General features: G+C 55.8%; 53 protein-coding genes (2 of these 53 running past the window's edge). 30 read left to right on the forward strand and 23 right to left on the reverse strand.

The annotated features are described in order from the left end of the window. The 3 genes from MJ923_RS17275 to MJ923_RS17285 all read left to right on the forward strand — a co-directional run. On the forward strand, positions 1-224 hold the 3' portion of the coding sequence (locus MJ923_RS17275; RefSeq protein ID WP_240592155.1) for a glycosyltransferase family 2 protein. The gene continues 532 nt to the left of window position 1, outside the view; 224 of the gene's 756 nt are visible here — the last part of the coding sequence; the start codon falls outside the window, past its left edge; its stop codon occupies positions 222-224. 10 nt (positions 225-234) lie between these two features. Continuing rightward, on the forward strand, positions 235-1,260 hold the full coding sequence (locus tag MJ923_RS17280; protein WP_240592156.1) for a glycosyltransferase: 1,026 nt from the start codon (positions 235-237) through the stop codon (positions 1,258-1,260). Positions 1,261-1,429: 169 nt separating this feature from the next. Next, entirely contained in the window at positions 1,430-2,218 is a 789-nt protein-coding gene (locus MJ923_RS17285; protein ID WP_240592157.1) for a glycosyltransferase family 2 protein, read from the forward strand. Between the two features lie 3 nt (positions 2,219-2,221). On the opposite strand, the gene MJ923_RS17290 is transcribed toward MJ923_RS17285, so the two are convergent. The 4 genes from MJ923_RS17290 to MJ923_RS17305 all read right to left on the reverse strand — a co-directional run bounded on the left by MJ923_RS17290 (position 2,222) and on the right by MJ923_RS17305 (position 6,260). Beyond that, the gene (locus tag MJ923_RS17290) at positions 2,222-2,977 is read right to left on the reverse strand and encodes a glycosyltransferase family 2 protein (RefSeq protein ID WP_240592158.1); all 756 of its coding nucleotides are present in this window, start codon (positions 2,975-2,977) and stop codon (positions 2,222-2,224) included. Between the two features lie 43 nt (positions 2,978-3,020). Then, positions 3,021-4,118 (reverse strand): glycosyltransferase, encoded by a 1,098-nt coding sequence (locus MJ923_RS17295; RefSeq protein ID WP_240592159.1) that lies wholly within the window; start codon positions 4,116-4,118, stop codon positions 3,021-3,023. Then, on the reverse strand, positions 4,115-5,107 hold the full coding sequence (locus tag MJ923_RS17300) for a hypothetical protein (protein WP_240592160.1): 993 nt from the start codon (positions 5,105-5,107) through the stop codon (positions 4,115-4,117). Before MJ923_RS17300 ends, MJ923_RS17295 begins: the two co-directional genes overlap by 4 nt. A 115-nt stretch (positions 5,108-5,222) precedes the next feature. After that, the gene (locus MJ923_RS17305) at positions 5,223-6,260 is read right to left on the reverse strand and encodes a glycosyltransferase family 9 protein (protein ID WP_240592161.1); all 1,038 of its coding nucleotides are present in this window, start codon (positions 6,258-6,260) and stop codon (positions 5,223-5,225) included. Positions 6,261-6,342: 82 nt separating this feature from the next. On the opposite strand from MJ923_RS17305, the gene MJ923_RS17310 reads away from it, so the two are divergent. Beyond that, positions 6,343-7,053, forward strand: a complete 711-nt coding sequence (locus MJ923_RS17310) for a 3-deoxy-D-manno-octulosonic acid kinase (RefSeq protein ID WP_240592162.1) — start codon at positions 6,343-6,345, stop codon at positions 7,051-7,053. An 8-nt stretch (positions 7,054-7,061) separates the two neighbouring features. Here the strand turns inward: MJ923_RS17310 and waaA are convergent, their stop codons facing one another. Then, entirely contained in the window at positions 7,062-8,321 is a 1,260-nt protein-coding gene (gene waaA / locus MJ923_RS17315; RefSeq protein WP_240592163.1) for a lipid IV(A) 3-deoxy-D-manno-octulosonic acid transferase, read from the reverse strand. Between the two features lie 124 nt (positions 8,322-8,445). Here waaA and MJ923_RS17320 point away from each other — a divergent pair, with 124 nt between their 5' ends. The 5 genes from MJ923_RS17320 to glpG all read left to right on the forward strand — a co-directional run bounded on the left by MJ923_RS17320 (position 8,446) and on the right by glpG (position 12,857). Next, positions 8,446-9,081 (forward strand): TetR/AcrR family transcriptional regulator, encoded by a 636-nt coding sequence (locus MJ923_RS17320; RefSeq protein ID WP_126168960.1) that lies wholly within the window; start codon positions 8,446-8,448, stop codon positions 9,079-9,081. 296 nt (positions 9,082-9,377) lie between these two features. Next, positions 9,378-10,571, forward strand: a complete 1,194-nt coding sequence (locus MJ923_RS17325; RefSeq protein ID WP_126168959.1) for a glycine C-acetyltransferase — start codon at positions 9,378-9,380, stop codon at positions 10,569-10,571. Between the two features lie 18 nt (positions 10,572-10,589). Continuing rightward, positions 10,590-11,615 (forward strand): L-threonine 3-dehydrogenase, encoded by a 1,026-nt coding sequence (gene tdh, locus MJ923_RS17330; protein ID WP_240592164.1) that lies wholly within the window; start codon positions 10,590-10,592, stop codon positions 11,613-11,615. Between the two features lie 103 nt (positions 11,616-11,718). After that, positions 11,719-12,027: a thiosulfate sulfurtransferase GlpE gene (gene glpE, locus MJ923_RS17335; protein ID WP_240592165.1), complete on the forward strand. Its 309-nt coding sequence runs from the start codon at positions 11,719-11,721 to the stop codon at positions 12,025-12,027. Then, on the forward strand, positions 12,024-12,857 hold the full coding sequence (glpG, locus tag MJ923_RS17340) for a rhomboid family intramembrane serine protease GlpG (protein WP_240592228.1): 834 nt from the start codon (positions 12,024-12,026) through the stop codon (positions 12,855-12,857). The genes glpE and glpG overlap by 4 nt, the downstream gene beginning before the upstream one ends. 31 nt (positions 12,858-12,888) lie before the next feature. Here the strand turns inward: glpG and elbB are convergent, their stop codons facing one another. Further along, positions 12,889-13,542: an isoprenoid biosynthesis glyoxalase ElbB gene (gene elbB, locus MJ923_RS17345; RefSeq protein WP_240592166.1), complete on the reverse strand. Its 654-nt coding sequence runs from the start codon at positions 13,540-13,542 to the stop codon at positions 12,889-12,891. Positions 13,543-13,928: 386 nt separating this feature from the next. On the opposite strand from elbB, the gene polA reads away from it, so the two are divergent. Then, positions 13,929-16,700: a DNA polymerase I gene (polA, locus tag MJ923_RS17350; protein WP_240592167.1), complete on the forward strand. Its 2,772-nt coding sequence runs from the start codon at positions 13,929-13,931 to the stop codon at positions 16,698-16,700. Between the two features lie 1,473 nt (positions 16,701-18,173). Here the strand turns inward: polA and yihA are convergent. After that, positions 18,174-18,833, reverse strand: a complete 660-nt coding sequence (yihA, locus tag MJ923_RS17355; protein ID WP_240592168.1) for a ribosome biogenesis GTP-binding protein YihA/YsxC — start codon at positions 18,831-18,833, stop codon at positions 18,174-18,176. A gap of 168 nt (positions 18,834-19,001) precedes the next feature. Between yihA and MJ923_RS17360 the strand changes: the two genes are divergently transcribed. The 4 genes from MJ923_RS17360 to MJ923_RS17375 all read left to right on the forward strand — a co-directional run bounded on the left by MJ923_RS17360 (position 19,002) and on the right by MJ923_RS17375 (position 22,133). Continuing rightward, the gene (locus MJ923_RS17360) at positions 19,002-19,622 is read left to right on the forward strand and encodes a c-type cytochrome (RefSeq protein ID WP_126168952.1); all 621 of its coding nucleotides are present in this window, start codon (positions 19,002-19,004) and stop codon (positions 19,620-19,622) included. A gap of 771 nt (positions 19,623-20,393) precedes the next feature. Further along, positions 20,394-21,074, forward strand: a complete 681-nt coding sequence (locus MJ923_RS17365; RefSeq protein WP_240592169.1) for a class I SAM-dependent methyltransferase — start codon at positions 20,394-20,396, stop codon at positions 21,072-21,074. Between the two features lie 37 nt (positions 21,075-21,111). Then, positions 21,112-21,648, forward strand: a complete 537-nt coding sequence (gene yihI / locus MJ923_RS17370) for a Der GTPase-activating protein YihI (protein WP_240592170.1) — start codon at positions 21,112-21,114, stop codon at positions 21,646-21,648. A 17-nt stretch (positions 21,649-21,665) separates the two neighbouring features. Beyond that, a complete protein-coding gene (locus MJ923_RS17375) occupies positions 21,666-22,133 on the forward strand; it encodes a DUF2489 domain-containing protein (RefSeq protein WP_126168949.1) in 468 nt (155 codons plus the stop codon). A 63-nt stretch (positions 22,134-22,196) separates the two neighbouring features. Here the strand turns inward: MJ923_RS17375 and MJ923_RS17380 are convergent, their stop codons facing one another. Continuing rightward, positions 22,197-23,468, reverse strand: coding sequence for a metal-dependent hydrolase family protein (locus MJ923_RS17380; protein WP_240592171.1), 1,272 nt, complete (start codon positions 23,466-23,468; stop codon positions 22,197-22,199). A gap of 102 nt (positions 23,469-23,570) precedes the next feature. Between MJ923_RS17380 and hemN the strand changes: the two genes are divergently transcribed. Beyond that, the gene (gene hemN / locus MJ923_RS17385; RefSeq protein WP_276313147.1) at positions 23,571-24,947 is read left to right on the forward strand and encodes an oxygen-independent coproporphyrinogen III oxidase; all 1,377 of its coding nucleotides are present in this window, start codon (positions 23,571-23,573) and stop codon (positions 24,945-24,947) included. Between the two features lie 70 nt (positions 24,948-25,017). Here the strand turns inward: hemN and add are convergent, their stop codons facing one another. Further along, positions 25,018-26,016, reverse strand: a complete 999-nt coding sequence (gene add / locus MJ923_RS17390; protein WP_240592172.1) for an adenosine deaminase — start codon at positions 26,014-26,016, stop codon at positions 25,018-25,020. A 230-nt stretch (positions 26,017-26,246) separates the two neighbouring features. Here add and MJ923_RS17395 point away from each other — a divergent pair, with 230 nt between their 5' ends. Next, positions 26,247-28,106, forward strand: a complete 1,860-nt coding sequence (locus MJ923_RS17395) for a DUF885 domain-containing protein (RefSeq protein WP_240592173.1) — start codon at positions 26,247-26,249, stop codon at positions 28,104-28,106. Positions 28,107-28,165: 59 nt separating this feature from the next. Beyond that, positions 28,166-29,095 carry an alpha/beta fold hydrolase gene (locus MJ923_RS17400; protein ID WP_240592174.1) on the forward strand — a complete coding sequence of 310 codons (930 nt, stop codon included), beginning with the start codon at positions 28,166-28,168 and terminating at the stop codon, positions 29,093-29,095. Positions 29,096-29,158: 63 nt separating this feature from the next. Here MJ923_RS17400 and MJ923_RS17405 read toward each other — a convergent pair whose 3' ends face one another. The 3 genes from MJ923_RS17405 to hutC form a co-directional block, all read right to left on the reverse strand. Beyond that, a complete protein-coding gene (locus MJ923_RS17405) occupies positions 29,159-31,648 on the reverse strand; it encodes a putative bifunctional diguanylate cyclase/phosphodiesterase (protein WP_240592175.1) in 2,490 nt (829 codons plus the stop codon). A gap of 162 nt (positions 31,649-31,810) precedes the next feature. Continuing rightward, positions 31,811-32,689, reverse strand: coding sequence for a KPN_02809 family neutral zinc metallopeptidase (gene ypfJ, locus MJ923_RS17410; RefSeq protein ID WP_240592176.1), 879 nt, complete (start codon positions 32,687-32,689; stop codon positions 31,811-31,813). Between the two features lie 187 nt (positions 32,690-32,876). Further along, entirely contained in the window at positions 32,877-33,581 is a 705-nt protein-coding gene (hutC, locus tag MJ923_RS17415; protein WP_126168943.1) for a histidine utilization repressor, read from the reverse strand. Positions 33,582-33,798: 217 nt separating this feature from the next. Between hutC and hutI the strand changes: the two genes are divergently transcribed. Next, positions 33,799-35,037: an imidazolonepropionase gene (gene hutI / locus MJ923_RS17420; RefSeq protein WP_240592177.1), complete on the forward strand. Its 1,239-nt coding sequence runs from the start codon at positions 33,799-33,801 to the stop codon at positions 35,035-35,037. 438 nt (positions 35,038-35,475) lie between these two features. Then, positions 35,476-36,465 (forward strand): alpha/beta hydrolase, encoded by a 990-nt coding sequence (locus MJ923_RS17425; RefSeq protein ID WP_240592178.1) that lies wholly within the window; start codon positions 35,476-35,478, stop codon positions 36,463-36,465. Between the two features lie 139 nt (positions 36,466-36,604). Here the strand turns inward: MJ923_RS17425 and MJ923_RS17430 are convergent, their stop codons facing one another. Continuing rightward, entirely contained in the window at positions 36,605-36,877 is a 273-nt protein-coding gene (locus MJ923_RS17430; protein ID WP_240592179.1) for a DUF4242 domain-containing protein, read from the reverse strand. A gap of 184 nt (positions 36,878-37,061) precedes the next feature. On the opposite strand from MJ923_RS17430, the gene MJ923_RS17435 reads away from it, so the two are divergent. Beyond that, the gene (locus MJ923_RS17435; RefSeq protein WP_240592180.1) at positions 37,062-38,675 is read left to right on the forward strand and encodes a methyl-accepting chemotaxis protein; all 1,614 of its coding nucleotides are present in this window, start codon (positions 37,062-37,064) and stop codon (positions 38,673-38,675) included. Between the two features lie 55 nt (positions 38,676-38,730). On the opposite strand, the gene MJ923_RS17440 is transcribed toward MJ923_RS17435, so the two are convergent. Further along, positions 38,731-39,594, reverse strand: a complete 864-nt coding sequence (locus tag MJ923_RS17440; RefSeq protein WP_240592181.1) for a LysR family transcriptional regulator — start codon at positions 39,592-39,594, stop codon at positions 38,731-38,733. Between the two features lie 83 nt (positions 39,595-39,677). Next, the gene (locus MJ923_RS17445; protein ID WP_240592182.1) at positions 39,678-40,301 is read right to left on the reverse strand and encodes a DUF6841 family protein; all 624 of its coding nucleotides are present in this window, start codon (positions 40,299-40,301) and stop codon (positions 39,678-39,680) included. A gap of 264 nt (positions 40,302-40,565) precedes the next feature. Between MJ923_RS17445 and MJ923_RS17450 the strand changes: the two genes are divergently transcribed. The 4 genes from MJ923_RS17450 (at position 40,566) to MJ923_RS17465 (ending at position 44,477) form a co-directional block, all read left to right on the forward strand. Beyond that, positions 40,566-41,741: a MerR family transcriptional regulator gene (locus MJ923_RS17450; protein WP_240592183.1), complete on the forward strand. Its 1,176-nt coding sequence runs from the start codon at positions 40,566-40,568 to the stop codon at positions 41,739-41,741. A 142-nt stretch (positions 41,742-41,883) separates the two neighbouring features. Beyond that, positions 41,884-42,624, forward strand: a complete 741-nt coding sequence (locus MJ923_RS17455; protein WP_240592184.1) for a hypothetical protein — start codon at positions 41,884-41,886, stop codon at positions 42,622-42,624. Between the two features lie 5 nt (positions 42,625-42,629). Beyond that, positions 42,630-43,709, forward strand: a complete 1,080-nt coding sequence (locus MJ923_RS17460) for a sensor histidine kinase (RefSeq protein ID WP_240592185.1) — start codon at positions 42,630-42,632, stop codon at positions 43,707-43,709. A 27-nt stretch (positions 43,710-43,736) separates the two neighbouring features. Further along, entirely contained in the window at positions 43,737-44,477 is a 741-nt protein-coding gene (locus MJ923_RS17465) for a LytR/AlgR family response regulator transcription factor (RefSeq protein ID WP_240592186.1), read from the forward strand. Positions 44,478-44,502: 25 nt separating this feature from the next. Here the strand turns inward: MJ923_RS17465 and MJ923_RS17470 are convergent, their stop codons facing one another. From MJ923_RS17470 to MJ923_RS17480, 3 genes are read right to left on the reverse strand one after another with little or no spacing between them, the layout of a single operon-like run. Beyond that, a complete protein-coding gene (locus MJ923_RS17470; protein ID WP_240592187.1) occupies positions 44,503-45,204 on the reverse strand; it encodes a response regulator transcription factor in 702 nt (233 codons plus the stop codon). Next, positions 45,201-46,412 carry a sensor histidine kinase gene (locus MJ923_RS17475; protein WP_240592188.1) on the reverse strand — a complete coding sequence of 404 codons (1,212 nt, stop codon included), beginning with the start codon at positions 46,410-46,412 and terminating at the stop codon, positions 45,201-45,203. Before MJ923_RS17475 ends, MJ923_RS17470 begins: the two co-directional genes overlap by 4 nt. 17 nt (positions 46,413-46,429) lie before the next feature. Next, positions 46,430-47,074 carry a hypothetical protein gene (locus MJ923_RS17480; RefSeq protein ID WP_240592189.1) on the reverse strand — a complete coding sequence of 215 codons (645 nt, stop codon included), beginning with the start codon at positions 47,072-47,074 and terminating at the stop codon, positions 46,430-46,432. Between the two features lie 213 nt (positions 47,075-47,287). Here MJ923_RS17480 and MJ923_RS17485 point away from each other — a divergent pair, with 213 nt between their 5' ends. Further along, complete coding sequence (locus MJ923_RS17485; RefSeq protein ID WP_240592190.1) at positions 47,288-48,814, forward strand: S41 family peptidase; 1,527 nt, start codon at positions 47,288-47,290, stop codon at positions 48,812-48,814. Positions 48,815-48,833: 19 nt separating this feature from the next. On the opposite strand, the gene MJ923_RS17490 is transcribed toward MJ923_RS17485, so the two are convergent. The 4 genes from MJ923_RS17490 to MJ923_RS17505 all read right to left on the reverse strand — a co-directional run bounded on the left by MJ923_RS17490 (position 48,834) and on the right by MJ923_RS17505 (position 53,974). Further along, the gene (locus MJ923_RS17490; protein WP_240592191.1) at positions 48,834-49,301 is read right to left on the reverse strand and encodes a TlpA family protein disulfide reductase; all 468 of its coding nucleotides are present in this window, start codon (positions 49,299-49,301) and stop codon (positions 48,834-48,836) included. Next, on the reverse strand, positions 49,301-51,475 hold the full coding sequence (locus MJ923_RS17495; RefSeq protein WP_240592192.1) for a TonB-dependent receptor plug domain-containing protein: 2,175 nt from the start codon (positions 51,473-51,475) through the stop codon (positions 49,301-49,303). The genes MJ923_RS17490 and MJ923_RS17495 overlap by 1 nt, the downstream gene beginning before the upstream one ends. A gap of 256 nt (positions 51,476-51,731) precedes the next feature. Beyond that, positions 51,732-52,643 (reverse strand): AraC family transcriptional regulator, encoded by a 912-nt coding sequence (locus tag MJ923_RS17500; protein WP_240592193.1) that lies wholly within the window; start codon positions 52,641-52,643, stop codon positions 51,732-51,734. Positions 52,644-52,771: 128 nt separating this feature from the next. Then, positions 52,772-53,974 carry an alpha/beta hydrolase-fold protein gene (locus MJ923_RS17505; protein ID WP_240592194.1) on the reverse strand — a complete coding sequence of 401 codons (1,203 nt, stop codon included), beginning with the start codon at positions 53,972-53,974 and terminating at the stop codon, positions 52,772-52,774. Positions 53,975-54,191: 217 nt separating this feature from the next. Here MJ923_RS17505 and mtnC point away from each other — a divergent pair, with 217 nt between their 5' ends. The 5 genes from mtnC (at position 54,192) to MJ923_RS17530 (ending at position 57,284) form a co-directional block, all read left to right on the forward strand. Then, the gene (mtnC, locus tag MJ923_RS17510) at positions 54,192-54,872 is read left to right on the forward strand and encodes an acireductone synthase (RefSeq protein ID WP_126168925.1); all 681 of its coding nucleotides are present in this window, start codon (positions 54,192-54,194) and stop codon (positions 54,870-54,872) included. A gap of 125 nt (positions 54,873-54,997) precedes the next feature. Next, entirely contained in the window at positions 54,998-55,435 is a 438-nt protein-coding gene (locus MJ923_RS17515; RefSeq protein ID WP_240592195.1) for an acyl-CoA thioesterase, read from the forward strand. A gap of 125 nt (positions 55,436-55,560) precedes the next feature. Continuing rightward, positions 55,561-56,439, forward strand: coding sequence for a D-alanyl-D-alanine endopeptidase (gene pbpG / locus MJ923_RS17520; protein WP_240592230.1), 879 nt, complete (start codon positions 55,561-55,563; stop codon positions 56,437-56,439). A gap of 2 nt (positions 56,440-56,441) precedes the next feature. Then, positions 56,442-56,681, forward strand: a complete 240-nt coding sequence (locus MJ923_RS17525) for a GNAT family N-acetyltransferase (protein ID WP_126168922.1) — start codon at positions 56,442-56,444, stop codon at positions 56,679-56,681. A 24-nt stretch (positions 56,682-56,705) separates the two neighbouring features. Continuing rightward, entirely contained in the window at positions 56,706-57,284 is a 579-nt protein-coding gene (locus tag MJ923_RS17530) for a HutD/Ves family protein (RefSeq protein ID WP_240592196.1), read from the forward strand. 6 nt (positions 57,285-57,290) lie between these two features. Here the strand turns inward: MJ923_RS17530 and MJ923_RS17535 are convergent, their stop codons facing one another. Beyond that, positions 57,291-57,671, reverse strand: partial view of an NlpC/P60 family protein gene (locus MJ923_RS17535; RefSeq protein WP_240592197.1) — the 3' portion only. Its footprint extends 108 nt past the window's final position; the window shows 381 of its 489 coding nt (coding positions 109-489); the start codon falls outside the window, past its right edge; its stop codon occupies positions 57,291-57,293.

Here is a 57,671-nt window from a genome sequence, read left to right on the forward strand (position 1 = left end):
ACACTTACTCAACATTGAAGGCGAAAGAGAAATATACCAAAGGCAAAGGTTATTCTCTGGCGAAATTAGTCTTGATATTCCCGCTGGTGTTTATAAAAGAGTATATTTTTCAACGTAAACTATTTTCCGGCAAACGTGGTTTTATATTGTCCATCATGGAGGCTTATTACGCTTTTATGAAGGAAGCCAAATTGTTTGAATTCCACGAGCAGGACAAACGCTGATCGGCGCACAATGAAATTTCTGTTTGTTGTTCGTCAGTTAGCACCAGGCGGCGCAGAGCTCGCCACCCAGCTGCTGGGGCAAAGCCTTCAACGTCGCGGCCATCAGATCCGCATACTCTGCCTTGGCGACTACAGCACCGATGATGCCAGACGGTGGCAGCCCTGGGCTCAGGTTTCCGCGATAGACAAACACTGGCTGCGCCAGTTCACACCAACCGCGGACGAGCAACTGGTGCTGGTCGATGGCGTTGGCCATCGCCATGCTCCCCGCAAACATGCCATCTCCATCATTCACAGCGACTGCAATGCCAGATTTCGTGCCCGAAAAGGGCTAATTGGCAGAGTGCGTAACCGCATCGAAGCCAGACACAGATACCCTGGCCGCGAGATCCTGGTGTCCCGAGCCATGGCTGACGAACTGTCACGCTGGAGCGGTCACGCACATCCGGTGATCCCCAACCCCTTCGATGCAGACGCCGTGCGCCGGCTCGCCAATGAACAGGGCGGTGAGGTTCCCACACCTTACCTGCTCCATATCGGCCGCATCAGCGCCGAGAAACGGCAGGACAGGTTAATCAGGGCCTACGCCCACACCCCGGCCTTGCATCAACACAAGTTGGTATTTGTCGGGAAAGAGCAAGACGACAACACTCCCAGGATCCCTGAGTTGCAAGCACTGGCCGAGAGTCTAGGCGTGGCGGATAAAGTACTGTTTACCGGCAACCTATATAACCCTTTTCCACTTTTAAAGCAGGCAACCTGCCTGATCCTCTGTTCGGATTCCGAAACCATGGGGTATGTGTTGCTCGAGGCCATGGCGCTCGACATCCCCATGGTCAGCACCGCCACCACAGGCGGCAAAGAGGTACTGGGCAACAGCTTCCCCGGACTGGTGCTGTGCAACGCACAGCTGGGCAGCACCATTGCCGCTGCCCTGGCATCGCCACAGCGGTTCAAAAAGTCGCTGCCGGCAGACTATGATGTCAATGCAGTTACCGATGCTTTCGAGCACCTGGTCGAAAATCTGCGTTCCTGAACCGGCTACAAATGTTATCAACAGGAAACAGAGTTATCGGTCTGATTGCTGTTGGTAAACAGGCTACCAAACAAGCATTAACCTCTGGTAAATTACTAAATTTTCATTATTTTTAGCCGAGTCTCCCTCTCTACAATACAGCTGTTATCGGTAATTTCTGTGTGCAGCTATGACCCTTTCTCTCATCATCACCACCTACAACTGGCCAGAAGCCCTCGACTCTGTATTGGCGTCAGTTCTACAGCAAAGCCGTCTGCCGGATGAAATTATTGTGGCCGACGATGGTTCGGGCGACGCAACCCGCAACCTGATTGCGGCCTGGCAGCGTAAGTCACCGATACCCCTGGTACACAGCTGGCAGCAAGATTTGGGATTCAGGTTATCTGAAAGCAGAAACAAGGCCATCAACCTTGCCCGCGGCGATTACATAGTGATGATTGATGGCGATTTGTCACTGCACAAGCACTTCATCAAAGACCATCTGCAGGCGGCCACCCCGGGCTTTTTCATCTCGGGTAAACGGGTGCGGATGACAGAAAAACTGAGCAAAGCTGTGATGAGCCAGCAGAGCCGGCCACGCTGGTTTTCCCAGGGGCTGTACCGTGGTCGCTGCGCCGCAATCCGCTTTCCCTGGCTATCACGCCAATTGGCGATGACCAAGACTGAGTCGGTGGATAGCATCCATGGTTGCAATATGTCGTTTTGGCGCGAAGATGCGCTCAAGGTCAATGGCTTTAATATTGCCTTTGAAGGTTGGGGGCCGGAAGACAAGGAATTTGCCGCCCGGCTAATTCACAGCGGAGTAAAGCGTAAGGTGCTGAAATTCGCTGGTATCGCCTTTCATCTTTACCACCCCGAAAGCAGCAAAGCCATGCTGGAAAAGAATATTCAGCTGTTCGATCGCTGTCTGTGCGAACGCCAGCGCCGCTGTGAATTCGGCCTGGCGCAAAGCCTGTAGCAATCAGCGGCCAAACAGTGCCGAGACCTTACTTCGAAAACGCCGGAAAGCCACTGAAAGGTCTTTCAGCCAGTCGGGCGTCGACAACTTGTAGCGAATACCACGGTGGTCGCCAATATGGCGCACATAGCCTTTAGGGAAAATCGCGCCACGGAAACCACGTTCAAAATAGGCTTCTGACAAGGTGCGCTCACCGCTGTATGCACTGATGGGCGCCACAATCTGATAGTCCCTTAACCGACGCAGCCCCGGGTTGAAGGTAAAGCCATGCCAGAGATCGGCATTGGCATGCTTGCGATGGTTAACCTTCATCAGCTGATAGCTGAGTGAGCGCTCACCGCCGGAATGCAGCAGCCCGGCATCCACCGGATGACCATTGGTGTCGTCCTGCTCCCGCAGCCACACAGTCACCACCTTCTCATCGGCGTCCAACACCCGGAACGAGTCCTCAATAAAGCCCGACCGGTAGAATTCCCAATCATCTTCACAATGGAAAATGTAGTCACAACGCACCTCGGCGTAGGCGCGGTCGATGCTCTTCATCTGACCCAGTTGCGGTTGGTTGTGCAGCACGGTGAAATTCACATCGGCAAAGCGAGCCAGGGTGGCGTTGAGCCGATCGATATTGTGGCTGTCTTCTACGATGATGTACTGGCTGATGGGATAGGTGTTGTACTTGAAGAAACTGCGCAATGTTTTTTCAAGCAAATCAAATCTGTTGCAGCTGGTAATAACCAGTGCAACCTCACGGTTTATCATACAGGTCCCTGGGTTACGGCTTCCCTTAAAAAAGGGGAATCTATCAACCTTTTGAGCTTAATGCCAGATAGCTTGCTGCAACCTGACTCGCCTGTAACTTATGTGATAACTCTGCTGGTAATGTTGCAACTTCATCCACCACCAACGCCTTATCTATGGCAGCGGCCAGTGCTTTGGGGTCGCGTCTGGGCACCAGATTGGCAGCAAGTTCACCCAGCAGTATCTCGTTGGGGCCATGGGGGCAGTCGGTGCTCACCACGGGCGTATTCAGAGCCAACGCCTCAATCAGTACCGTTGGCAGGCCTTCGTAGTCGGAGCTTAACACCAACATCCGTGCCTCACGGATCCAGGGATATGGATTGGTTTGAAATCCGGGCAGGATCAACCGCTGCTCAACCCCATAGCGCCGCGCGAGTTTGAGCGCCTTTTTGGTGTTCTGGCACAGCAATACCAGGGGGATCTGGCTTTGGGTCAGCGCCAGCGCCTGCAACAGAATGTCGTGGCGCTTCTGTTTGGCGATGCGGCCAACATGGATGAGATATGGTCCAGGCGGCAACTCGGCACTCTGGGCGGCCTTTTCGCTTAAGTTATCGAAGTCAAACGGGTTGTAGATCACCTTAGTCGCGGCTGGGCGAATACGTTTGCCTTCAATGATTTCTCTGGCAATACCAGCAGAAACGGTCACCAGATGTTTGCCACTGAGGGCTTTTTTGGCCCGCAGCATAGACATATACGCCAGCGGCCCCAGCTTGCGTTGCCTGTGCAGCTCTTCTTCAATGGAGTTATGCACCACAAAATGCAGGTTTGGCAGCGACAGCCGCGACATCAACAGGTTACTTTTGTCGAGGTTAGACAGAATAAGGTCAAACTCACCGTCGGCTTCCGTCAAACTGGCAAACAAACGCCCCAATTTGGCCGCTGAGCTGCCAAGGCGCCAGAAACCGGTGTAGTTCCCAGCCCCCTTGCCAAAACAGCAGTGCACCTTAAGTCCTGCCGGCAACTGATGTTCTGTGTCTTCTTCCAGGGTAATAAATTCGACCCTGTGACCATCGGCAATCAGGGTTTGCGCCAACGTCAGCATCACCCGCTCTGCCCCGCCGCCGGCAAGGCTGTCTATCACTATGGCAATCCGCTGACTCATTTGCGCTCCAACAGAGCCGACAGCTCGGCTTCCACCCAATCCAGACCATTACCGCAATCAGACTGCTGCAGCCGCAGGGTCAGCGCCTCGCACTCCGCATTGAGCATGGCCATTTTGGAGGCCAGCTCATCAGCGCCCGAGGACATCACCAGACCTTTGGCTTCGCAGCGGGCAATGCGCGCCGGTTGATCCTTGGTCACCGCCACCGCAACGCAGGGCTTTTTCAGGGCTATCGCCTGCAGCAGGGTGTCACCGCCGGAAAGCACTGCGCCCCTGGCAGCCGCCAGCAAATTGATAAAATCGTGATTGGTCAAAGACGCCTGATACTGAATCCCCGGCCTTGGCGGCATTTCACCTTTGTACGCAGGGCCCATCACCGCCAGTGCCGGAATTCCGGTTTCACTGAACTGCTGCGATGCCGCCTCGACCAGCTGCAACATCGCCGCTCTGTCACCCAAAGAGTGTGCGCCCGAGCCTGCATTCAGCAGCCAAAAGCCGCCGTGCGTCAAACCGAGCTGCGTCAGCAGCGCCTGCTGCCTTTCGGCATCGACCCTGGCAAAAAATGGCCCCGTTGCCACAGGAGTGGCACCGCCAAACAGCTGCAACTTGAAGCGGGAAAAGGCCGATACCGCGGGAATAGCAAAGTCGGGCTGGGCAACCCAATGGCGGTCTGTCAGCCGGGCGCGGGAGAGTTTCATACCTCTGCGGCGCTTGCGGGCATGCTGGCTGATAAAAATCACCGCCGCCCCCAGACGCTTGGCATGGGCCAGCTGACTGCGCCGTCCCGAAGCATCAAACACCACCAAATCGGGTTTAAAGTCAGTCATGAAACTGCACACGGCCGCCACCGCCTTGGTGGGCGAGTCTTGCAGCAGGGTCGCGGGATAGGGGCAAGCTTTGCCGTAAGGGGCGTCCTGACTCAGCAGAAAGTGCATCTGTGCCCCGGGCCAGAGCCGTTTTACTTCATCGGCGATGATCACAGAACGCATATACTCTCCGATACCTGTGGCATCGGAGACCGGGAGAAACAAGACTCGGGGATGCTGGCCTTCCACTTTGGCTCCATTTTCCTTTTCGTTATCAGGGCCGTTTGTTTTTATAGCCTCAATCTTTCAAGGCCTTATCCATGGCATCAATAACCGCAGCCACAGCAATTTTTTCCATCAGATGCGCGCCCTTGGCACGGGTACCCCAGGGCACAGCCTTACCGGGGAACTGCTCGGCAATGGCTTCATCATACACACTGACCACTAAATTCGGGAACAAATATGGCCCGGTACGGCCAGGGTTGGAATGGGCATACAGGCCAATCACAGGCGTGCCCTGGGTCACCGCCATATGGGCAGGGCCGGTATCCGGTGCTATCACCAGCGAAACCCGTTTTAATAGCGCCAAAAGCTGCACCAACGAGGTCTTTCCTATAAGATTGGTTAGCGCTACCGAACAATGAGCTTCAATTGCAGCGGCGAGATCTTTCTCAAGCTGTGCCGGACCACCACACAGCAGCACCCTATAACCCTTGGATACCGCATACTCGGCCACGGCGGCATAACGCTCTGGCAACCAATTACGCTCGGCTTTGCTGGCGGCGGCACAAATGGCCAGCACTTTCTCGCCATCGGCAACCAGCTCACTGGCAAAGGCCTCGTCCGCTGCGGGAATGTGCATGTCCCAGCGGGGAGTCAGATCTGTAACCCCCAGCTTTTTGGCAAAGCCCATAAAACCTTCCAGCACATGGGGCGTAGCCAGGGCTTCGACCCGCTCATTGGTCACCAGCCACTGGCCTTCTTTGGCGCGGGCACGGTCAAAACCAATGCGCACTTTGGCGGGGATCATCAATGAGGCGATGGTGGCTCTCAGCGCTACCTGCATGTGCAACAGCACATCGAAATGACGCCCCTTGAGGGCACGACGCAGCTGACGATAAGCCTTGGAACCCTGTGATTTATCAAAAATCACAAACTCGATGCCCGGCAGGTGCTTGAGCAACTGATACTCCACCTTGCCTATCACCCAGGTGATGGAAAGGCTGGGGTATTGGCGTTGAATCGCCTGCACCATGGCCACCGCATGGCACACATCGCCAATGGCAGAGAGGCGCAGCAGACACAAAGATTTCATCGTGTTAGGGTCAAATTTCATGGCATGGACACAGCTTGGTGCAAAGGCCGGATCTTAATGTAGAATGGCCGCAGGTTCCACGCTTTGGACAAGAATTCCACCCATGCAACTGCAAAAGCATCCCCCTTTTATCGTGGCCACAGCCGCGGGTGAATCCTGCTCACTGACCGCCAGCTGCTTCGAACCCACCTACTGGCAAGGGTTGGATGCCGTGAGCGGCACCTCCAAGGGACGCTATACCACCTGGTTTGTGCGCCACCCCAATGCCAATGAAGACTGGGTGCTGCGCCACTACTGGCGCGGCGGCCTGATGGAAAAGTTCAGCAAAGACAAATACCTGTTTACCGGCATGGATAACACCCGCGCCATTGCAGAACTGGCGCTGCTGGAAAAGCTTCACTCTGAAGGTTTGCCGGTGCCGCGCCCGGTGGCTGCCAGGGTGCAAAGGCATGCACTTTGGTACAGTGCCGATATTCTGATTGAGCGGATGCCGGGGTGTCGTGATTTGCTCGCCTGGCTCGAGCAGGGCCCCATCAGCGAAGCCGACTGGAAAGCCCTGGGCAGTTGCATCGCCCGCTTTCATCGCCGCGGCGTGTACCATGCTGACCTCAACGCCAAGAACATTCTCAAAGGCCCCGAGGGATTTGCGCTGATTGACTTCGACCGGGGTGAAATCCGCCCCCCGGCAGATGACTGGCACCAAGCCAACCTTTCAAGGCTAAGACGCTCTTTTGATAAAGAAAAAGGCAAGCTTCCCTCGCTTGCCTTTGATGATACTTGCTGGCAATGGCTGCTCAGCGGTTATCGCAGCTAACCCGGCGGCTAAAGCAAGCTCTCCAATACCGCCAACTGCCGCTTGAGTGCGCCGCGGTTGGCTGCTACCACCTCAAGTCCGGCGTTACCGGCGCTTTCTCGCACTTGTGTATCGCCGGCCGTCGCCACTAACCAGGCCTCAAATGCAGTGGGGCTTTCACATACGCCAAGGTTACCGGCGTCGCTCAGCAGAGAAGTAATCTCTTTAAAGTCCCAGTGATGTGGCCCCATGGCCACCGGCAGTCCCATGGCAGCGGGTTCCAGCGGATTATGACCGCCATTTTCAATCAGAGTACCGCCGACAAAGGCGGCATCGGCGGCGCCATACCAGGTCAGCAGCTCTCCCATGGTGTCACCCAAAAGCACCTGAATGCCTGAGGTTGGCGACTCACCAAGGCTGCGTTTGGCCAGGCTGAAACCTGCCTCTTCGATGGCTCTGGCGGCGTTGGCAAACTGCTCCGGGTGGCGCGGCACCATAATCAGCAGCGACTGTGGCTTGGTGGTCAGCAACTGCCGGTGGGCACTGAGCATGGCGCCGAACTCTCCCGGATGCACGCTGCCCGCCACCCAGACAAAGTCGTTATCTCGCTGCCACTCGCGCCTTAACACTCTCGCCTGCTCACGGCGCTCAGCCGGGATATCGATATCAAACTTCAAACTGCCGCAGACACTGATACGGCTTGGCTCAACGCCCAGCGCCACAAAGCGCTCAGCTTCCGGGGCTGTCTGCACCGCAATCCGGTCGAGGGATTTAAGCATAGGCGCAGTAAGCGCATGGTATTTGGTGTAGCTTGCGGCCGACTTTTGCGACAAACGGGCGTTCAGCAGCGAAACCTTGGTGCCACGGGCCTTGGCGGCAGCGATGAGGTTTGGCCACAACTCGGTTTCCATGATGATAAGCTCGGCGCAGCCCAGCTTGTTGATAAAGCGGCCCATGGCGAAATACAAATCAAACGGCAGATAGCAGTGCTGCACCTTGTCGCCGAATGCCTTGACAACCTCGGCCGAGCCTGTGGGACTGGTGGTAGTGACGGTAATGCTAAGCTCTGGGCGCTCGGCCATGATGGCGCGGATCAGCGGAATCGCGGCCAGAGTTTCGCCCATAGAAACCGAATGGATCAGCAAATCCGTGGGCTTGAGTGGCGCCAATGCGAACCGCTCACCCCAGCGACCACGGTAGTCCGGGCTCTTTATCGCTCTCAGCGCTAAATAAATCAGCAACAAAGGCGATAACACATATAGCAAAATGGAATAGAAAAATCGGGCCATAAGAACCAAGATATGTATGAGTTTTGCCTGATGAATTGCGGCAATGCTACCATAACCCGGGATGCAGACATAAGCACAGAGCGACCCGCCGGGAAGCGGCCGCCAAGAATAAGACAGGATACCCATGAAGACCCGCGATAAAATTATCCAGGCCAGTCTGGAGCTCTTTAACGAGCATGGCGAGCGAACCATTACCACTAACCACATCGCCGCCCATCTGGATATCAGCCCCGGAAACCTTTACTACCACTTCCGCAATAAAGAAGACATTATTCGCTGCATCTTCGATCAGTACGAACAGCACCTGCTCTCAGGCTTCAAACCCTACGATGGCCAGAAGGTGGATTTGGAACTGCTGATGGGCTACTTCGACGCCATGTTTTACACCATGTGGCAGTTCCGCTTTATGTACGCCAACCTGGCCGACATCCTGGCGCGGGACGAAACCCTCAAGTCGCGCTACCTCAAGGCCCAGCAGGCGGTACTCGAGCAATCCATCGGGGTACTGAAGCAACTCAAGCAAGACGGTATCTTTATCATTCCGGACGATCGCATCAGCGACCTGGCCGATACCATTAAGATGATCATCGGCTTTTGGATCAGCTACAAACTGACCCAATCAAGCATTGCCACCATCAACAAGGGCTCGCTGTACGAAGGCCTGCTGCGGGTGCTGATGATTTTCAAGGCCTATGCCACCCCGGACTCCCTGCCTACCTTCGACCGGCTCGAACAGCACTTTCAGGAGCTGGCTGCCTGACAGCCGCTGCGCTCACCCCAAGGTAACTTGCAGACACGGGCTCAGCCATGAGCCCGGCCACATTGCCACCGTCTGACTGGTGACATTTTCATCGCGACAGGACTACAATCAAACACAGACCTGTGCGGTCTACCCCTAGGTTACAAATTAGTTTTTCTTATGTGAAAACCTCGCACGCCCTAGCGCAATTTATGCGGTCATTCATGCAGCAAAAATAAGCTGCGGGCCGATTGAGTTTAGGGGTAGAATGCCGCCACTCCAACAAAAGCAGAATAAAGTTAACTAAGGAGAGACAAGTGGCATCAACCTCATTCTACGAGCAGATCAAACAGCAACTCGCCGACGTGAAGGCCGAAGGTCTTTATAAAAGCGAGCGGGTGATCGTCTCACCTCAACAGGCATCCATCAAAGTAGGCGGCGACGAAGTAATTAACTTCTGTGCCAACAACTACCTGGGCCTGGCCAACCACCCAGAACTGGTAAAAGCCGCTCAGGCCGGTTTGGCCGACCATGGCTTCGGTATGGCCTCAGTGCGCTTTATCTGCGGCACCCAGGACATCCACAAACAACTGGAAGCCAAGCTGTCCGAATTCCTCGGCACCGAAGACACCATCCTGTATTCCTCTTGCTTCGATGCCAACGCCGGTCTGTTTGAAACCCTGCTCGGCCCCGAAGATGCTATCGTCTCTGATGCCCTGAACCACGCTTCTATCATTGATGGCGTGCGTCTGTGTAAAGCCATGCGTTTCCGCTACGCCAACAACGATATGGCCGATCTGGAAACCCAGCTTAAAGCCGCCCGCGACGCCGGTGCCCGCCATATCCTTATCGCCACCGACGGCGTATTCTCCATGGATGGCGTGATTGCCAACCTCAAGGGTGTGTGCGACCTGGCCGACCAATATGGTGCCCTGGTAATGGTTGACGACTCCCACGCAGTGGGCTTTGTTGGCCAGAACGGCCGTGGTACCCACGAATATTGTGACGTGATGGACAGAGTGGACATCATCACTGGCACCCTGGGCAAAGCTCTGGGCGGCGCCTCCGGTGGTTATACCTCAGGCAAAAAAGAAGTGATCGACTGGCTGCGTCAGCGCTCGCGTCCTTACCTGTTCTCCAACTCCCTGGCTCCTGCCATTGTGGCCGCCTCTATCCGCGTATTGGATATGCTCAAAGAAGGTCAGGCCCTGCGTGAAGCAGTATGGGAAAACAGCCGATACTTCCGCGAGCAGATGTCTGCCGCTGGCTTTAAGCTGGCCGGTGCCAACCACGCCATCGTTCCTGTGATGCTGGGCGATGCCAAACTGGCGGCCGAATTTTCTGCCCGCCTGCTGAAAGAAGACATCTACGTGATTGGTTTCTCCTTCCCTGTGGTGCCAAAGGGCCAGGCCCGGATCCGCACCCAGATGTCCGCTGCCCACACCCGGGCGCAGCTGGACAAGGCCATTGAAGCCTTCACCCGTATCGGTAAGGAGATGGGCATTATCTGATGCCCTCGGAGCACACACATGAAAGCACTCGCTAAACTCAAGCCCGAAGAAGGCATTTGGATGGTTGATGCGCCCAAGCCAGAAATGGGCCATAACGATCTGCTGATTAAAATTCGCAAAACCGCCATCTGCGGTACCGACGTGCATATCTACAACTGGGACGAGTGGTCACAAAAGACTATTCCCGTGCCCATGGTAGTTGGCCACGAGTACGTGGGTGAAGTAGTTGATATCGGTCAGGAAGTTCGCGGTTTCAAGATTGGCGACCGGGTATCCGGTGAAGGCCACATCACCTGCGGTCACTGCCGTAACTGCCGCGCCGGCCGTACTCACCTGTGCCGCAACACCACAGGCGTTGGGGTAAACCGTGAAGGCTCGTTCGCCGAATATCTGGTGATCCCGGCCTTTAACGCCTTCAAGATCCCCGATGACATCAGCGACGATCTAGCTGCTATCTTTGACCCCTTCGGCAACGCGGTGCACACAGCGCTGTCGTTCGACCTGGTGGGTGAAGATGTGCTGATCACCGGCGCCGGTCCAATCGGCATCATGGCTGCTGCCGTGTGCCGTCACGTAGGTGCCCGCCATGTGGTGATCACCGACGTGAACGAGTACCGCCTGGACCTGGCCCGCAAGATGGGCGCGACCCGTGCCGTTAACGTGGCCAAAGAAAGCCTGAAAGACGTGATGAAAGACCTCGGCATGACCGAAGGCTTCGACGTGGGTCTGGAAATGTCCGGCGTACCGGCAGCCTTCCACGCCATGCTGGATACCATGAACCACGGCGGCAAAATCGCCATGCTGGGTATTCCCGGCGGCGAGATGGCCATCGACTGGAGCAAGGTGATCTTCAAGGGCCTCATCATCAAGGGCATCTACGGCCGTGAGATGTTTGAGACCTGGTACAAGATGGCCAGCCTGCTGCAATCTGGCCTGGATCTGTCTCCCATCATCACCCACCACTTCAAGGTGGACGACTTCCAGCAGGGCTTCGATGCCATGCGCTCCGGCCAGTCCGGCAAGGTCATCCTCAGCTGGGATTAATCCGGCATCGCACAGGGCGCTGTACAGAGTATGGCGCCCTGTTGCACACTAAGGCCATAGAGCCCATTCAGGCGCCGACGCGCCGCCCGTTTTTGAGAATCTTATGTCATTCAAACATCTGAGTGTAAATGAGCTTATCCACCTGCGCGCCGAACAGGGCGACGGTGTGCAAATCGCCGATATCCGCGATCCCCAGAGTTTTGCCAACAGCCATATCGAAGGTTCGGTCAATCTCAGCAATGACAATCTGGCGCGCTTTATCGCCGAAGCCGATATGGACAAGCCTTTGGTCGTGGTCTGCTACCACGGCATCAGCAGCCAAAGTGCTGCCGGCTATCTGGTTGAACAGGGCTTCGATGAGGTGTATAGCCTCGATGGCGGTTACAGCGCCTGGGCTCAGGCGAACCTCTGATGGAATTCGGTCGCCTGCCAAACCCCAGAGCCGCTCAGGCACTGGTGGATTACCTCAAGAGCCGCGGCATTGAATGCCGACTGGCCGCGGACGAAAATGCCGTGGTGCTCCTGGTGGTAAATGGCAGCGACTATCCTGCCGCCAAGACCGAGTTTGACTATTTTGTGCAGCATCCCACCGACGACAAGTACCTTGCCGCCTCTTGGGAAACCGGCACCACTTCGGCCAATCTGGATTACGGTGCCCCCGGGCTTGCCCTGCTGAGCCGCTTCGTGACTGCCGCAGGCCCGCTGACACTGATTATCTTTGCCGCCTGCATGCTGGTTTATGGTGCCCTCAACCTGGGCTTTGCCAATCAGACCTATGAACTGCTGAGCTTTTTCGGCGCCACAGGCCCGATGAACACCAGCGAAGTCTGGCGGGTGTTTACCCCATCACTGCTGCATTTTTCGCTGATGCATATCAGCTTTAACCTGCTGTGGTGGTGGTATCTGGGTGGCAAAATCGAAACCCGCATTGGTACGGTGCCACTGCTGATTCTGCTACTGGTGGCAGGTACCCTGCCCAACGTGTTGCAATACTTTGTCTCGGGCCCCAATTTTGGCGGCCTCTCCGGAGTTGTGTATGCCGTCGCCGGTTACACCTGGATAATGGGCGTACGTAAACCTGCCGCAGGCATAGGTCTACCCGCAAGCTATATGGGCTTTATGGTGATCTGGCTGGTGCTGGGGTTCTTCGACATTCTTGGCCTGTCCATGGCCAATGGCGCCCATCTGGGCGGTCTTGCGGTAGGCTTATTGCAGGGACTGTGGGACAGTCGTCGCCGCTGAGCATTTTGCCGGGCAGCGACAACCGCTGAGGTCAGGCCATCGCCAATACTTTATTGACCAGCTTTTCGATGCCCGAGTGCGCCTCGGCAATGCTGCCCGCCAGCATATAAGCAGGGGTGCTCACCACCTTGTTGGCCTCGTCCACTACGATATCGTGCACTGATGCATCCTGATGCTCACCGCCCATGGCGCTGAAAGCCTCGCCGGTGCCCTTGTCAGTCCCTATGGTGCCTTTGGCGCCCTTGCCGTAGAGCTTGGGGATCATCACTGGGGCAATACAGATAAAGCCCACCGGCTTTTTCGCCAGCGCAAACTCGGCGATAAAATCGCGTACCTCGGGGGCTAGGTCGCAGTCGGCGCCCACCAATGCAAAGTTGCATAGGTTCTTGGCCGCGCCAAAGCCGCCGGGAATGATCAGCGCATCAAAGGCGGTCACATCCAGCTCGGTAGTGGCCTTGATATCGCCACGGGCAATGCGCGCCGCCTCGACTAATACGTTGCGGCTTTCTCCCTGAGCGACCTCGCCGGAGACATGATTAACCACATGCAACTGGGGAATATCCGGCGCAAAACATTGGCAAGTCGCACCCGCCCGGGACAGGCTCAGCAATGTCAGTACCGCCTCATGAATTTCACTGCCGTCGAACACCCCACAGCCGGCCAGCAGGACTGCAATATTCTTCATAAAAAATTCCCTCTTATGTAATTTGGTTTTAACAAAACTGACACAGATCGGTTGATCTGATTAAAAATCGTGCTAAGTTTATTCATCAGCTTTGGCGAGCAACAGGAAGTAGCATGGCTCGCCGGGCAAATAAAAACAACCAACAAAGAAATCCACAGATCAGGAAGATTTAACGGAATTGCCAAGCTCCTCACAGAAAACTTGAAAAACAATAATAATCAACAACATATAAAATTGCCCTTCAGCATTATCGAATGACATTCCAATTTGTTGATCTTTTAGCTCACAGACTTATCCACAGGCTGTGAGCCGTTCGCTGTGGCCGAATTCCTGTATCTGTGGCATGCTTAGCCCCCAAGAATCCATGGACTGTCGACGCCACTTTTATGCCTGATATAGCCAGCAACCCTCTCATCCTTGTGGATGGCTCCTCTTACCTTTACCGCGCCTATTATGCCCCGCCTCACCTGACCAACTCCAAGGGTGAAGCCACAGGCGCCGTCTATGGTGTGGTCAACATGCTAAGAAGCCTGTTGTCACGCTACCAGCCCACTCAGATGGCGGTAGTATTCGATGCCAAGGGCCCAACCTTCCGCAATGAAATGTTTGCCGACTATAAGGCCCACCGTCCGCCGATGCCTGACGACCTGCGCAGCCAGATAGCCCCGCTGCATCGCATCATCAAGGCGCTGGGTATTCCGCTTATCAGCATTTCCGGCGTTGAGGCCGACGACGTGATTGGTACCATTGCCGTGCAGGCGGGCAAAGAAGGTCGCAGCGTACTTATCAGCACCGGCGATAAAGACATGGCGCAGTTGGTGAACGAACATATCACCCTGATCAACACCATGACCGACACCATCCTTGGTCCGGACGAAGTGGCCACCAAGTTCGGCGTGGGGCCGGAGCTGGTTATCGACCTGCTGGCAATGATGGGTGATAAGGCCGATAACATCCCAGGCCTGCCCGGCGTTGGCGAGAAGACCGCGCTGGCAATGCTCACAGGCGCAGGCGGCGTGGCCAAACTGCTGGCCGAGCCCGATTGCGTCACAGACCTGGGCTTTCGCGGCGCCAAAACCATGGCAACCAAAATCCGCGACAATGCCGAAATGCTCGAACTGTCCTATCAGCTCGCTACCATCAAAACCGATGTGAAACTTGAGCAGGACTGGCATCAGCTGTCACTCACCGAGCCGAATCGTGACGAATTGATTGCCTGCTATGGCGAGATGGAGTTCAAGCGCTGGCTTGCCGAAGTGCTGAACAACAAGTCGCCCCTGGGTGCCAGGGCTTCTGCAGCGCAGGCAAGCCAGGAGACTACCGAAACACCGGTGGCTGCCGCCATCGAAACCCAATACGACACCCTGCTGACCAACGCCGAGTTGGATGCCTGGCTTGAGAAGCTCGGCAAGGCCGAACTGATAGCGGTGGACACCGAGACCACCAGTCTCGACTATATGCAGGCCGAATTGGTGGGTCTGTCCTTTGCCATTGAACCCGGTAAGGCTGCTTACCTGCCGCTGGGGCACGACTATCCCGGCGCGCCGGAGCAGCTGCCACGGGACGCCACCCTGGCCAAGCTCAAGCCACTGCTTGAAAATCCCGCCATCAAAAAAGTGGGCCAGAACCTCAAGTACGATATGAGCGTGCTGGCCAATGCCGGTATCCAGCTGAAAGGCGTGGCCTTCGATACCATGCTCGAATCCTACGTGTTCAACTCGGTGGCCAGTCGCCACGATATGGATGGTCTGGCGCTCAAGTATCTGGGCCATAAGAATATCAGCTTCGAAGAGATTGCCGGTAAAGGTGCCAAACAGCTCACCTTCAATCAAATTGCCCTCGAACAAGCCGCCCCCTATGCGGCCGAAGATGCTGATATCACCTTAAGACTGCATCAACATTTATGGCCGCGCCTCAGTAAAGAAGAAGGCCTGGAGTCAGTATTTACCGAGCTCGAACTGCCGCTGATTGATGTGCTGTCTGATATCGAGCGCCGCGGCGTACTTATCGACAGCATGCTGCTGGGTCAGCAGAGTGAAGAGCTGGCGCGCAAGATTGATGAGCTTGAAAAAAAGGCCCACGACATTGCCGGTGAGCCCTTCAATCTGTCATCTACCAAGCAGTTGCAGGAGCTGTTTTTCACCAAGCTGGGTTATCCGGTCATCAAAAAGACCCCCAAGGGTGCGCCTTCCACCGCCGAAGAAGTCTTGGTTGAGCTGGCGCTGGACTACCCGCTGCCGAAGATCATCCTCGAGCACCGCAGCCTGACCAAGCTTAAGAGCACCTACACAGATAAGTTGCCGCTGATGATCAATAGCCGTACCGGTCGGGTGCATACCAGCTACCATCAGGCCAACGCCGCCACCGGCCGCCTGTCATCCAGTGACCCAAACCTGCAGAACATCCCTATTCGTACCGAGGTGGGACGTCGTATCCGCCAGGCCTTTGTTGCGCCAAAGGGCAAACGTATTCTGGCGGCAGACTACTCGCAGATTGAACTGAGGATCATGGCGCATCTGTCCCAGGATGAAGGCCTGCTGCGCGCCTTTGCCGAAGGTAAAGACATTCACCGCGCCACCGCCGCCGAAGTGTTCGACGTGGCCTTCGAGACAGTGACGCCTGAGCAGCGCCGCCGCGCCAAGGCGGTGAACTTCGGTCTGATTTACGGTATGTCGGCTTTTGGTCTGGCCCGTCAGCTGGATATTCCCCGCAACGAAGCCCAGAGCTATATCGACACCTACTTTAAGCGCTACCCCGGCGTGCTTAAGTATATGGAAGACACCCGCGCCATGGCTTCGGAGCAAGGCTATGTGGCCACCCTGTTTGGCCGCCGTCTGTATTTGCCGGAAATCCGCGACCGCAACGCCATGCGCCGTCAGGCCGCTGAGCGCGCCGCCATTAACGCCCCGATGCAGGGCACGGCAGCAGACATCATTAAAAAGGCCATGATTGCCATTCAGCACTGGATTAACACCGAGACCCAGGGCGAAATTCAGATGATCATGCAGGTGCACGATGAATTGGTATTCGAGGTGGATGCCGATAAAGCCGAGACCCTGAAAGACAAGGTGTGTGAAATGATGGCGGCCGCCGCCAGCCTAGATGTGCCGCTATTGGCCGAAGCAGGGCTTGGCGACAACTGGGATCAGGCCCACTGATAGCCTCGATAAGTCCGCTGGCGGCGCAGTGTCGCCGCCAGCGGCTTTACCCTGCCAACACTAGCAATATAAACGTTTGAAAATAAAGAAATATCAGTTATCGCCATATCCGCTTTTTTATATCTCTTGTTATACGCTCAGTTCCGATTTCTGCATTTTCCGTACTGTCAGACCTTTGTTCGGTCATCTCAGCTGACAGAGCTAGTCACGCTTAGCGTTCAATTCCGCCTCAGCGCAGGTCAGATTGCTGGTGTAACAGGTTCTCCCGCTGCTCTGCTTCTATAACCCTATTTCTGATAGCCCCGGCTCTTCTTGCCAACTTCCCACCACATTTGTCACCGCACTTCTCGCCACACTTGCCGCCACACTGCGCTCAGCGCGTCTCGATGGCTGCTCGCTGTATCGCTTCTCACCATGTAGAACAAACAGTCAGGCCGTTTTGAAACTCAGCGCCAGAAGTCGGCGCTGCTGCAATTAACTGGCTTCAGCCCGATTGATTGCACCTGGCGCTATTACGACGCGAACTATTCCGTCATGAACAATTCCGTTATGAACAATTGCGTCGTGCGCTATCACGCCAGACTGTAACAAGAGAGCATTCCTCCTTTGGTGATAAGCAATTGATATAAAGATGTAAAACCCATCTGTGTGCATAAAGGTAAATGCAGCAGCCAGACCTATGTGCTCTCCGGGCTTATTGCGCAGCGCGTCAGAGGTCAGTTACGGCTTGTGAATGCGGTTACCGGAGGGCGTGTTAGTCACTCTCAGCAGTCTCAAAGGCCGAACAATCCGTATCAAATCCGGCAAAACAGTGAGGAGCTGAGTAAATACTCTGGATGTAGCCTTTTGATCAGAAAAAATTCCATGAACGGCCGAAAAAACCTAAGCCACTGTTTATAGGCTTTTAATTGTAATTTTCAGATCAAATTAAGTTGCTTTTATGAGCGTTTCTGTGGGATCGAACTCACATTATTGTCTCTTTTTCAAAAAAACTGTTTTCATATTTCCGTCAATTGCAGTATTATTCTCGGCGTAGGGTACAGAGGTTAAGATGTTCTATCTTTCAGACCTTTATTTCACTTGATAGTGATGCCAAATTATGGCGCCCCAGCATCTCGTATGCTGGGGCTTTTTTTATGCCCTCAAAAAAATTTAGAGCTTTTACTTTAATTTCACAGAAAGAGCGGATAAGATGTGTTCATTGAGAGCCATCGAAGCAGTTTGGTGGTACTTGAGTCTTGTTGAATTTTTAGCTTCTCCCCAAAAGAGCTAAGACTTTGCGCCGATGGCTGGTCCGTCGGCGTTTTTTTATGTCTTAAATCAACCAGACCCCAGCGTTAAGAGGCACACCGATATCGGCTGGCCCCGTTAACACATACCCCACAGCTTAAAAATTCCGTGTCGATTTAACATACTGTTTTTCAGGCAATAAAAAACGCCGCAAGCGGCGTTCTTAACTGCATTGAGATACGGCTATTCGCCGGCTTCGTCAGCCTCACCTTGCTCTTCGAGCCAATCTGGGTGACACCAGGCATCCAGAATCGAAAGCACCTTGGGCTTGCCGGTGCCTTTTAAGGAAGAAAAGGGTTCAACACTCACCCAATCACCAAATTCCGCCAGCTCTTTCCGTACCGCATTGACAGTTTTCATCTTGTCGCTCTGGCCCAGTTTGTCGGCCTTGGTGAGCAGTGCCAGCACAGGAATCTGACTCGCTACCGACCACTCAATCATCTGGCGATCGAGATCTTTCAGTGGATGACGAATGTCCATCAACACCACCACGCCACTGAGGCATTCGCGCTTTTGCAGATACTCACCGAGGGCGTTTTGCCATTTACGCTTCATATCCAGTGGCACCTTGGCAAAACCATAGCCGGGTAAGTCCACCAGGCGGCGCTGACTGTCCAGCTCAAACACGTTAATAAGCTGAGTACGTCCCGGCGTTTTACTGGTACGCGCCAGGTTCTTTTGCTCAGTCAAGGCATTGAGTGCACTGGATTTACCGGCGTTTGAACGACCGGCGAACGCAATTTCCACCCCGGTATCACCCGGCAGGTGCTTGTCGAGATGGGCGATATCCGGCGCACTGATCAAAAACTTGGTTTGACGAAAATCGATACGGGTTTGGCTCACTGTGGACTCCGGAGTATTGTCAGGCTTGGGCAGAAATTGTCGAAGAATTGCTTACTTTTGCACGTTTTCGTGTAAAATATTGCACCGATCACATTACGCTATATTACCACGCTTGCGGGCCAGGCCGGTAAGCTCGGGACAATAATCTTAACAAGAAGTTGGAACGCTATGAAAAAGTTAGCTCTTGCGCTGTCTGTTCTCGCTGCTATGTCTACCACTGCGATGGCTGAAGGTGATGCGGCTGCGGGTCAATCTAAAGCGGCTCTGTGCGTTGCCTGCCACGGCGCCGACGGCAACAGCATGATCGACATGTACCCCAAGCTGGCCGGTCAACACGCCCATTACCTGGAAAAGCAGCTGCATGATTTCCAGAACGCCATGAAAACCGGCGGCAAAGAAGGCCGTATGGATCCTATCATGGGCGGCATGGTAATGACCCTGAACGAACAGGATATGGCTGATCTGGCCGCGTTTTTCGCCAGCCAGACTCAAACCCATGCACCAGTAGCCGACGTACCAGCACTGGGCGAGCAACTGTACCTGGGTGGTGACATGTCTCGCGGTATCACTGCCTGTGTGGCCTGCCACGGTCCAGACGGCAAAGGTACTGAGCAAGCCGGTTTCCCAATGGTTTCTGGCCAGCACGCCAACTACATCAAGATCCAGCTGACCAAATTCCGTGACAAGGCCCGTACCAACGACCTGAACGGCATGATGCAGGATGTGGCCAAGAAGCTCAGCGATGCTGACATCGAAGCCCTGTCCAAGTACATCGCTAACCTGAAGTAACCCTCAGGTGTGATATGAAGGGCGAGCATTATCGCCCTTTTTCACACCTCAAAGTTTACGTTTACGTCAACTGATTTTATTTTTACTTGACACCGATCACGCTTTTCGGTTTAATTGCCCTCGTACCAAAACAAACCCATCTGTATGAACAAAAATCATACTGACAACATACAGGTTTCGGTACGGTTTACATTCAAGATATAAGAATAAAGTTAACTAATAACAATAACATCGCTAAGCCCACTCACGAATAATAATAACGAGCAGTGATTTCATGATGAAATCCGGGTAAATCAAATAAGGGAACGCCGAATGTGGCATCTGGCTGTTTAGCCCTCCCCTTAAAATTCAGGGATACTCAACCAACAGGATTCTGTGCCTTGCACAGGAGCGCACTGGAAGCGTAATGCTTTGGATGCACCGGCTGGATGCTGTTATCACTGGAAGGTACCTGTGACAAGGATGGTTTGCTTATCGTCAATGAAGACGGGTTGGTTAGCGGATGTGTCACAGACCATCTACGGAAACTGTTATCAGGAAGGTGACAGTATATGAAGAAAGTGTCTGGAAGACCGAAAACGAGAAATTTCCGCAAGGAAAGCAGTAAAAAGAAGACGGATCTGACCGGGAAAGTCACATAGCAAGTACGGATACTTGGAATCAGGATAGGGTGCTGAGGCACCGATGTTGAGGCGGCAGGCAACTGCCGCCTTTTTTCTTTCCCATGATATACTTGCCCCGCCCTGACACTCGCCTCAACTTTGGGATCCCATGCGACGTTGCCCCCTGTGCCTAAGGCTGGATACCCGGCTGTTTCATCAGGATAAGAAGCGCAGCTTCCACAGCTGTGGTCACTGCAGCCTGGTATTTGCCGATGGCGGTGCCCATCTGCCACCTCAGGCCATTCGCAGTCGCTATGGCCGCGGCGGTTCCCTTGAAAACCAACGAAACCTGCCTCAGTTTGTGTTGCCTTTACTGCATGAGCTCGCCCAGCAATCCCAGTCTTCTCTTTCTGGATTGAATTACGGCAGACTGCTCGATGACGAGACACTGACTCTGATCGAGGAAGCCGGCCACCGACTGAAACAGTACGAACCCTTTGTCGCCCCCGACACCGAAGCCCTGCAGCAGCAATATGATTTTATCTGCTGCTATCGGGTATTTGAGCACTTCGGCGCTCCGCATCGGGAATGGCAGCTGTTCCAAAGGCTGCTCAATGAAGGCGGCTACCTGGCGCTCAGCACCCGACTGTTGACCGACCCGGAGCGTTTCGGCAAGTGGCATCACAAGAATAATCTGGCCCATGTCAGCTTCCCGAGCCGGGAAACCTTTGAATATCTGGCCGCTCACAGCGGCTTTAGGCTAATATTTGCCGAAAACGACCTCATCCTGATGCAAAAAGCATCGGGATCTGCTATAAAACGCGACCCAAACTTGACCCCGGGCAATTGAACCGGGTTATTCCAGGCACTGCGGAGTTAACACAGTCATGACCCGAATCAAAAAGTCACGCAAGCCAAGCGGCACTGCGCCAAAACACGCGCCCCGCACCCCAAAATCGGAGCGCGCGCCCTCATCCAAAAAGCGCGACACCGGCAATAAGTCCGGCAGCCGCCAGAACCCCGGTTTGGACAAGCAAGGTGGTTCAGGCCAAAAGGGCAGCAAAGACCCACGTCACGGCAGCAAAAAGCCGGTAGCACTGGAGCTGGCCCAACAAACCAAGGCGCCGGTAAAAGCTCCCAAGCCCAAGCAGCCAAAACTCAGCGACGAACAACTGCTGCTGAAACTCGAAGAAGATCCACGTTTGAACGAACTGCTGGATCGTCTGGAAGAAGGCCGGGTACTGGGCGGCGAAGATCAGCGCTGGCTCGATGAGCAGCTCTCGAAAATCGAAGCCCTGATGGACAAACTCGGTATCAGCGATCTGGACGACAGTCAGGCCGACGTCAGAGACGACGATGACGCCCTGCTGGACAAATTCGAGTCTGGCGCCGAGCTGTTGAAACAGTATCAGGATAAAGACTAAAACGGAGCAGGCGAACCATGTCCTCTACTCTCGTCATTATTGCTGTAGTGATAGTGCTTGCCCTCGCGGCTTATGCGGCATCACTGCTGTGGAAGCTGAAAAAGCAAAATGAAGCCCGCGCTGCGGCCGAGGCTGAGCGCAAGGCTGCCACCGATGCCCGCCGTGAGTCGATATTTGAAGACATTCGCTACATCGCCCACGCCATGCTGGAAGACAGATGTGAAGTCTCTGAAGGCGTGGTGCGCATTGCACGCCTGTTTGAGGTATTGTCACTGTCAGAGCGGGTCAGCGGCGACTATCCGGCACTGTTTCAACACTTTGAGCGCATCCGCAATCATCCCATCATGGAAGAGCGCAAGGCACTGCCAAAGCAGGAACGGATGAAGCTTGATTTCGAGCGGATGAAGTCTGAGGCTGAACTCACAGAGGCCATTCTGGACGACGCCAAGCGTCTGAAAGACTTCAAGCTGGCAAGCTGCCACTAACAGTCACAGTGAAGCTTCATGCATAAAAAAGGGCGCTCGGCGCCCTTTTCTTTTTGGCTGAAGTTATTTCACCTGTTCGCCGTCTTTAATCACTAGCTGTACCTTTTCAAGTAAGGCGATATCTTCCAGCGGATTGCCCTTTACCCCAACTAAATCAGCCAGATTGCCAGACTTGATCGCGCCCAGCTCACTCTGGCCCAGCACATTGGCTGCCACCGAGGTAGCTGACTGAATTGCAGCCATGGGCGGCATTCCCGCCTGGGCCATCAGCACAAACTCACGGCCATTGCTGCCGTGCTCAAACACCCCGGCGTCGGTACCAAAGGCGATTGTCACTCCAGCCTTGTACGCCCTGGCAAAGGTATCCTGAATTTTCGGGCCGATTTTAGCGGCTTTGGGGCGAACGATTTCAGGGAAGAATCCGTCAATTTTCGCCTTGTCGGCCACGTATTCGCCAGCGGTCAGGGTTGGCACCAGTGCAACCTTGTGCTTTTTCATCAGCGCAAACAGCTCATCATCCATGTAAGTACCGTGCTCTATGGTGTTCACTCCGGCCAGAATGGCGCGCTTCATTCCTTCTTTGCCGTGGGCATGCACCGCTACCTTAAAGCCGTAGTCTTTGGCGGCAGCCACAATGGCTTTAAGTTCTTCATCAGTGAACTGCGGGTTTTCACCGCTTTTGGCCACCGACAGTACCCCGCCAGTGGCGGTGATCTTAATCAGGTCCGAGCCGTCTTTGTAACGCTGACGCACAGCCTTATAGGCATCAACCGGACCGTTGATCACCCCTTGCTTGGGGCCGGGGTCGCCAACCAGCTCCTGATTGCGCCCGTTGGTCTTGTCGGCATGGCCACCTGTGGTGCCAATGCTGGTACCAGCGGTAAAAATCCGCGGCCCCTGCACCCAACCCTTGTTGATGGCGTTACGCAGCGCGATTGAAGCATTACCAGCATCGCCCAGGTCACGCACAGTGGTAAAGCCCGCGTTGAGGGTGCGTTTGCCATACATCACCCCACGCAGTGCCACATCGGCCGGGTTCAGTGTATAGGGTTCGAGGTAAGAGTCTTTACTGCCCTGAAAGGTCAGGTGGGTATGCATATCGATAAAGCCTGGCATCAGGGTGCCATCACGCCAATCAATCACGGTATCGCCTGCGCCCGGCGAGCGATAGCCGCGCTCTACCGCCTGAATACGGTTGCCGTCCAGCACCACTGTGGCCTCTTGTAAGGGCTTTGATGACTCACCGTCGATGAGGGTTCCCGCATGGATGAGGGTCAGTGCGTGAGCATTGGCACATAACGCCCACAAAGTGACAGACAAGAGCGTCTTTTTCATGGATATTCCTTCTCCAGTGACGAAATTTACAACCTGGATCAAGGTTATTTGGCCGAAAAGGCCTCATACTTCGCCCATTGCTAAATTACCGGAGGACACGACTTGAAGCAGCCCACACAAATCAGCTGGGATCAGTCGATGATCGAGAAGTACAACTACAGCGGTCCCCGTTACACCTCGTATCCCACGGCGCTGGAGTTCAACGACAGTTTCACCGAGCAGGATTTGCTGAGTGCCATTGAGCACAGCAAGAGCGACAAACTGTCACTCTATATTCACATTCCCTTCTGTGCCAAGCTTTGTTATTACTGCGGCTGCAACAAGGTAATCACCCGCCATGCCCACAAGGCCGATCAGTACATTGAGTACCTGGCGAGTGAAATCTTAAATCGTGCCCCCCTGTTCAAGGGCTATACCGTTACCCAGATGCACTGGGGCGGCGGTACTCCTACCTTCCTGAGCCCAGAGCAAATTCTGCGCCTGACCAAGCTTTTGAAGGACAACTTCAACTTTGCCGACGAAGGCGAGTTCTCCATCGAAGTTGACCCGCGCGAGATTGAGCTGACCATGCTCGATACCCTCAAGGAAGCCGGTTTCAACCGTATTTCCATTGGGGTGCAGGACTTCAACAAGCAGGTGCAGGAAGCGGTAAACCGCCCGCAGGATGAGCAGTTTATTTTCGACCTGATTGCCAAGGCCAAGGCCATGGGTTTTGAGTCCACCAACGTGGACTTGATTTACGGCCTGCCCCATCAGACGCCGGAAACCTTTGCCGAAACCATTCAGCGTATTCTGGACTTGTCGCCAGACCGTCTATCGGTGTTCAACTACGCCCACCTGCCTGCGCGCTTTGCCGCCCAGCGCAAGATTAAGGACGAAGACCTGCCATCACCGCAGCAGAAGCTGGAAATCCTGCACCAGACCATCGAGACCCTGGTGGACGCCGGTTATCAGTACATTGGTATGGACCACTTCGCCAAGCCCGATGACGAGCTGGCGCGTCTGCAACGCGACGGCAAGCTGCATCGTAACTTCCAGGGTTACACCACCCAGGAAGAGTGCGACCTGCTCGGCCTTGGTGTGTCGTCCATCAGTCAGATTGGCGACTGCTACGCCCAAAACCAAAAAGACATCCGCCCTTACTACGAAGCCATCGACGACCATGGTCATGCGCTGTGGAAGGGTTGCAAGCTCAATCACGACGACGAAATCCGCCGGGTGGTGATTAAACAGCTTATCTGTCACTTTGATTTGGATATGGCGGTTATCGATGAAAAGTTCGGCTTCACTTTCGAAGACTACTTCGCTCAGGATCTGAAGCTGCTGCAAACCTTTATCGACGACAAGCTGGTGACCATTGAAAACCGCCGCATTGAGGTGTCACAAACCGGCCGCCTGCTTATCCGCAACATCTGCATGTGCTTCGACGTGTACTTCCGCGAAAAGGCGCGTCAGCAGCAGTTCTCTCGGGTGATTTAAGCCTCAGGCTTCATCAGCCAACAAAAAACCGGCCACTGGGCCGGTTTTTTTATCTGCACTGTTCGCGAAATCAGGCTTTGGCTGCGTACAACGCTTTACGCTCTGAGTCAGAGATAAACGCCATCTCCACGCCATTGGCCTGCAGTTTGGCAAGCTCAGCGGCACTGAAACCCATCTCGTTATGGGCAAGGGCGTACTCGTGCTTGATGTCGATATTGCTCACGCCCGGGTCATCGGTGTTCAGACACACAAGCACACCGGCATCCACGAAGGTGCGCAGTGGATGCTCAGCCAACGACTTCACGGTAGAGGTTTGCAGGTTGGAGGTAGGGCAAGACTCGATACCTACGCGGTGCTTGGCCAGGTACTCCATCAGCTTGGGATCCTGAACCGCCTTCACACCATGACCGATACGGGTCGCACCCAGCTCCTGAATCGCCTGCCACATGCTCTCGGCACCGGCGGCTTCACCTGCGTGTACTGTGATGTTAAGCCCTGAGTCACGTACCCGCTTGAAGTGGTCGTTAAACAGGTTACCTGGGAAGCCCAGCTCGTCACCGGCCAGGTCGATGGCCACCAGCTTGTCGCGGTGGGCCAGCAGGCCATTCAGCTCTGCGGTGCAGGCATCCACACCGAAGGAGCGGGACATAATACCAATCAGGTTAATCTTCACCTGAGGATGGTCTTTCATGCCCTGATTTACGCCGTCAATCACGGCCTCTACCACGCCTTCGATAGGTAGCTTGTGGTTCATTGCCATGTAGTAAGGGCTGAAACGCAGCTCGGCATAATCGAGGCCGGACAGCGCCGCGTCGGCCACGTTTTCACGGGCAACACGCTGCACTGCATCCAGGTCTGCGAGCACGGCTACCATCCAGTCGAGCTTTTTCAAAAACGCGACCAGGCTGGTTTCCTTACCCTGAATTTGAACGAAAGGCGCCAGCGTCTCCAGCGAGTCCGCCGGTAAGGCGATACCGTGCTGATGACCCAGCTCCCAAATGGTTTGCACCCGGACGTTGCCGTCAAGATGCCGGTGGAGATCCACCAAAGGAATCTTGTTATCGATCATAGTTAACCCCTGTTTGAATGCCCCGCCAATTGTGTTTTTTTTCCTGGTCTTGGGCAGAGGTTAAGTTTAACACGCATTTCGGCACACCATTTCGAGTAATCTTCACTCTGTTCGCAAAATCAACAATTTCTCACAAACTTAGCCACTAAACTTGGCCCATCGGGCTGGCAAGCAAAGCTGAGTCAGGCATAATCCCAGCTTGGAAAACACAAAATCACAAGGACAACGGCATGCACAAGCTCTTCACACCGTCACTGCTCGCGTTGGCACTGGCCGGCACCCTCGCCGGTTGCAACGTCAACACCACCGCCAGCGATGCTTACAGGTATTCCTACGACGCCAATCGCGCCCAACAGCGCCCGGCCGCCGAAGAGCCCAAAGCCGCAGCGGCCGCCGTTGCCCCGGTTATCCTCGATAAGAACCTGCAAAGCATCATCGACAAAGCCTGGCAGCTGGATTTGGAAATCAGCCCCTCACTGGCCTACAGCCAGGGTGACAAGTCTGCTGCAGGTAAGCTGTCCGATCTCTCCCCTGAGCGTCTGGCCGAGACTCAGCTCAAGCGCCAGAGCCTGCTGGCCTCATTGAAGGCACTCGATCGCAGCAAGCTTTCCAAGGAAGACCGCATCAATGCCGATATCCTTCAGGGGCAAATTCAAAACGATGTCGACATGTATCAGTTTAAAGACCACTACATGCCCATCTCTTCCGAAGGCGGCTTCCACGCCTACATAGCTTCCATGGCCAAAGGCAGCTTTAAGACCCGTGAAGACTACGACAACTACCTCGCCAAGCTGAATGCCCTGCCGCAATACTTTGCCCAGCAAACCTTCTGGCTGCGTCAGGGGCTGGCAAGCGGCATTACCCCGCCCAAGGTTACCCTCAAGGGCTTTGAAGACAGCATCAGCGCCTTTATGGTGCCGGTGGAAGAGAGCACCTATTTCGCCCCTTTCAAAGAGTTTCCGGCCCATTTCAGCGCCGCTGACAAGGCTGAATTGGCCAAAGCTGGCCGGAAAGCCGTTACCGAGAAAGTGTTGCCCCAGTATCAGGCCTTCTATGACTTCATGACCGGCGAATACATGCCAAACGCCCGTGAAACCATCGCCGCCTACGATATGCCAAACGGTCAGGACTTCTACGAGAACCGGGTGCGCTACTACACCACCCTGGACATGACCTCGGAAGAAGTGCACCAGTTGGGTCTCAAAGAAGTGGCCCGCATCCGCGCCGAAATGGAAGATGTAATCAAGAGCACCGGCTTTAAGGGCAGCTTCGATGAGTTTCTGCACTTCCTGCGCACCGATCCGCGCTTCTATGCCACCACCCCCGAGCAGCTTTTGAAAGAAGCCGCCTATATCGCCAAAAAGGCCGATGCCATGCTGCCAAAGTTCTTTGGCAAGCTGCCACGTCAGCCCTACGGCATTGAGCCTGTGCCGGCAGAAATCGCCCCCAAATACACCACCGGCCGCTACTCAGGCTCATCCAGTGCGGATCAGCCCGGCTACTACTGGGTTAACACCTACGCGCTGGACAAGCGTCCATTGTACGAAATGGAAGCCCTGACCCTGCACGAAGCCGTGCCAGGTCACCACCTGCAAATTGCCCTCAATCAGGAGCTGGACAAGCTGCCCAACTTCCGCCGCTACAGCTATATCTCGGCCTTCGGTGAAGGTTGGGGCCTGTACAGTGAATATCTGGGGCTGGAAGGCGGCTTCTACACTGACCCTTACAGCAACTTTGGACGCCTGACCTATGAAATGTGGCGCGCAGCCCGCCTGGTGGTCGACACCGGCATGCACGCCAAGGGCTGGAGCCGTCAGCAGGCCATCGACTTTATGGCCGGCAACACGGCACTGTCGCTGCATAACGTCAATACTGAAATTGACCGCTACATCTCCTGGCCAGGTCAGGCAGTGTCGTACAAAATTGGAGAGTTGACCATCAAGCGTCTGCGCGCCAAGGCCGAAGCCGAGCTGGGTGACAAGTTTGATATCCGCGCCTTCCACGACGCAGTGCTGGCCCACGGCAGCGTGCCACTGTCGGTGCTGGAGCAGCAAATCAACGACTTTATTGCCGCCGCCAAAGCGGCATGATGTGACTCCGGGGCCCATGGCCCCGGTATTTTTCCAGGACCCGAATACAAGAATCTGCTTTGAACACCAAGTTAACTATTCCGCCATCGCAGCAAGCCCTGTTTGCCCAATGCGAACTTGGCAGCCTGACCACCAGCCCGGGCGTCGATATCGCCTGGCTGGCATTGGCACATCCCAGCCCAAAGGGCAGCATTGTGTTTTCCAACGGCCGTATCGAGGCCTTTCTAAAGTACCTGGAGCTGTATCAGGCCTTCTATGATGCAGGTTACAGCGTCTTTGCCCTCGACCATCGCGGTCAGGGGTTATCCAGCCGCCTGACGCCCAATCGCCACATGGGCCATGTAGCGCACTTTGCCGACTACCTCAGTGACTTCCACGCCTTTGTGGAACAAGTGGTACTGCCGCGCGCCACTGGGCCGCTGTTTTTATCCGGCCACTCCATGGGCGGCGCCATTGGCACTTTGTATCTGCAGGGGCATCCGGGGCTGTTTCGCGCCGCCTGTTTCTCGGCGCCCATGTACGGCATCTGCCTGCCAATGAACAAGGTGTTTATTCGCTGGTTGGCCCATAAGCTGGATGCCAGCGCCAAGGGGCTGCCCAACTATATTCTGGGGGGCAAGGACTACACCCCGGCGCCCTTCGCCAAAAACGACCTCACCAAGAGCGAGGCACGTTATCAGGCTTACCGCGAGCTGTATGAGCAAAACCCGCAGCTGCAATTGGGCTCGCCCACCAACCGCTGGCTGCTTGAGGCACTGGATGCCTGCGATGAAAGCGTATTGGCTGCCCGCGAAACCAAAATCCCGCTACTGGTACTGCAGGCCAGTGAAGACACCATAGTGGACAATAAGGCCCAAAACAGGGCGGTTGGCGGTCTGTGTGAGCTGCTGGCCATTGAAGGCGCCCGCCACGAAATCTTTATGGAGTTGGATCCGGCAAGGGATAAGGCCATCAACGCCTTACTGAGCTTTTTCGCCAGCCACAGCTAACACCACCATCGACGGTCAGCACATCACTGACCGCTTCAGGCGGCTCAACGGAAAGCTTGGGATTCAGGCGCTGGCGCCGGTGCGGGTATCGAGCTCATCTGCCACCAGCAAGCTGGCCGACATGGGTTTGCCCAGCAGATAGCCCTGGAAGAAGTCACACTCGAGCACTGTCAGGTAATTCTGCTGCGCCTCGGTTTCCACCCCTTCGGCCACCACCTGCAGATTCAGGCTGTGGCTCATGTCCACAATCGCCCGCACTATGGCGTCGCCTGCCTCGGTCCCGATACGGCCCACAAAGGCGGCATCCAACTTAAGCCGTGACAGCGGCAGACTCTGCAAATAGCTCAGCGACGAATAGCCGGTACCAAAGTCATCAATGGCAATCGAGAACCCGGCGCGGCGAAGGTGCTGCATCCGCTCGCTGATCACATTGAGATTGGACAGCAGCGCGTATTCGGTCAGCTCCAGCTCAATTTGCTTGGGCGAAACCTGCTGCGCTTTTAGCAGCGCGATCAGACGCTCGACAAAATCGCTCTGGTTGAAGTGGCGGGCGCTGATATTCACCGCCACCGCCGGCATGGGCGTGCCCTTGGCCTCCATCGCCTTGATGGTGCGGCACACTTCCAGCAGTACCCACTGACCTATGTTGAGGATCAGGCCGCAGTCTTCTGCCACCGGAATAAACTTGGCCGGTGAAATCGGGCCTCGCTCGGGGTGATACCAGCGACACAACGCCTCGCAGCACACCAACTCGCCGTCGCGGCTGTAAATCGGCTGGAACACCAGCGACAGCTGCTCGCGCTCAATGGCATGACGCAATTCATTCTGCAGCCACAGGTTTTCGGTTGCCTTGTCTTCCAGCGCATCATCGTACAGGGCACAGCCGTTGCGGCCACTGTCCTTGGCTTCGTACATGGCCATATCGGCGCGGCGCAGCAGCTGCGAAGGCTCATGGGTATGGCGATTGTCGAACAGGCAAATCCCCACCGATGCCGACACGTTAATCTGCTGATCCGACAGTTGGAAACTGCGCGCCAGCAATTGACGCAGCTCGGCACCCAATTGCAGCGCCTGATGGGAGGCCTGCGCCTCGTCCGGGGCCAAATCCAGCACCATGATGGCAAATTCATCACCGCCAAGACGCGACACCAGCGCGTTGCCGTTGAAGAAGCCCGACAGCCGCGCCGCCACCTGGATAAGCAAACGGTCGCCGTGGTGATGCCCCAAGGCATCATTAATCAGCTTGAAGTTGTCCAAATCAATCAGCAGCAACGCGCCCATACGCGGCAGACCGGTACCGCCGGACTGCTGAAACTCGTAAAGGGCATCCATCACCGCCCGGCGGTTCGCCAGATTGGTCAGGGCATCGTGATTGGCCTGATGGGCAATGGCCTGCTGATTTCGCACATCTTCAGACACATCGCGCTGGCTGCCAATCACCCGCGCAGGTCGACCATCGGGCTGCCATTCCACCACCATGCCGCGGTCAAGCACCCAAATATAATGGCCCTGACGATGCATCAGCCGGTGACGGCTTTCATAGACTTCGGTTTCGCCGTTCAGATACGCCTGCAATCTGCTGATCACCTGCTCCCTATCTTCCGGATGCAGGCGGCCTTCCCAGGCGCTGTACTCATTTTTTACTTCCATGGCGCCGTAGCCGAGCATCTCTTTCCAGCGGTCGGATAAGAACAGCTCGCCGGTACTAATTTGCCAGTCCCAGATGCCGGTTTGAGAGCCTTCCACGGCAAACAGCCAGCGCTGCTCGGAATCCCTGAGCTGCTTTAACGCCCGCTGCAGTCGCTGCTCGGTGGCATGCAAATAGTCCTGCAACCGGGCCACTTCGCTGGAGGCCAGGGTGATGGGTTGACCGAGTTCATCCACATTGGCGCGGCGGGCCAGACGCAGCAACTGCCGCAGCGGCCGCACCCCCACATAATGAAACACCAGCAAAAACAGCAAAATGAAGATGGCGCCGCCACCCCAAATCTGCATAAAGCGCTGCTGCAATTGCCCCACGGCACGGCTATAGGCACCGGAGAGGTCGTATTCAAGGTAAATAAGGTTGATATCGCCGTAACGGGGGATGCCCTTGTGGCTCACAGGGTAGTAGGCCTGAATCGACAAACGCTGCGGATTCACCTGTACCCAGGGCTTGTCGGCGGTAACGGTTTGCTGATGCCACAGCACGTCGTAGCCATCAATCACCTGGCTGGCACGGCTGCCCTGCCACACCAGATGGTTGGCGTAGCGAATATTGCTGGCGGGGTCCACCAACACCATCACCATGAGGTCGAGATCGGTGGCGGCGAGGGAAACTTCCTGGGAAATACGGTCAACGTCCTGCACCGCCAGCGCCTCAGACACTATGTGCTGCATGCGGAACATCTGCTGGCGAATTTGAGCCAGTTGCGACTCGGCAACCTGCTCCTGCTTTTGCGACTTTTCGTAGAAAAACTCTGCTCCCACCAGACACAGGTAGAGCAGGGTCAGGCACAGGGGTGCCATGATGGCCAGGGACAGTCGCGGCAGTCTTGGCAAAAGGGTTTCCATTCAGGTCGTTGCTAACAGGGCTTTATGCTATCGGTATTCCGTGGCTTTGGCAAAAAGCCGATAACATCTCAGCCTTACGTCCTAACGCAACAAACTGAATATCAAGCTAAAAGCTACTGGTAGTATCTGATACTGAAACTGTGTTTCTGCCAAAACGCCCATTCAGCGACCGCCAAAGGTATCGCAAGCCGCCATGGAAACCGCATTAAATCCGGTATCAAACCAGCGCATCCGTTCGGCAGAGCTGCCGTGGGTAAACTTCTCTGGCATCACCCGGCCAGTGGCATTCTTCTGCAGGGTATCGTCGCCAATCGCCTTGGCGGCGTTGATGGCCTCTTCAAAATCGCCCCGCTCCAACATGCCTTTACGCTGGGCATCGGCGCCCCAGAAACCGGCCAGACAATCGGCCTGCAGCTCCAGCTTCACCGACAGCTTGTTGCCCTCCACCTGGCTGCTGCCCTGCTGGGCGCGGTGCACCTTGTCGGAGATATCCAGCAGATTCTGCACATGGTGCGCCACCTCATGGGCAATAACATAGGCCTGGGCAAAGTCGCCTCCGGCCTTAAGCTCGGTCTTCATTTGGCGGAAAAAAGATAAGTCGATATAGACCTTTTCATCGGGCGGGCAATAAAAAGGCCCCATGGCCGCCTGCCCCACGCCGCACTTGGTTTGGGTGGCGCCGGTAAACATCACCAGCGTGGGCTCGCGGTATTGCATTCCCTGCTTGCTGAACTGGCTGCGCCAAAAGTCTTCGGTTTCGGCCAGAATCACCTTCACAAAGTCGGCCTCGGCCTGATACGCCGTGGCATCTGCGGGCTCACTGGTCAGCTGTTGTCCCTGGGGCGCAATCAAATTAAGCGGGTTTTGCCCCAGCACCAGCATCACCACCACACCCACCAGCAGGATAATGCGGCCGGTTTTGGTGCGCACCAGCCCCAGCAGCAGCGGTAACATCGAGCGCCCCGCGCCCCCGGCCACGCTCATCTGCTGCCCACGCCTGTCTTCTACATTGGAACTTTCCCGTCTGCCCTGCCAGCGCATGATTGTCTCCCAGCCCTGTCTGCCCAATTACGCCTGGGTTCATTCTATCGCCGCTGTCGGTAAAAGCGGCATACGACTAACTTGGGATAAATAGGGGATTGTGCGCAAGCGCAGCCAACTTATTGGGGTTATGAATAAACAAAAAGCGCCTACAGGCGCTTTTTTAATAGCTTGGCTGAACAATCGGCTACTTGAACGTGAGATGACCGCCGAGGCGGAAACGGTTGCCGGGGTGGATAAGCCGGGCAAAGCTCACCACCCCCTGACGTGACCAGGTACGGCGGATGATCTGCAGGCAGGGCTCGCCTTCGGCCATATTCAGGCGGCTGCGCACCTGCTCTTTGGGCATGATTGCCTCTATGGTGTGGCGCGCCTCGGTCAGTGGCGCCACCTGCGACAGATATTCGTGGGGTGTCTGGCTGCTGAAATCCTGCTCCAGATAGTGTGGAATGAGTTCTGGATTCACAAAGCGCTCCTCCAGTTGCAGCGGCAACCCCTGCTCACAGTGCACCAACAGCGAGTAAAACACCTCGCTGCCTTCTTCCAACCCCAGCGCAATGGCGATGGGGGCGATGGCTTTCATCGGCTCCAGCTCCAGCACCTGTACACTGTAGCCATGGCCACGGCCTTTAATCTCATCGGCAATGTTACGAATGGACAGGATGCTAGACTGCGACTTGAGCGACGCCACAAAGGTGCCCAGCCCCTGAGAGCGCTCCAACACCCCAGCCTCAACCAGTTCGGTCAGGGCTCGGCGGGCGGTCATGCGGCTGCAATCAAACTGCTCCGCCAGCTGGTTCTCCGACGGCACCCGGGTGTTTTCTTCCCACTCACCGGACTCGATATGGCGCCTTATATATTCTTTGATTTCGGCAAACTTGGCTGTGGCCATGGGCATCCCTTAATTTCCGCCTGACGCGGTTTGCGGCTGTCTTTCTCGTCTGAGTGTCGGCTATAATCCATACTTGTATATACAAGTAGATACTGCCTGATCAGCAAAAGATCAAGCAGTAACAATAGATTAGCCGGTTGCCGCGCCCTATTGGCCATATTTACAGGCAAAATTACTGGCAAAAATGCCCTACAACACAGCCACAGCAGGAGTCAGCATGTCTTGGGATCAGGTTTGGATTGATATCAACATTGCCACCATGGACCCGTCCAAGAGCGAGGCCTACGGCGCCATCACAGATGCTGCGCTGGCGGTGAAAGACGGCAAAATCGCCTGGCTTGGCAAGCGTGCCGACCTGCCCGAATTTGATGTACTCGCCACCCCGGTGCACCGTGGCCACGGCGGCTGGCTCACTCCCGGCCTGATTGATGCCCACACCCATCTGGTGTTTGCCGGTAACCGTGCCAACGAATTTGAGCTGCGCCTGCAAGGCGCCAGCTATGAAGAAATCGCCCGCGCCGGCGGGGGTATTGTCAGCACAGTGAAGGCCTGCCGCGAAGCAGACGAAGCCGAGCTGTTCGACCTTGCCCGTCGCCGCCTCAACGCCCTGGCCAAAGAAGGGGTGACCACAGTGGAAATCAAATCAGGCTACGGCCTGGATTTGGACACCGAACTGAAACTGCTGCGGGTCGCCCGCGAACTTGGCAAACATCACCATGTTGATGTGGTCACCACCTTCCTCGGCGCCCATGCGGTGCCGCCCGAGTTCAAAGGCCAAGGCGACGCAGGCACAGATGCCTATGTGGATCTGGTGGTTAACGAAATGCTGCCCGCCGTGGTGGCTGAGAACCTTGCCGATGCAGCCGACGTATTCTGCGAAAACATCGCCTTTAACCTCGAGCAGACCGAGCGGGTGCTCGCCGCCGCCAAGGCACTGGGGCTTGATATCAAGCTGCACGCCGAGCAGCTCAGTAACCTCGGTGGCAGTGAGCTGGCCGCGCGTCTGGGTGCCAAGTCGGTTGACCATATCGAATACCTCGACGAAGCCGGCGTGAAGGCCATCGCCCAAAGCGGCACCTGCGCCGTGCTCTTGCCGGGCGCCTTTTACTTCCTGCGGGAAACCAAGCTGCCTCCCATCGACCTTTTGCGTCAACATGGAGTGCCCATGGTGCTTGCCAGCGACTTTAACCCCGGTTCATCGCCCATCTGCTCAACCCTGTTGATGCTCAATATGGGTTGCACCCTGTTCCGCCTGACGCCGGAAGAAGCCCTCGCCGGTGTTACCCGCAACGCCGCCCGCGCCCTGGGCCGCGAGCAGCGCGTTGGCGTGTTGCGCGAAGGTATGGAGGCCGACTTCTGCCTGTGGCGTATCTCTACCCCGGCGGAGCTGGCTTACTCCTACGGCGTGAACCCTCTGGTGGATGTGGTGAAGGGTGGCAAACTTATTCATCAGTGATACAGAGGCTCAATCGCCGCAAGGCTGATTGAGCTTGTGCCAAACTGGCGTTTGGCGAGTGCGGTTTTAAGCCCTGCGGGCTTGCCGCTGTGAGCGGCTAACACCGAAGCCTTCCAGGCTTAACCCGGGCAATTGCAGAAGCGGCCTGCAAGGCAAGCGACAGAACAGTTTCTGTCGCTTAGCTGTCGCCGAAGCGGACCAAAGAGACCGGACAGGCACAACTCCCAAAACCCAATAGTCGTTTTAAGCCACCGGTCAAAGGGCTTAGCTATCCAGGTCAAGATCCCTTCAACCAGTTTTTGTTTTCCATTGCTTGTGCACAGCACCTGACTTCTCCATAGACAAGCCGCATAAACCACATAACAATGGCCTCTTTTGCGCCTACGGCGTACCTGCCGCCTGACTTCTCGGCACATCTTACCGAAAGGAATTCTTTGCATGACACGGATATTCACGCTTCTGCTTGCCTGCGCCGCTAACCTGGCAACAGCAAACCTGGCCGTTGCCAACACCCCGACAACCCCCAAGGCGACCGAGGTGCAGGCCGCATCCCTGCTCGGCGGGCAACGTGGTAATGGGCAACTCTATGAAGTGGTAGATACCCAGGTTTGGGACGTGCCGGATCCCGAGAGCGGCCGCGATTATCAAGTGTTTGTGGCGCTGCCAGCCTCCTATGAAAAGGAGCCTTCGCGGCGCTATCCGGTGCTCTATGTCACCGACGCGGACTATGCCTTTGCCATGGTGAAACAGATTGCCAGGCGCCTGAATGGGCACGGTCCCGCCATTGAAGACTTTATTCTGATTGGCCTGTCATATTCGGTTGGCGATCACGGCGTGCCAAGTCGCCGACGCGACTACACCCCCACACCTAACGGCCCGGGCTCGGACGTTGCCAAGAGCGTACATGGCGAGGCGCAGCAGTATCTGGCATACCTCAAGCAAGTCGCAATTCCCTTTGTTGCAGATAAATACCGCACCGATGAAGCGCGGCGGCTGTTCCTCGGCCATTCTTACGGCGGCCTGTTAGGGGCACAGGCGCTATTAACCGATCCGACACTGTTTGCCGGGTATGTGCTTGGCAGCCCGTCATTTTGGTATGACAACAAGGTCATGTGGTCATTCGAAGAGCGGTATGCCAAATCCAACAAGGACCTTCCCGCCAGTGTGTATCTGTATGTGGGCGAGTATGAAGATATGAAACCCGGCGATGCACGTTTTGCAACCCGCTACAACATGGTCACGGATGCGCGCTATTTCGAAAAAAGCCTCAATTCGCGTGGCTATCCGTCATTGCGGCTGAAGCTGGACGTGCTGAATGACGAAGATCATCTAAGCGTAGCACCCCGCGGTTTTACCCACGGACTCAAGTACCTGCTGTCATCTGGCGCGAAAAAGTCGGATAGGCCAAAGGCAGTGCTGTCGAAGTAAGGCCGTCCATTTAAAAGCCTCAGATAAAAAACGCCGACGACTGTCGGCGCTTAATCACTCTGCACGAGTGTCATGATAACCAGGTCTACTCTCTGTACTATCTCAGAACTCTCTCTGCGCTATTAGCGCTATCTCAGCGCTATTCCGCCGTGGTCGGGTCTATCATGCGCCGGACCTCGCTCACCGAGGTTACCGGGAAACCGCCGCGCTCTGCGTGTTCCCGTACGAGGCGCTCATCCGGGGCGATGTAAACGCAGTACACCTTATCCGGGGTAACAAAGCTCTCGACCCACTGTACCTTGGGGCCCATTTCTTCCAGCACTGAACAGGACTTTTGCGAGACTTCGCGAAACTCTGCCGCGGATAAACCACCGGCGCCCGGTAAATCTCTTTCGATGATGAATTTAGGCATAACGACCTCCTTACAGGATCCTGTTCAGTATAGTTGCTGACAGGGCTCGCGCCCTGGGTTTGCAGACGGTTTGCTCCGCAAACACCAGTGGCTGAAAGCACGGCCGAAACCCTGCAAGGCACCTTAGGCACTGCTAGGCTTAACAGATGAAAAATTCACCAGAAATAGTCCAGGAAGGGATCCCATGCTTCTGTTTTTGACCGTGAAACAACGCATCCTGCTTATCGTCTCTCTGCCACTGCTGGTGTTTGCGCTGGTTGGGGCCTTTGTCATTTTTGAGCTTGGCAAACTGCAACATGAAATCGATGAGATGTTTGAGCAGAGGGTTATCCCCATGCACGAAATCTCCATTGTAAAGAATGACTTGGTTGTGACTATTCCCAAGCTGGTGTACAGCAATTTCAGTGGAAAACTGGCAAGCTACGATCTAAAAAAAGAGCTGGACCTTACTCTGGCGCACAGCATGTCGGAATGGCACAAATACAGGGCCTTGGATCATGGACCGCTGGAAAATCAGATGATTGTGGCGATAAGCCCCGATATCGAGGCATTCAGCAACTTTCTTTCCGAGCTTAAAGACAGCATCAATGGTCAGCCGGTTTCCAAATCACAAATCGACAACCTGTTCGCGCTGAGCAAACCCTTGAGTGACCAAATTAAAGGCCTGATGGAAAAGCAGCTGGAAATGAGCCGGGAGCTTAAACAGCAGGGAGATAAAAACGCCCAGCTCAGTCGTCAGATCATTATCGGCAGCGTGGTTGGGATGATTTTCCTGCTCGGCGTGATTGGGGTTGTGGTGTTTCGCAGCATCAACAAGTCGCTGACCGAGCTTGGCAATACCATCTCCCATATCACCAAAAGTGCCGACCTCACGGTGCGGGTGCGTCTGGAAGGCACAGATGAACTGGCCAAAATCGGCGAGGCATTTAATGCCATGGTCGCCAAGCTGCAAAATCTGGTGAATAACATTCTTTCAGGTGTGATGACCTTAAGCTCGGCTTCGGAAGAAATGAGCGCCATCAGCAATATGATGGCCGCCACCTCGGAGCAGCAAAGCCAGCAAACCACCCTTATCGCCAGTGCCGTGACCGAAATGAATGCCGCCATTCACGAGGTATCGCAAAATGCCGTCAGCACCTCCTCCCGCGCAGGCGACGTAGAAACCCTGACCCGCGAAGGCACCACGGCCATTCGCGAAAGCATAGATTCAGTGAATGTACTTGCCACCACAGTGCTGACCAATGGCAAGCTTATTCAGGATCTTAACCAGCAAAGCAATGAAATAAATCAGGTGGTGTTGATGATCCGTGGCGTGGCCGAGCAAACCAATCTGCTGGCACTGAACGCCGCCATTGAGGCCGCCCGCGCCGGTGACTCCGGCCGGGGTTTTGCGGTGGTGGCAGACGAAGTGCGGCAGCTGGCACACGACACCCAAAAGGCCACCGAGAGCATCAGTGAGATGATTGGCCGCTTGCAGTCGATGTCGGAGCGGGCAGTAAAAGAGATGGCCGATGCCGAGCAAAGTGCCCAAAGCAGTATGGAAAAGGCTGAAAAATCTTCAGCTATCATCAGCCAGATCCAGGCGCAGATGAACGAAATAGTGCTGATGAATGCCCAGGTGTCCAGCGCCACCGAAGAGCAGTCGACAGTGATAGCCGAAATCACCCAAAGCATTACCGAATTCCACGAAAGCATTGCCGCTGTGACCGAAAACGCCCAGCAGAATGCGCTGGCCAGCAGCGACCTTGCCAATCTCGGCGCCAGCCTCAAGGGGGAAGTGGAGCAATTTGTGGTGTGAAAGTTGAGTCGCTGCAAGCCGTTTCGCGCTGTGCTCAAGCGGTTTGCGGCGCCGGCTATTTGCCTGAACGCCCTTCTATCAGATCGCGCTTGCGCTGCAAGCAGTCTGCCAGATAGTCCATCAACAGCCGGATGCGCGGCACGGCCCGCAGGTCTTCGTGAGTCAGCAACCAGATGTCCTGAAACGGATAAGGCGTACCATCACCAATGCGTCGCAACTGCGGCGTTTGGTCGGCGATGTAACAGGCCCCGCGTACCAGGCCGCCACTTTCAGCCGCCAGCTGATGACGCAGCACCAAATCATCCAGCACCAAAGCAACCCCGGCGTTCGGATAAGGCGATTCGGCAATCCAGTCCGCCGTGCCTGGCGCCGTTATCCAGCCAAGCTCGGCGGCGGGCCGCTGCAGATAGTCGGGGCGGCAATAATAACCAAGCCAAATGGGGAACAGCCGCCGTCCCACCAAATGCTCATCCGGGCTGTTTGACACCCGCACTACGATATCGGCTTCACAGCTATCGAGGCTCGCCAGCGCGTAGGAGCAATGGATCTGCAAGCGGATCTGCGGGTATTGCTGCTGAAACGCGCTGAGCTCATCCAGCAGCAGCCACTGGGCAATCGCGGGGGGAAGCGATAGACGAATGTCGCCCTGCAGTGCATCTGTGGCAGCCAGTTCATCACGGCGATTGCTTTGGATAAGCCGCTCCATCTGCTGGGCTGCCTCAAGCAACCTTTGCCCCAGAGGCGTCAGCTGCAAGCCCTTGGGGGACGTCTCGAACACAGGCGCGGCATACCTGTGGTTCAGCGCCGCCAGCCGTCTCGACACAGTGGCATGGTTCATCGACAGCAGCTTTGCCGCCGCCCGCAGGCTTTGCCCCCGCGCCAATGCCAGTATTACCCGGTAGTCATCCCAATTATCCATTCGCTCATCCACAGGCCCAACGCCAGCCATCAAGGTAACCCCTTATGGCGGCGATGAAAACAGCAGCAATGTGAGCAAAGCTTTCAGTTCAGCGGGAAGGCGCCCTTGTCGTCGTGCACCGCAAAGGCGGCAATTTGCCAGTGGCCATCCTGCTTGCTGAGCAGATAAGTGGCGCCCACCAGGTTGTAGCGCGAGCCATCGGCGCGAAAGCGCTCGGCCACGTTGCTCGCCAGTGCCAGTTGGCTGTCCAGCAGCCTTACATCCACCTTTTGCCAACGCACCCTGGCAACGCCCTTGGCCTTGAGGCTATCCAAAAAGCCCTGAATTTGGGTTGAAAACTCGGCTTCACTGGCCACCGCCGGAGCGCGATTGTTTGACATCAGCATCAGCTGCGGCCGGTACAGCACAGGAGTCGAATCCAGCTTGCCGGTAGCCAGGTAGTGGTTGTATTTGGCCATATAGTGCTCGAACAGCTGGGCAATTTCGGCCTTGTCATCCACTGCCGTGTTATCAGCAGTCGTTAGGGACGGCGGCATGGATTGCTTACCACCGGCCACCTCACTGTCGGTCACCTGAAAGGTATCGGCGGCGCAGTAATCAATCAGCCCCGGCAGGGCCAGCGCCAAGTGACTTGTGCCAAGCAGTGCCAATGCCAGCAGCCATCTGTAACTTCCGCCAAGTGAGGGCATTATCAGTTTTGGGTTCATCACATCATCCTTAATGGAGCCGATTGTCGAATGGGGGTTGTTGTCAATTGGCGGCCACCAACCAGGCCACCTTGGCTGAAACGCTATGGCCCATGCTAACAAAGCTGCGCCGCAATACAGGTGGATAGTTTTTCGACATCCCTGTTGCGTTTTCGCACCACGTCAATTGCTGCCGGTCATATTTAAAAAAATCGCGACCACACCGTTGACCTGTCTACAGCTTCATAGTTTAAGTTCTCTTATCAGGACTTAGAGACAAAGCAGATGGCATTACGCATTTCAGAACTGGCAAAGCGGCTGGGATTGTCGCGCTCAACCCTGCTCTACTACGAGAAACAGGGGCTTATTCACGGCAAACGGCTGGATAACGGCTACCGGGTATACAGCGAAAAAGACGTACAACGGCTGACCCTGATCCAAAAACTGCAGGCCGGCGGCCTCACCTTAAAAGAGTGTCTGGCCTGCCTCGATGAGCGGTTCGACAGGGAACTGCTGCAAACCCGGCTAGCCGAATTGGATGCCGAGATTGCCCAAAAGCAGGCTTCGCGGACATTGCTGGCAGCCCTTCTGGGCGAAGGTGATTTGAAGGCGTGGCACGAGTCCCTCACAAAAGAAGCGCCCGAGGCGCATCTGGATTGGTTACAAACCCAGGGCTTCAGTGAAAAAGAAGCGCTGCACCTGACATGGTTATCTAAAGATATGAACGAACACGACAAATTTATGGCCGACTTTATGCACATTTTCGCCCCACTGACGCGTTGGGCACCGGGCAGCGAGGCGGATACCTTAAAAGCGCTGGCCGCCGTGCCACTGACACCAACGCGCATTCTCGACATCGGCTGCGGCAAGGGTTTGGCGACCCGGGTACTGGCCAGGCACACCCAGGCAAGCATCACCGCCATCGACAACGAAGAAGGTGCATTGGCCGAGCTGCAACAGCAGCTGCAGCACAGCGGCCTAACCAGCCGGGTCTGTACCCTGTGCGCCAGCATGACGGACATCCCTCTGCCGACGGCCAGCGCCGATCTGATTTGGGCCGAAGGCAGCGCCTATATCATGGGGGTCGAACAGGCGCTCAAGTCATGGCGTAAGCTGCTGGTCGATAACGGCGTGCTGGTCCTCAGCGATCTGGTGTGGCTGACAGACGACAAAGACCCTGAGGCCGTATCCTTCTGGCAGCAGGACTACCCCGCCATGACCTCGGTCGAGGCCAGAAAGGCGCAGATGCAGGCGGCAGGCTTTGAGGTTATAGATAGCTTCAGCCTGAGTAATGAGGCCTGGCAGAGCTTTACCGGCCCTCTCGCCGCGAGAGTTGATGAGGTTTCAAGGCAGCTGGCAGGCTCGCAGGCGTTAGCCAATGTGCAGCGGGAGCTTGATATTTTCAGCCGCTTCCTCGGCCAGTTTGGTTATCAGTTCTTCGTGCTGCAAAAACGCGGTTAACCTTTTAACCGCCAATTCCCCCGCTTATCGGCAAATTCCCCCCGCTCAGGGTTTCTCACTGTAGCGGGGGTTTTTGTTTGCCTATTCTGGCTCCAACAACAGCGGCGATGCAGTCGCAACCGATAAATTCACGGAGCCAACAATGGATAACGCACTCAATAAATTAGAAAAACAGCTTTCAAGGCAAAAACTCATCAATGGCGTGCTGCTGGGCGGCCTTGTTGCCCTCGGCGGATTGCAGCTGTATCAGGCGAACGCCCCCAAGGTGTTCGATGAAATCTCGGTGGAGCGGATCAACATCGTCGAAAAGAGCGGCTTTAACCGCATGGTGCTGGCCAACTCCGAGCGTTCCCCCGGGGTCGACAAGTACGGCAAGGAAGTATGGCGCAGCGAAGAAGCCCGCCCCGGCATGATTTTCTACAACGACGAAGGCACCGAAAACGGCGGTTTTGTGTTCCGCGGCCAGAAGAAAGATGGCCAGGTAGACCACGGCCTGCATATGAGCTTTGACCGCTACAACCAGGACCAAACCCTGATGATGCAGCACATAGAACAGGGTGATTATCAACTTAGCGGCCTGACAGTGATGGACCGCAGCAATGAAGATATGGATTTCACCAGGGTGCGTGACTATCTCGCAGCGAGCAAAGCCGGCGACACTGCCACGGCCGACGCCATTTACGCCCAGCTTGAGAAAGACAAGCAGCTTGGCACCTACCGCGCCTTTTACGGCACCCTCAATGGCGATGCCAAGTTGCAGCTGCACGACACCGATGGCAACAAACGCATCCAGATGGTCGTGACCGAAAGCGGCGAAGCCAAGCTGGAGTTCCTCGACGAAAAAGGTCAGGTTATACTCCGCCTTCCTGAAGGGACTCACTAATGGCAATGGCTAAGCTACTCAACATTCTCGCAATTATTGCATTCTCACTGGCGGTGGCCTTTTACGCCGCCCTGCTGAGAACCGGCCCCGATGCGCCTTTGGTGGTGCATTTTGATGCCCCCATCTGGATTGCACTGCAATCCTTTGTGGCTCAGTGGCTGACCCTCAAATGCTATCAGCTGCTAAGCAAAGGCCAAGGGCTCAGCCCCCGCCCGAGCCACTACATCAAGGTGTATCTGGTTTCCGCCATCGCCTTTGCGGCGCTGATGAGCACCGCGACTCTGCCCATCGAAATCGCCGCCGGTTTGCAGCATATCGATGGCTACCACCTGCTGTTGTCCATTGCCACCAATCTGGCGCTGCACCTGATGGTGGGCGGCGTTACTCTGATGCTTAAGGTGCTGGACAACCACCAGCAGCAAGCCGTGGCGCTTGAGCGGGAGAAAAAACTCGCCCTCGAACGTCAGGTTGCCCTGTTGCAGGCTCAGCTGGACCCGCACTTTTTATTCAATAATCTCAATGTATTGTCGGCACTTATCAGTAAAGATCCGGACGAAGCCGAGGAGTTTCTGCACACCTTTTGCGATATCTACCGCTATGTGCTGGAAAACCGGGAGCGGCCTTTGGTGCCGCTGCAACAGGAACTCGATTTTGCCCGGGACTATATGGCGCTTTTGGATATTCGCTTCAATGGCGCCTATCGGCTGGAGCTGCCGGATTTCACCCAGGATGCCGCAGCCCTCAGTCAACTGCTGCCGCCCTGCACCCTGCAGTTAACCCTTGAAAATGCCCTGAAGCACAATCAGGGTGACAGCGCCGCGCCGCTGCCCATCAGGGTGCTGGTCCGTGAGGGCGAAATCCAAATCCGCAACCCGATGCGTGAAAAGGCGTTTAAACCGACTTCCAGCGGCCTTGGACTTGCCAATCTTTCCGCCCGCAGCCTGAGCCTGTGCGGCCGGGACATTCGGGTAACCAAGGACGAAGGCGAGTTTTGCATTACCATTCCATTACAAAGCGCGGCGGCATCAAAGGCACAAAACAACGTCGTGCCACAAACCGCCGCCACAACTCACACCGCTGCCTGACAGGCGGTCATCACACAGGGAGAAGCCGTGAAAATCCTGGTCATTGAAGACGAGCCGCTGGCAGCAGAGAAACTGATAGGCTATATCGAGCGCTATTTCGACGGCGCCGAGGTGCTGGCGGTGCTGTCACGGGTGGATGAGGTGATTGGCTTCTTTGAGCAGCCACAGGGGATAGCAGCGCCTGAGCTGATATTTTCCGATGTGGAGTTGCTGGATGGTCAGGTATTTACCGCCATGCAGGCGCTGGATTTGCCCTGCCCGGTGATTTTTACCACCTCCTACGAGCAATACTGGATGCAGGCCTTTGCCAATCAGGGCATCGAATATCTGCTGAAGCCCTTTTCCTTCAAGCGTTTCAGCGAAGCCATGGCCAACTTCGAGCAGCTCAAACTGAGTCTCGCCGCCAGGGCCACCACCAAAACCGGCCATTACAAGAGTCGGCTGCTGCTGAAAAAGGCCCAGGGGATGCAGGTATTGGCGCTTGCTGATGTGGCCTGTTTTCGCACCTCCGGAGGGGTGGTGATGGCCTGCGACACCAGCGGCGAGCATCATATGCTCACCTCGGGCTCCATCAACGAACTGCAAACCCAGCTCAACCCTGAGGTGTTCTTTCGCATCAGCCGCAGCGATATGGTGAACATCAACTTTATCGAACGATTTGAAAACTATGGCAAAGATACCCTGGCTGTGTATCTTTCCTGCCTCGATGAACCCCTTATTACCAGCAAGACCCGCAGCGCCGAATTCCGCCGCTGGCTGGATAGCTGAGGCACGCACCCGCTAAAAATCACGGTTACAGCAGCTTAAGCTCGATGCCGCGCAGCACCGCGCGGGTGCGGTCGCGGGCCACCAGCTTGGTGAGAATGGACGACACCTGATTACGGATGGTGCCACGGGACTTAAACAGCGCCGAGGCGATTTCCACATTGGAATAGCCCGCCGCCAGCAGCCGCAGCACATCCAGCTCACAATCCGACAGCGGCGTGTACGGCAGGTCACGATTGATGGACTCCAGCTCGGCGCGGCTCACCACTCCAGCGGTGACAGCAGGTTGAATATGGCGCTTGCCTGCCGCGAGCTTCAGCACAGCCTCGGTGAGGCTTTGAAAGCTGATGTCTTTACGCAAGTATCCCTGAGCCCCCAGCCGCAAACTTTCAAGTACCAGCTCATGCTCATCGAAGGTCGACAACATCAGCACCGGGATAGGTGCGCGTCCAGCAAGGCGCTCCTGCTCACGTAGCAGCCTCAGCGCCTCTATGCCTGACAGCCCCGGCATACGCACATCCATGATGAGCAACTCTGCGCCGCTGGCGGCGAGGGCATCCGTCAGCGCCTCAGCCGAGGTGGCTTTGGCCACCACTTCAATGCCACCATGAAGCGACAACAGGCTGCACAGGCCTTCGAGCACCAACAGCTGGTCATCGACCACCATCACCTTAACACCGCCCTCGCCCGGCTTGCCGGACACGGGCTGCACTGCACAAATGTCCGTCATGCCCCCTCCACCAGCGTCAGTGGCAGGCTGATAGTCAGCGTCAGCCCCAGACCGCAGGCAATGTCCAGTTCGCCATCCAGTGCTTCCACCCGCTCACGCATGCCCTTGAGACCATTGCCGGGCTCAAGAGTGTTAATCATGGCGCCGTTGTCACTGGCCTGCCAATACACGAAGGCATGGTCGCGCCAGATCTTCACACGGCATTCGCTTACCTGACTGTGGCGACGGATATTGGTGATGGCTTCCTGTGTCGCACGCAGCAACAGCTCAGCCACAGCGGCATTGGCGCAACGCACCTTGTCATCGATGGCGAGGCTCACCCTGGGCTTGTCGCAATCATCCACCAGCGCCGACAAACTCTGACTGAGATCCAACCCCGACAGGCTGCGGATATCCGACACCGCCCGGCGCACGTCAGCCATCAGGTCTTCGGCCAGGGTTTTGGCTTTATCGAGCTGAACCGGATCCGGTTGGCCGCCGAGCTGACGCATCAGCTCCAGTTGCAAATTCAGCGCTGTCAGGCGGTGGCCCATTATGTCGTGCAGGTCGCGGGAAATCCGTAGCCGCTCGTCGCGCTTGGCGGTATCCGCCAATAAGGTTTGGGTTGCGCCGAGTTCCCGCAGCAGTTGACGGTTGGCCTCATTGGCCTGGCTTTCTTTTAAGTTGGCCCAGGACAGCCGCAGAGCAAACAGGTTATAGGCGCTGTAGAGAACACCGTTGGTCCAACGGTACTCCAGGTCAGTACAGGCCACGTAAAGCATGGGCAGGGCGATGGCCACGGCAATGCAGCGGCGCAGCGTCATCACACTGGGCAGGTTAGTTATCAGAATAATGCTCAGGATCAGGACAACGCCGTTGGCGACCAGCAGCATCAGCGCCAGCATGGCTGGTACCTGAAACATCAGCCGCCGCAATGGCGGCATGGCGGTGGCATTGGCGTAGGCAAATACCAACGTCAAACCACACACCAGTACAGTGGCGGGGATTGGTGCCATGGCAAAGCGTAAATCCTGGCCGATCCAGATTTGACTTAGCGTGTACCAGAGCACAGGTACACACACCAGCAGCAACAGCAAAATATGCCCCGGGCTTTCCGGCGCAGCGCGGTTTGGCATATCCGGTTGCTGCCAAATCCGTTGCAGCCACCCTTGTCGCCAGCCCCGTCCTTGCTGACCCCGTCCTTGCTGACCGCGTTGTAACACGTCCATAGTCACGTCCTTGTTTATCACAACTCTTGATAAAGCCCTCTGCGGCCCAGCTTGTCAATGACCAGCAAGTAGGAGCTGCCGAGGGAGCCATCGCACACATCTACCGCAATGTTATTCACTTCGATAGTGCCAGCACAGTTTTGCAAAATGAATCGCCCTTTCAGCTCACCGCGACTGAGACTGTAGTCTTTGCCATCTACCTTGAGGCTGAGCGCATCGGCGGCAAATATCCGCAGTGAAAACTCGCTGTTTACATCCTTGCGTTCCATAGGAAATACCCTGACATCCAGCGGGCCATCCCCCTGCCAGGCCAGAAAATGATAGCGGCGATCCCGTTTCACCTTGAGAGTGGTTTTGGCGCTCAGCGACTTACCGGTTGCGACAACATAGGCGCTGATGCGCTCCTCCACGTTCACTTCGTGGCTAATGGTTTCGGCCGGGTTGCCAGCCAGCAGCGTCTTGTAGTGGTACTTGCTGCTCGCCGGGTCACGCTCATGCCCGTGCAGGTCAAAGTTGGCGATATGAAAGCTCAACTCATGGTCAGTGGCGTTGATAAGTTGATACTTGTTTTTGAAATAGCTTAAGCCGAAGTTGGCGGTTTCCAGCGACTCGCTGTTACAACCACACAGGGGCAATAGCAGAAGCAGATATGCGGCTTTCATGGTTCCCTCCGGATTTGCCATTAATCTGCTGCCAGCTTAGAGCCAATACTGAGGCCAAACATGTGTCAGTTGTCACTATCGCTACTGCCCCAAAAAAGACCATGTTTTCGCCTGGCGACTTTATGCTTAATGACTTAATGCTTGGTAAATCATGGTAAGCCGGATAGATTAGGCTTCTCTGATAAAGCACTGAAAAATAAGCCAGGAAGGCTCATGAAAACCTCAATATCTGAAACCCAAGTATCGATAAATAAAGTATCGATGACCAAAATCGCCGTCAGTCTCTCTGCCCTGCTCCCCCTATTGGCTGCCGCCGCCGAGCCAAAACTGCCGCAAACCGCCGTCGAGTGGGCCAGCACGGCCAAAGCCGATATCGACGCGGCGTTTCAGATAACCCGCGACAACCACCCCGGCATGTTCGACCCACTCAACCCCGGCTTCGGTGCCCAGCTCGAACAGGCGCGCAACGATGCGCTGGCATTGATACCCAGAGTGACTGACGCCACCGGCTATAAGGCGGTCATCGGTCGTTTCAGCACCGGACTGCAGGACGGCCACGCGGGTGCCTACGCCAACATTGAAGATGCGGATGTTCCGCAAACCCGCTGGCCCGGGTTCAACACCGTCTGGCGCGGCGACTCCCTGCGGGTGTCTTACAGCGACCTGCCACAGCTTAAGCGCGGCGATAAGGTACTGGGCTGCGACGGCAAATCCGTCGATACACTGTTCGATGAGCGGGTATTTCAATTTCAGGGCGAAAAACAGCAGCCCGGCCATAAGTGGCGCTTCGGCCACCGGGTACTGGCGGACTATGGCAATCCCTTTATCTCCCTCCCCGAGCGCTGTGAGTTTGATACCACCAAGGGCAAGCTGAGCCTCACACTGAGCTGGTCCGTACGGCCGGAAGCAGCACTCGAGGCACTACAGGCCGACTTCAATGGCGACAGGCTTCCCGTGGGGCTTAGCTGGCATAAGGATATCGCCTGGGTAGCCATGCCCACCTTCACCCCGGATGAAAACGATATAGCCGCCTATAACAAATTGGTAAGTGAACTCACAGCGCAGCGGGACAAACTCCAGCAGGCAAAAGCCATAGTGCTCGACCTGCGCCACAATCAGGGCGGTTCCTCTTTATGGAGTGAACGTATCGCCAAGGCCTTGTGGGGCGATGGCAGAGTGTCACGGCGTCTCGAAGCCCGAGGCGCGGCCACTCAGGTCTGGTGGCGGGCATCCCCCGGCAACACTGAATATGTTAAGGGCGTGGTTAAGGAGCTTCAAACCGAGGGGCAAACCGAATACCTGCCGTATTTCACCGAGGCCGCCAGCGGCATGGCGACAGCGCTCAGGCAGAACGAGCCCTTTTTCAAGCAAAAGGATGAGGTTAAAGCAATGAGCATGGCCGATGCCATGAAAGAACTGCCTGAAGATATTGCGCCGCTGACCACGGCGGTGATAGCGCTGGTGCCGGGCCAATGCGCCAGTGCCTGCCTGGATGCGCTGGATGCGTTCAAGCTGTTTGACAACACCCGGCTGTTTGGCGCCCCCAGCAGCGCCGATTCGACCTACATGGATATCCGCACCGAAGCGTTTTCATCCGGCCTTGGGGCGGTGATCATTCCCAACAAGGTGTATGTGAACCGCAGCCGCGGCAACGGCGAATACTACGCCCCTGACCTGCCGTACAACGGCCTGGATTGGTCAACCGAGGCGCTGCTGCAGGCGATTCGCCAGCGGTTGTAATAACCAAGCCCTGACAGTTCTACGACCGGGTTTGACACAGCCTGGCGTAGAGCTTGTCTGCCTCGGTAAAACCACGCACCCCGGCCAGCAGCTCACCGCGTTTACCCAGCAGCAGGATAACAGGTGTGCCGGGAATGCCACCCATGTCTTTGAGCAGCTTTGGCGGCGCCTTGTAGGCGGGATGGGGAAAGTTAAGCCGCAGCAGTGCCCGCTTGAGGCTGTGGCGGTCGGCATTGATGCCCAGCGCCAGTTGGTTAATCACACACTCTGGTCGATGCCGTTGCAAACTGCTGGCCTGCTTGACGCACCAGGGGCACTCGGGCTCGAAAAACATCAGCAGCGTTGGCTTGCCCTCAAAGCCAGCCAGGCTGCCATCCTCGCCACCACGCAGGTTTTGGTAATGGTAGTCGCCAAGCACATTGGCCCGGACCGGCTGGCCCGGGCTCAAGATGCCAATCAGCAACGCCAACAGCATCAGTCGCCGCATCAGAACTCCATCTTCAAACCGGCATAGATCTCGCGGCCACGCAACGGCCCGTAGATGTAGCCAACGTCAAAGCCGCCATCAGCATCGAAGAACAATGGCGTGTCTTCATCGCCGGCCTGGGTGTAATCCAGCAGGTTACTGACCCCGGCGTAAAGCGACAGGTTATCGTTCATCTGGTAGCTGGCGCGCATATCCAGGGTGAAGTAAGCCGGTGCCTCGGTGATTTTTTTCGACTCGGCAACCACTTGCCCCATGGCATCGAGGCGGTTGTAGCCCTCGTAACCGTATTTGGCCAGATCGCGGCTGCCGACCCACACCAGGCTGGCGTATAGCTCCCATGGCTCAAAGTCCCAGTCCATATCCAGTGTGATGCGCTCTTCCACCGGTGCTATCGAGTAGGAAGACTCAAACACCGAGTCATAGCTGAACACCTCGCCGGTAAAATTTAGCGTGAGATCATCGCTGACCTTATAGCCAAGCGCCAGATCGGTGGTGATCACGGATGCCTTCTGATCGAGTTGGGTCAGCAGTGGGATCCCTTGCGCATTGGTGGTGAGGTAAGCCAGATGCTCGACCTCGGTCCAGGCCAGCGATGCCGTGGAAGTGAGGCGATCGCCTTCAAAACTGAGGGCATAGGTGGCCGAATGGGAAATTTCCAGCTCGTCGATGTCGATATCAAATCCGAGACTGCCATCGAGAATGCCGTGGTCAGTTTCGAAGAACGACAGCGGCGCGCGGTAGCCGCGTCCGGCCGAGAGCCGCGACGTCCACTGGTCATTGTGTCCTAGACGTATATCAATACGGGGCGACAGTAGCGACTCATCCAACTCCACGCCCGGTTTTGCCGGGTCGACAAAGTCGGCACTGACACGGTCGTAGCGCAGCGCGGCGGCGATTTCAAGGTTGTCAGTTGCCTGCCAGGTATCCTGCAAATAGATGCCTTGTGAGTCATAGTCAAAGGAATCAGAGACATAATCCGGGTTAGCCGACCCCGCCAGCGAGTGTGAACGCATCTCTTCGGTGCGAATGTCACCGCCAAAGGTCAGCAGCTGATTGTCGGTCAGGCTGTGGTTGATACGGATATCGGTAAACCACATGGTGTCTTTGGCACGGTAGTCAAATCCCTCGTAGAAGGAGTCTTGCTGATGATCCGCGTAGCTGACGGTGACATGGCTGTTCCAGCTGTCGTTAAACTCGTGCAGCCAACCCAGCGAAGCCTCGTTGCGCTCGGTATCTATCCACTCTGTGGTCTCCCATGCCTTCCCAATGAAGCGCTTTCGTACATCACCCTCGGCAAACAGGTCCTGGGTGGCTGAGCCTTCTCCATCATAGGCGGCCAAAATGCCGCCTATGCCGCCCGCCTCACCATCGGCAAAGGTTTTGCCCAGCATGGGGCCGCCAAAAATCTCAGAGCGAATATTGGCAAGGCGCAGCACAAGGTTGTCATCGTAACCAATATCTTGCGACAGGCGGGCAGTGATGCTGCGGTTTTCCTGCTGCGGTGCTTCGTTCACCAGATTGTTGTCGACATCGACCTGATCCCGGTCGTCATATTGGGCCACCAAAGTCGCGCGTGTGCTACCATCCTCGCTCACCCCTTTTCCGAGCAATGCAAGTTTGCGATAACCGTTTTCACCAGCAGCAATATCCACCTCGGCACCGTTTTCGGTCGGCTCGGCGCTTATCACGTTGATGGTACCGCCAATGGCCTCGGGCGCAATCAGCGAAGCACCGGCACCGCGGGCCACTTCAATCCGGTCAATGCCCGTGGTTGGAATAGCATCTACCGCGTAATAACCGGAAATCATGGTGTGCACCGGCATGCCATCCACCAGAATTGTGGTGTGCTCACCGCGCATGCCATTGAGCATGATGCGTTTTACACCGCACATTGAGCACTCGTTGGACACCTTGACGCCAGGCGTATTGTCGATGGCCTCTGTGAGATTGACGGCATTTTTGTCTTCAATTTTGCCGGCGCTGATGACTTCGGTCTTCATGATGGTGTCGGCCAAGGTACCCGCCTGTTCAAGGCGCTGACGCACCCCGGTCACCGTGATGCGCTCAACCTCGGTTTCGGCACTTGCCGCCGAATTTTTTTCATCGGCCACCACGAACGGGGATATGGTCCCCATCACCACTGCCAGCGCGCTGGCTAAATATGAAAGCTTCACCACTATTACTCCTGTTGGGCTACTGAAAACCCACACAGGATACATTAATGATAATAATTATCATTTGAGATTGATCAAGGTTCCAACTTTTATCTCATTTTGTATCAGCCATCGCAGGCCTCATGCAGCCACAGGTTTAGCAGTGCCGCCGCTCACCATAGCGCCTCCGCGCCATCAGCGCTGGCAAACACTAAGTGCAGCGGCGCACTCGATTCTTTGGTGGATCAGCTCTTTGGCGACTCGGTTATTGGGCGATTTAGTTCAGTGGCACAAAAATGTCGGTGATAAGGTCACACTCGTCCACCTGATGCACAAAGTTCAGGTACTCGAAAAACAGCGGCGCCTCACGCACAGTCTCGCCGCTTTGGGGCAGCCAGTCGCGGAAAAAACCGTAAATACTGGCATCCATGGTGGCATGGCTACCGAGGTGGCGGATAACGGCGTATCGTCCACCAGCGATTTCACCATTCTCCACACCTTGGGGATTGGCAGGCACGGTTGCTTTGACACTACCCGCCACTTTAAAGCGAAACTCATCCGGCGCCATGGTCGATGGGTCGCCATTGGGAATGCCAAAGGTGCGCGAGCTGGCAATAGGTGACAGCCCGGTTTGCTTGCGCCACTCGATAAAACGCGCGCTGGTATCGAGCACCCGCGCCGGGTTGCCCTTGTGTTCCAGCCAGGCCACGGCCAGGCTTGGCATCTCAATCAGTTTTATGTCCATATCGGTTCCTGTTAACCCTTGCTGGGGCACTTTGATACTGTCCATAACCGAGTGCAACTGCGCCCAGTCAGGTGTCTGTCGAAATGCCGAAGGGCTCAGGCCAAGCTCGCGCTTAAAGGCACGGCTGAAAGCCTCGGCGCTGTCAAAGCCAGCCTCCAGCGCAATATCGAGCACCCGCATGGAATGCTCGAATCCGAGCCGGAACGACGCCCGCTTCAGCCGCTGCAACTGCACAAAACGCCCCAGCGGGATGCCTAGCCCGGCCGCAAACAGTCGATGAAAGTGAAACCGCGACAAATGCCCCACCCGACTCAGGGTATCCAGATCCAAGGAGTCATCCAGATGGTGGGCGATATGCTCGCACACCCTCTTCAGCCTCGGGTCCAGCGCATCCGAGAGGCTGGCCGTTATAAGATCATCGAGCTCTTGTTGTTTCAGTTTCATCTTATCCCTTACTGGCACAGACCTGCGCCTACCCTACCGCATTCAACGACGTCAGTGTGCCAAAACCCGCCAAATTCTACCTGACCGATATTGCTGAGTTGACGCTCATCACCACAAGTGCCAGAGATTTACTCTCTCAGGCTCAGGGTTACGGCATTCCCCTCTTTACTGGCCTGTAGCTGGGTGAGCATCCGCTGGTAATGATGCTGCCAGTAGGGATGGTCGGTCAGCGCCAACGCCTGTTCGAGCTGCTTGGCAGCTGCAGCGTTTTTACCCTGAGATGCCTGAATGGTGGCAAGTTCAAACTTGAGGCTGTGGTTCTTCGGCAAAGCGGCGGCGGCCTCGGTCAGCACGGCCATGGCCTGCTGCGGGGCGTCCGGCAAAGAGGCTTTGGCGAGTGCCGTGAGCGTACCTTCCGCCGAGACCTCAAAGCCATACACATCCCTGGACAGGTGCTGATAATAAGCAAGGATTGCCGCCACACCCTGCTGGCTGACGGCGCTGTCGGCAGCGAGTGGCTTATGCACATCGTCGAACACAAACTCTATGCCGTGGGCAACGCCCAGCACCGGCTGAGTCATGTAATAAGTGCCATCGAATCTGAGGCTTTGCCATTTAAGGCTTTCTGGCGCCTTGGCCTTGAGCAGGGTTTCAAACTCGGCGAAGGCGCCCAACTCGCCACTCTCGAAATCACTGTCACTGGTGGATATTTGCAAAAAGCGCGTCTTACCTGCGAGGGACTTATCCAGGGTTTTAAGCCGGGTTTTCGCCTGTGATTGCAGCTTGGCAAAGTCGTCACTCAGCACTGGACTGATGGCGATATAACCGTTGAACAGCGCCGGACGGTGCAGCAGTGAGTACAGCACCAGGCCACCATTGCCGGTAAAGCCGCTGACTATTTTAAAGCCATTGCTGAGGTATTTGGCTTCAACAGCGGGCAACAGTGAGTTTTCAACGAAATCCAGCAGCGCTTCATCGCCGGTTTCTATGGCCGCCGATTTAAGCATGCCCAGACCTTGATGGCCGTTGGGCGGGGTGATCACTATGGTTTCAACCCAGGGCCAGCCGCCATTGTGGCTCATCCAGTCCTGCATTCCGGCCAGCAGCGGCTGCGCGCGGGGATGCCAGTCGAGCATCAGCACGTATTTCTGGGTTTTATCTTCGCCGTAGTTTGCAGGCAGGGTGATAGTGAAGGTGGCGGGCTCGTCCCCCAGCAGTGGCGAGCGAACCTCAAGCGAGTCTGACGATGGGCCTTCTGCCGCCTGAACCTGCGGCGACAAAGCACTGATACTCAGCAAGCTGCCAAGCAATAAGGTGATGATTATTCTCATTGAATTTCCTTTATTGGTGATTTTTCATCCTTATTGCAGCTCAAGCTAAAGTAGCAGCCAGGGCATCGCAAGTGAAAAGTCTGCAACCGGGCCGGTGCCACGCCGATTTCAGCCGTTCAACTGACCGATTTATCTGGCAAAGGGGCGCAATTCACTTTAGGATCTGCCTGCATCTTGGGCACTGTCTTTTGGCAGCAGTTAGTGGAGTAGCAATATCATGGGTATCAGAGCCATAGTCGTAGACACCGCCGGCACCACCACGGATCTCAACTTTATTCAGGAAACCCTGTTCCCTTACTCCGCCAAGGTGATGGCCGAGTTCCTGACTGAACAGCAGCACAATCCATTGGTGGATTACTGCATGAGCGATGTGCGTGATATCGCGCTGGAACCCGATGCCGATGTGGCCCGCGTGGCCGAGATTCTGGTGCAGTGGATTGCCGAAGACCGCAAAGTCACGCCGCTGAAAACCCTGCAGGGCCTGATTTGGAAACAGGGCTATGGCAAGGGTGAATTCAAAGGCCATATCTACCCCGACTTCATCGAAGCCATTAAGCGCTACCGTGCCCAGGGCCTGCGGGTATACAGCTTTTCCTCGGGTTCCGTCGATGCGCAGAAACTGCTGTTTGGCCACAGTGACGGCGGCGATCTGACCGAGCTGTTCAACGGCCACTTTGACACCCGCACCGGCAACAAGCTGGACAAACAGGCCTACTGCAACATAGTCAACACCATCAGCCTGACGCCAAGGCAAATTCTGTTTGTGTCGGATCTGGTGGACGAACTCAAGGCCGCCGAAGCCGCTGGCATGATCACCTGTCAAATGGTGCGTGACAGCGCCATTCGCACCGGTAAATACCGCATCATCCAAAACTTTGATGAGCTGGCCTTCGACTGAGCCAACAGATGTTGCAGCGGCTTTTGCCTCGAAAATGCCCCGCCATGCGGGGCGTTTTGTTTTTTGCTTGAGCCTGCCCACGGTGCCTGTTAAGCTCGAACGAATATTAAACAGGCGTTTGAATCATGCAAAACTATTCCGACAAGCACCCCCACATCAGCCATATCCCTGTTGCCTGGGGCGAAATGGATGCCCTGCAGCACGTTAACAATGTGGCCTATTTCCGCTATTTCGAGACCGCCCGTATCGATTTCTTTGGTCGCTTCTTCCCACTGGATAACATGTATCGCCAGGGGCTTGGGCCGGTTATCAGCGAAAATCAGGCCAGATACAAACGCCCCGTAACCTATCCCGACACCCTGCAAGTGGGCGTTTGGGTGTCGGACGTACACCCGGACCGCTTCACCCTGCACTATGAAGTGTTCAGCGAAGCCCAGCAGGCCATCACCACCACAGGCAGTTCCATTGCGGTTATGTTCGACTTCAAACTGGGACGCAAAGCCGATATGCCGTCCGAAATGCTGGCCTTGCTCAAAAATCTTCAGCAAAGCGAACCTAGCTGACTTGTGATTGTCTCACCCTTGATTACACTTGGGTTATTGCCACGAAGATGGCATGAGAATAACGACAACACTTATTATTGGCAGCGCGCATGAAATCCAAATTATTCCGTGTCATCGGCAGCTTTATGCTGCTCGGCCTGATGGCCGCTCCCGGCGCCTTTGGCGCCAGCAAATCTGAGACCAGCAAGCAGGAGTTGGCCTCCTACAGCGCCATGTTGGTCGACACCAAAACCAACGAAGTGCTGTATTCCAGCAATCCCGAGGCTGTGATGCCCATAGCCTCGGTCTCCAAACTCATGACCGCTATGGTCACTCTGGATGCCAAACTCTCCCTCAAAGAGAAGCTCACCGTCACCGTTGCCGAAAATCCCGAGATGAATAATGTGTATTCCCGCATTCGCCTCGGCAGTACCTTAAGCCGCAAAGACGCCATGCTGCTCACCCTGATGTCGTCGGAGAATCGCGCCGCCACGACTCTGGCCCATCATTATCCCGGTGGATACAAGGCCTTTGTGAAAGCCATGAACGCCAAGGCCAAGGCGCTGGGCATGAGCAACAGCCACTTTGTTGAGCCCACCGGCCTGTCGGAGAAAAACGTATCTACGGCTGCGGATCTGGTTAAGTTGCTGCAGGCAGCACGCAGTTATCCACTGCTGGGCGAGCTGTCCTCTACCCCCAGTAAGTCAGTCACCTTTGGCAAACCCAGATACAGTCTGGCGTTTTACAATACCAACCGGCTGGTCAACAAAGACAGCTGGGATATCAACCTCACCAAGACCGGTTACACAGACGCCGCGGGCCACTGTTTGGTTATGCTGACCCGCATGGCCAAGCGGGATGTGGCCTTTGTGGTGCTGGACTCTTTCGGCAAGCAAACCCATCTGGGCGATGCCGGCCGCCTGAAAAAGTGGCTTGAAACCGGCAAAGTCAGCCCGATCCCGGCATCGGCCAAAACCTATAAAGAACAACGCACCCGCGAACGCAAAGGTAATAACAAGGCTTAATCATGGAAGACATAGTGCACGATCAACAGCAACAGGCGTTTTTGCTTGGCCACCAGGGAGTGGAAGCCAGGCTTGAATATCAGCGCCGTGGTGATGCCATCGACTTCAGTCGCACCTTTGTGCCCCCGGAGCTACGGGGTCAGGGGCTGGCCGAACGTTTAGTGCGTTTCGGACTGGACTGGGCCAGGCAGCAAGGACTCGACATCCACGCCAGCTGCTGGTACGTTCAAAAATTCCTGTAGCTATGCGTATTTAAAGGACACATCATGCCGACCCATCTGGTTGCCGCCACAGAATTCCAGACCAGCACCTGGTCCGGGGGCACCAGCACCCAGCTGTGGATCTATCCCAAGGGCGCAAGCCTGGCGGAACGCGACTTCGATTTTCGTCTCAGCAGCGCCATGGTCGAGGCCTCAGGCCCTTTCAGTGATTTCAGCGGTTACGACCGGCTGTTGATTGTATTGAGCGGCCAGATGTCGCTCACGGTAGATGGGGTAAAGGGCGCCGCCGAACTTGGCGCCGACACCGCCCCCTTCGAATTTGCCGGAGCCAGCCAAATCCATGCCGAACTTGGCAGTGCCGCGGTGGAAGACTTTAATCTGTTTGTGCCCGGGGGCGTGAAAAAAACCGCCGCGCGCCACAAGCTTGAGCCGCATCAGCGCTGGCATCAGCCGAATATGCCCCAGGCGCTGGTGTATGGCATTTATCTGCGTCAGGGTTACCTGATTGCCGGTGAAAACCTGATTGATAGTGAGTACCCACTAATCATTTCATCCACGCCGTTGAATCTGTTGACCGAAGCCCCCAGCGACTTTATCGCCTTTGCCATCGGCCATCGCCAATAAGCCGGTTCAACGGCTATCGTAACGGCGGATTTGCCAGAATTTCTGCTTCCAGTAGCTGTTGGTGAGGGAGGAAATCATTACCCCCTGACTGGTGGAAGCGTGCACAAAACGCTGGTCGCCCAGAGACACTCCCACATGGCGGGTACTCCAACCGGTTTTGAAGAAGATTAGGTCGCCTGGGCGCTGCTTGCCCTTGGCCACAGGCTCACCCAGTTCAAGTTGCTCTTCAACCGTACGCGGCAGTGCTTTGGCTGCTAAATCCCGGTACACCAGCAAGGTAAAGCCGGAGCAGTCTATCCCCTTTTTGCTCATGCCGCCGAGACGATACGGCACCCCTTCCCAGTCGGCATAAAGCCACAGCAGCCGCTCGGCGCTGAGGCTGTTGCT

The sequence above is a fragment of the Shewanella zhuhaiensis genome (assembly GCF_022484835.1).
In the GTDB taxonomy this organism is placed as follows: domain Bacteria; phylum Pseudomonadota; class Gammaproteobacteria; order Enterobacterales; family Shewanellaceae; genus Shewanella; species Shewanella khirikhana.

Excerpts from the sequence above, each read along its gene's own strand:
- MJ923_RS17470 (WP_240592187.1), bottom strand. The coding sequence starts at position 45,204 with ATGACGGACATTTGTGCAGTGCAGCCCGTGTCCGGCAAGCCGGGCGAG.
- ypfJ (WP_240592176.1), bottom strand. The coding sequence starts at position 32,689 with ATGCGCTGGCAGGGCAGACGGGAAAGTTCCAATGTAGAAGACAGGCGT.
- add (WP_240592172.1), bottom strand. The coding sequence starts at position 26,016 with ATGATCGATAACAAGATTCCTTTGGTGGATCTCCACCGGCATCTTGAC.
- elbB (WP_240592166.1), bottom strand. The coding sequence starts at position 13,542 with ATGAAGAATATTGCAGTCCTGCTGGCCGGCTGTGGGGTGTTCGACGGC.
- yihI (WP_240592170.1), top strand. The coding sequence starts at position 21,112 with ATGACCCGAATCAAAAAGTCACGCAAGCCAAGCGGCACTGCGCCAAAA.
- MJ923_RS17440 (WP_240592181.1), bottom strand. The coding sequence starts at position 39,594 with ATGGATAATTGGGATGACTACCGGGTAATACTGGCATTGGCGCGGGGG.
- hutC (WP_126168943.1), bottom strand. The coding sequence starts at position 33,581 with ATGGCCACAGCCAAGTTTGCCGAAATCAAAGAATATATAAGGCGCCAT.
- MJ923_RS17485 (WP_240592190.1), top strand. The coding sequence starts at position 47,288 with ATGAAAACCTCAATATCTGAAACCCAAGTATCGATAAATAAAGTATCG.
- MJ923_RS17450 (WP_240592183.1), top strand. The coding sequence starts at position 40,566 with ATGGCATTACGCATTTCAGAACTGGCAAAGCGGCTGGGATTGTCGCGC.
- tdh (WP_240592164.1), top strand. The coding sequence starts at position 10,590 with ATGAAAGCACTCGCTAAACTCAAGCCCGAAGAAGGCATTTGGATGGTT.
- MJ923_RS17405 (WP_240592175.1), bottom strand. The coding sequence starts at position 31,648 with ATGGAAACCCTTTTGCCAAGACTGCCGCGACTGTCCCTGGCCATCATG.
- MJ923_RS17525 (WP_126168922.1), top strand. The coding sequence starts at position 56,442 with ATGGAAGACATAGTGCACGATCAACAGCAACAGGCGTTTTTGCTTGGC.
- MJ923_RS17310 (WP_240592162.1), top strand. The coding sequence starts at position 6,343 with ATGCAACTGCAAAAGCATCCCCCTTTTATCGTGGCCACAGCCGCGGGT.
- MJ923_RS17375 (WP_126168949.1), top strand. The coding sequence starts at position 21,666 with ATGTCCTCTACTCTCGTCATTATTGCTGTAGTGATAGTGCTTGCCCTC.
- hutI (WP_240592177.1), top strand. The coding sequence starts at position 33,799 with ATGTCTTGGGATCAGGTTTGGATTGATATCAACATTGCCACCATGGAC.
- MJ923_RS17360 (WP_126168952.1), top strand. The coding sequence starts at position 19,002 with ATGAAAAAGTTAGCTCTTGCGCTGTCTGTTCTCGCTGCTATGTCTACC.
- MJ923_RS17480 (WP_240592189.1), bottom strand. The coding sequence starts at position 47,074 with ATGAAAGCCGCATATCTGCTTCTGCTATTGCCCCTGTGTGGTTGTAAC.
- MJ923_RS17380 (WP_240592171.1), bottom strand. The coding sequence starts at position 23,468 with ATGAAAAAGACGCTCTTGTCTGTCACTTTGTGGGCGTTATGTGCCAAT.
- MJ923_RS17460 (WP_240592185.1), top strand. The coding sequence starts at position 42,630 with ATGGCTAAGCTACTCAACATTCTCGCAATTATTGCATTCTCACTGGCG.
- waaA (WP_240592163.1), bottom strand. The coding sequence starts at position 8,321 with ATGGCCCGATTTTTCTATTCCATTTTGCTATATGTGTTATCGCCTTTG.
- MJ923_RS17435 (WP_240592180.1), top strand. The coding sequence starts at position 37,062 with ATGCTTCTGTTTTTGACCGTGAAACAACGCATCCTGCTTATCGTCTCT.
- MJ923_RS17290 (WP_240592158.1), bottom strand. The coding sequence starts at position 2,977 with ATGATAAACCGTGAGGTTGCACTGGTTATTACCAGCTGCAACAGATTT.
- MJ923_RS17475 (WP_240592188.1), bottom strand. The coding sequence starts at position 46,412 with ATGGACGTGTTACAACGCGGTCAGCAAGGACGGGGTCAGCAAGGACGG.
- MJ923_RS17295 (WP_240592159.1), bottom strand. The coding sequence starts at position 4,118 with ATGAGTCAGCGGATTGCCATAGTGATAGACAGCCTTGCCGGCGGCGGG.
- MJ923_RS17425 (WP_240592178.1), top strand. The coding sequence starts at position 35,476 with ATGACACGGATATTCACGCTTCTGCTTGCCTGCGCCGCTAACCTGGCA.
- MJ923_RS17395 (WP_240592173.1), top strand. The coding sequence starts at position 26,247 with ATGCACAAGCTCTTCACACCGTCACTGCTCGCGTTGGCACTGGCCGGC.
- mtnC (WP_126168925.1), top strand. The coding sequence starts at position 54,192 with ATGGGTATCAGAGCCATAGTCGTAGACACCGCCGGCACCACCACGGAT.
- MJ923_RS17530 (WP_240592196.1), top strand. The coding sequence starts at position 56,706 with ATGCCGACCCATCTGGTTGCCGCCACAGAATTCCAGACCAGCACCTGG.
- MJ923_RS17320 (WP_126168960.1), top strand. The coding sequence starts at position 8,446 with ATGAAGACCCGCGATAAAATTATCCAGGCCAGTCTGGAGCTCTTTAAC.
- MJ923_RS17445 (WP_240592182.1), bottom strand. The coding sequence starts at position 40,301 with ATGAACCCAAAACTGATAATGCCCTCACTTGGCGGAAGTTACAGATGG.
- MJ923_RS17500 (WP_240592193.1), bottom strand. The coding sequence starts at position 52,643 with ATGAAACTGAAACAACAAGAGCTCGATGATCTTATAACGGCCAGCCTC.
- MJ923_RS17280 (WP_240592156.1), top strand. The coding sequence starts at position 235 with ATGAAATTTCTGTTTGTTGTTCGTCAGTTAGCACCAGGCGGCGCAGAG.
- glpE (WP_240592165.1), top strand. The coding sequence starts at position 11,719 with ATGTCATTCAAACATCTGAGTGTAAATGAGCTTATCCACCTGCGCGCC.
- MJ923_RS17305 (WP_240592161.1), bottom strand. The coding sequence starts at position 6,260 with ATGAAATTTGACCCTAACACGATGAAATCTTTGTGTCTGCTGCGCCTC.
- MJ923_RS17455 (WP_240592184.1), top strand. The coding sequence starts at position 41,884 with ATGGATAACGCACTCAATAAATTAGAAAAACAGCTTTCAAGGCAAAAA.
- MJ923_RS17300 (WP_240592160.1), bottom strand. The coding sequence starts at position 5,107 with ATGCGTTCTGTGATCATCGCCGATGAAGTAAAACGGCTCTGGCCCGGG.
- polA (WP_240592167.1), top strand. The coding sequence starts at position 13,929 with ATGCCTGATATAGCCAGCAACCCTCTCATCCTTGTGGATGGCTCCTCT.
- pbpG (WP_240592230.1), top strand. The coding sequence starts at position 55,561 with ATGCTGCTCGGCCTGATGGCCGCTCCCGGCGCCTTTGGCGCCAGCAAA.
- MJ923_RS17285 (WP_240592157.1), top strand. The coding sequence starts at position 1,430 with ATGACCCTTTCTCTCATCATCACCACCTACAACTGGCCAGAAGCCCTC.
- MJ923_RS17515 (WP_240592195.1), top strand. The coding sequence starts at position 54,998 with ATGCAAAACTATTCCGACAAGCACCCCCACATCAGCCATATCCCTGTT.
- MJ923_RS17430 (WP_240592179.1), bottom strand. The coding sequence starts at position 36,877 with ATGCCTAAATTCATCATCGAAAGAGATTTACCGGGCGCCGGTGGTTTA.
- MJ923_RS17505 (WP_240592194.1), bottom strand. The coding sequence starts at position 53,974 with ATGAGAATAATCATCACCTTATTGCTTGGCAGCTTGCTGAGTATCAGT.
- MJ923_RS17490 (WP_240592191.1), bottom strand. The coding sequence starts at position 49,301 with ATGCGGCGACTGATGCTGTTGGCGTTGCTGATTGGCATCTTGAGCCCG.
- MJ923_RS17365 (WP_240592169.1), top strand. The coding sequence starts at position 20,394 with ATGCGACGTTGCCCCCTGTGCCTAAGGCTGGATACCCGGCTGTTTCAT.